This window comes from Mariniflexile sp. HNIBRBA6329 (assembly GCF_043558645.1).
Classification (GTDB): domain Bacteria; phylum Bacteroidota; class Bacteroidia; order Flavobacteriales; family Flavobacteriaceae; genus Mariniflexile.
On the sequence record NZ_JBIFXS010000005.1, the window covers coordinates 1 to 57,671 of the forward strand.

A 57,671-nucleotide genomic window follows, 5' to 3' on the forward strand; every position below is an offset into this window, starting at 1 on the left:
CCCAGATTGGGAAGTAGAAAGTTATATTTTTTACTCAAGGACCAGCTATCGATTTTAAAAGTTGGAAGAGATAAGCTCTTTAGAATACTTAGGGCCAACCACATGTTGGTACAGCCCCAAAAGCGATATCATATAACAACAGATTCACATCACCGATTCAGAAAACATAAAAATTTAATAAGAACAATAGAAATAGAAAACCCTGAATCTGTTTGGGTAAGTGACATAACATATGTTGGAACTAGAGCTAATCCATCTTATTTGGCATTGATAACCGATGCCTATTCAAAAAAAATAGTAGGATATAATGTGTCAAAATCTTTGAGTGTTGAAGGCTCGTTAAAAGCCTTAGAGATGGCCACGGGTAATCGAAAAGATAGAAGCTGTCCTTTAATACATCACTCAGATAGAGGTTTGCAATATTGTTCCAACGACTATCAAAAGCTATTGAAAGATAATGGCATCAGTCCAAGTATGACCGAGAAATATGACCCCTATGAAAATGCGATAGCAGAGCGGGTAAATGGAATTTTGAAACAGGAGTTTGATATAGCCAGAAGTATTGAAAACTTTGGCACTAAGGAAAAACTAATTAAAGACGCCATAAAAATATACAACAATGCTAGACCACATTTATCGAATTATATGTTAACACCAGTACAAATGCACGAACAAAATCAATTGAAAAGAAAACAATACAAATCAAAAAAGCTGAACAATGATAACATTGTTCAGCTTTAATTTATAAATTTAATCCTTTAATAATCTGTATCGGTTATTTAGGACTAGACAAAGTATAAATTTATTTAATCGTTTTCAATGTCTAACACCGCTGTTGAGTTTTGCATTTCCAGTTTAAAAATACTAGGAGGGTTTTTACCAGAAACACTAATATATTCTTCATTCAAATTATTGTCGCTAACCATAATAGTATTTAACTTTTTTAAGTTAATGAACTCTATTGGCAAACTGCCTGTAAGCTGGTTAGTAGATAAAATTAATTCTTGCAAATTTGTTAACTGTGCCAATTCAACTGGAATCTCACCCTCTAATTTGTTATCCATCAAACTTAGTTTTTCAAGTTTAGATAGAACATAAATATCATTTGGAATGGTTCCTGTTAAAAAATTGCTCCCTAATAAAAGTTCCTTTAAGTTTGTTAACCCCATTAAAGCTTGCGGAATATTGCCTTCAAACTTATTACTGTATAGTTTTAAAGATTCTAATTGAGTTAATTCACCTAGTTCTGACGGTATTTTACCTTCAAATTGATTCATAAACAATTCTAAAGACTTTAATTCTTTTAAATTTTTTATTGAAGACGGAATTGTTCCTTCTAATTTATTAAAACCTAAATTTAATTTCTTTAAATAAACTAAACTCCCTATTTCGTGTGGCAAATTACCTTGAAGGTTATTAAATTGAAGGTTGATTTCTACAACTTTATCGTTCTCAACTTTAATACCATACCAAGTATTAACGGATGTATTTACATTCCATGTAGTATTCCACTGACTGCCATTGGTAGCATTGTAAAGTGCTATTAAAGCATCTTTTTCAGAGGATGAAACATCAGCAAATGAATATGCTGTTATAAAAAAAGATAGAACAATAAGTTTTAAAGTCTTCATGATTGAATAAATTTGGGATTAATTCTAGTACGAATATAATTCCAAAACCGACTAAAAACTATTTTATTCGATGAAATGCATTTTTTTTTAACAAACACTAATCGACGAACTGCTCTATTTCTATTTGTATAAACTCCCATTTGTCCATGGCGTCTTGCAAATCGGATTTTAATTTTTGATATTTATCAAAGAAATTTGGTTTAGAAGTAACCGCTTCATAGTTGGTTTCAAGCTCTAAATCAATCTTTTTTATATCGCGTTCCAATTTATTGATTTCAGCTTCAATATTGCTTAATCTATTGTTTAACGATTTGAGTTTCTTTTGGTCATCGTAAGATTGTTGCTTCTTTTCCTTAGGCGTTTCTTTAACTACGGTTCGTTTTTCAACTTCGCGTAAACTTTCCACATTACGTTGCTCTAAGTAATAATCAATATCACCTAAATACTCTTTCAGTTTGTGGTCCTTAAATTCATAAACCTTATTGGTTAAACCTTGAAGAAAATCACGGTCATGCGATACTAAAATCAGCGTACCTTCAAACTTTTTTAATGCTTCTTTCAACACATTTTTAGATTTGATATCTAAATGGTTGGTAGGCTCATCCATTATTAAGACGTTAAATGGCTGCAGCATTAATTTTGCCAACGCCAAACGGTTGCGCTCACCTCCAGAAAGCACACGTACGTATTTCTCAGCTTCATCGCCTCTAAACAAAAACGAACCTAAAATATCACGCACTTTACTTCTGTTTGTCTCGTTAGCAGCGTCTATCATGGTATCTAAAACCGTTTTATTGCCATCTAAATACTCCGCTTGATTTTGCGCAAAATAGCCAATTTGTACGTTATGCCCCAGTTTTAAATGTCCTTCGTACTTTATATCGCCCACCATTATTTTGGCCAAGGTAGATTTGCCTTGTCCGTTTTGCCCAACAAAAGCCGTTTTACTATCGCGTTCAACCAATAAACTTACGTTTTTAAATACTTGATTGTTACCATAGCTTTTAGATATTTTCTCCATTTCCACCACCACTTTTCCGGGCGTTATGGAAACAGGAAAGTTAAGCGTCATCACGCTATTGTCATCCTCATCAACTTCAATTCTATCAATCTTATCCAGTTTCTTTATTAGCGATTGCGCCATGGTTGCTTTTGATGCTTTGGCACGAAACTTTTCTATAAGCTTTTCGGTTTGTTCTATTTGTTTTTGTTGGTTTTTCTGAGAAGCCAATTGCTGTGTTCTTAATTCTTCACGCAACACCAAATATTTGGAATACGGTTTTGGATAATCGTATATTCTACCTAATGAAATTTCAATGGTTCTGTTGGTTACATTGTCTAAAAACATTTTATCATGCGATACAATGGCAACAGCTCCCGTATAATTTTTCAAAAACCCTTCCAACCAAATAATTGACTCAATATCCAAATGGTTGGTAGGCTCATCCAGTAATAATATATCGTTATTTTGAAGTAGTAATTTTGCCAACTCAATACGCATACGCCATCCACCAGAAAAAGTATCGGTTAGTTTATTAAAATCTTCACGTTTAAAACCTAAGCCTTGAAGAATTTTTTCGGTATCACCTTGGTAATTGTAACCTCCTAAAATTTCGTATTGGTGTTGAAGCTCGTTAATATCAACCATCAACTGGTGGTAACCTTCACTCTCATAATCGGTCCGTTCAGCCATTTGGGTATTAACCGCGTCCATTTTAGCTTCCAACTGTTTTATTTCGGTAAACGCTTCGTAAGCTTCCTCAAGCACCGTTCTACCTAAAATAAAATCAATATCCTGCTTTAAAAAACCAATTTTAAGTTCTTTATCTGTCGCTATCTGCCCCGTATCCGGCTCCATTTCTTTCGACAAAATTTTAAGCATGGTCGATTTTCCTGCGCCATTTTTTCCAATAAGGCCAACTCTATCGCCATTTACCAATTTAAAAGTAATATCTTCAAACAAGTATTCGCCTTGAAATGAAATCGATAAATTATGAATGTTCATCATAGAAATGTAACTTTTGCTACAGAAACTTACTTATTAAACCTTATTTTTGTCCTGTAATTGCGAATGCAAAAGTACATTAAATAATATGTTTAAAAAAGGCTCTAAATTATATAGTATTTTTACAGGTTCTTGCCCGAAATGTCACGAAGAATCCATGTTTAAAAACAAAAACCCATACATCCTTTCCGAAGCGCTTAGCATGAACGAAACATGCAGTAACTGCGGCACAAAATACAAGATTGAACCCTCGTTTTTTTATGGTGCCATGTACGTAAGTTATGCGGTGGGTATTGCCTTTGCCGTAGCTGCTTTTGTAATTTCGTTTGTTATTTTAAAGGCAAGTATTGATATCGTTTTTATATCCATTGTTGGCACTTTAATCGTATTCATGCCCATTATTATGCGACTTTCACGAAATATTTGGATCAACTTTTTTATGCACTACGATAAAACCCTGGCTAAGAAGAAATTGAATTAAGAATTACGAATTATGAATTACGAAAGTTGAAAAAACGGAACAACAGTGGTCTTCTAAAATCGTAAATCAAAATTTCAGCCTTTGGGCGTTACCCTAAAGGGTAGGGTTTGTAGTTTATCCTGAGCGCAGACGAAGGGTGCAAGTCCTCGCTCCTGCGTCGCTGTGGTCTTTTCACTTCACCCCCTAACGCACTATCAGCCAACTAACCGGAAAAACGAGCAATATCAATCTCTTTTTCAAGAGGTTCGCTCTTTTCAATAAAATTATAAAGTTTTTGCGCCACATATGGTCCAATCATAACGCCACGCGTTCCCAAACCGTTTAAAACAAACAGGTTTTTATATATGGGATGCGCACCAACCAACGGACGTCTATCTTTTACCGTAGGACGAATTCCAGCCACTTGATTTACTACCTCAAATTCACAATTAACAAGCTTTCTAATCTTGGTTTCAAGCTCTTCTTTGGCAATGTTTGTAACTTCGGCACTCAAATCCTTCCATTCATAAGTGGCACCAACTATATATAAATCGTCTCCTAACGGAATTAAAAAAACACCTGCTTTTAAAACATAGTCTATTTTTAAATTTGGCGCATGTATGGTTAGGAGTTCTCCCTTTGCTGGCACCAATGGTAAATGATTAAAAAACGGATTTTGTTTTACCCCAAAACCTTCAGCAAACACAATATGTTTTGCTTGGATATTCCCATATTGAATACTATCGGTTTCAATCTTTAAATCATCATAGTTAAAAACAGATTCAAAAAGTAAATTATTATTTAATAGATAAGATTTATAAGCATCCAGTAGCGCCTTTACATCTATACGGCCCGTTTCTAAAACCTCACCAAAACCAAAAGACGCATCTATGGATGGATTTTCGTTTTTAACTATTTTGGGCGACAAATAGTCTGAAAGTATGGGTTTATCAGAAGCCGTGAACCAATCGTTTTGTTCTTCTAATGATGCAAATTTTCGGTAAACCGGAATTTTATAATCCAACTTCTCATTTAATTCAGTCTCCAATTTAGCGTACATAGGCAGTGCTAAATCGAGCTGTTCCTTACATTTCCAAACAGGTGTAAATCGCTTTAAAACCACCGGATTGTACAAACCTCCCGCTACAGTTGATGATTGTTGCGATGCATTATCAAAAACCACGAACGTTCTATTGTTGGCTCTTAACTGTTCACAAAAGCTAATGCCTGCTAACCCAATTCCTACTACTATATAATCCACTTGCATCATGCCGCAAATATAAGAACATTTTGAAGTTTATTTTAAGGTTTAGATGGCACCCAACCTGAGAAATTATAAATATTTTTCTGCTAATCCGTAATCAATCATAATTAAATACTCCATGTCTGGTCGAGCGCAGTCGAGACCTTATTTTGAAGTTATTAAAGTTCAGTAACCTCTCGACTGCGCTCGAGGAGACAGTAATTTATGATTGATTACGGATATTAAAAAGATTTTTCACAAAAAAAACACCCACAAAATTTGCAGGTGTTTTAGGTGTTATAAATGAGGTTTTTAAATTAATATGTCCACATATCCAATTCAAAATCTCTAATTTTCTCTTTAATTCTTTCAGACTCCAACAGTTGCATTAAAGCATTATCTGATATGTATTCAGTAACAGCTCTATCGCCTTGTACATTTTCTTCTTTATAAATATAAGCTTGAAAACGTCTTGCATTCAACACATGATCGAATGAAAATGGCATCGAACTATTTTTGTTATTGAACGATTTAGCTTCGTGCAGTACGCCTCTAGCATCTGGGAAAAACACCCAAAATAATTCTACTAAATCTTGGGTATCAGAATCTATAAAGTTAACGTCTGGTGCTACTGGAGCAATTCCTAACAATCTGTATTTCATTTCAGATTGACGTTTATCAAAATACCAAAGTCCTTTAATGTGATATTCTGTAATGTCAGCAGCTGTAATATCTCTTCTATCGATATACTCAGCCGATAATTCTTCACCTGCGTTTAATTGTTCAATACCCAATTCGGTAGTGTCAACTTTTACCAATGAAGCTTCAATATCTTTTAAAGTACGCTTTGTTTTAAAATAAGAATCATCATAAATGTTTTTGATTTTTCCGTTTTTGATGTTCTTCATAAGTACATCATACAAACAACGTCTGTCGCTACCAATATTATTAGTATCTATTGGATAGTACAACGGAAAATTAGCACGTTCATCTAAAATGATTTTCTCCCAAACCATTTTAGAAAAAAGGATATCTCTATCGTCTACATAGCCATATTCTAATGGTTTATCATTGTCGATAGCCTTTTGTGCATCTGTTCTAACGCCTATTTCTTGTGGACTTTTAGCGTTTAGAATATTAGCTTGAGCAAATACTCCTGATACTGCAAAAACAGTTGTAACGGTTAATAAAAAACTTTTTAATTTCATCTTATATCGCATTTTAATTACTAGGAAATTAACCAAATGGCACTCCTAATATTTTAGTTTGTTAACTCGATAATGATTGGAGATACTTTTTTAAGTATCACGCTAACACCGCTAGCTTTAGCTTCAATATCGAATATTTGAACGTCTGTTCCTCTTTTAGCTTTAAGTAATGCTGATTTAGCTCTACTATCAAGCTTGTTTCCATTTACATCTATGGTTGGTTGCCCTGGTACTTTAAATTTGAACCCTGTAACATTTAATGGTAATTCGAAATCGAAATCATCAAACTTCGCTCCAACTGTTGAAATTTCAAGAGCGTTGCGTTGCATTTTAATAGCGCCGTCTTCACCTCTTATGGTTCCAGTTGGTTTTGGTAAATCTTTAATTCTGAAAGTTGCTCTATCACCTACTGGTTTACCATCAGGCAATTTTCCTGTAACGTTAATAGTAACTTCTCTACCTTGAATTCTTGTAGCATCCATAACATATTTGCTGCCGCTTACTCTACTCAATCCTTGTGCTGAAGCGGATACATTGTTATCGGGAATACCCGCAAAAGAAATAGTCATAGGGTTTTGAACACCACGGTAAACTACGTTCATTTTATCTGCTGAGATAGTTGCTGAATTTGGTTTAGCTACAGTTGCGAATGATGATTTTACAGGAACTTTAGTTTCTTTACCATCTTCTAAGAAAATTAAGTTACCTTCAATTTTATGTTCACCAACACCACCTGTTCCAATTTTCAACTTCACTTTACCTTCTGAAATTTCATATTGATTAGATGCTAAAGGTCTTCCGTCTAAAGTTAATTCAACTCTGCTTGGTTTTGTTGAAGAATCTTTACGACCTAATACTATTTGACCATCAAACTCTTCTCCATTAAAATAAGCTGATTTTGAAGTTTCCATTAAGGTGGTATAATTGGTCATAGACAACTGAATTGCCTGAGTGCCTGCCAACATGGTTGATAATACTTCTGATTGTGTTGTTTTAATATCAGTTTGAATTTGCGTCATTTTTGTTAACGATGCTACTAAAGGAAATCCTTTATAGTGATAATCTAACCAACTTTGTTTATTACCGTCTCTATTGGTTACATCGTCAGTGCTAAATTTTTCTTTTACATCTTTAACAACATTTTGCATTCCTTTTTCGCCAGCTAATATCTTAATTACACCGTCTCTATAAGCTGCCATTTGAGCTAAAAACTCTTCACCTGCTGGCTTTAATTTTGCGCCTTTAAAGAAATTTTCGTCAAGGTAATCGCCTTTGTCCATTATTTCATAATCTGTAGGATCGTCTAGTTTTGCAACCATGTTACCCTTCAAGGTTTCTAAATAAGTGTCGAATTTTGATGCCAATTCACCTATTTGGTCTGCTTTAGATTTTAATGATACATATTTTTCCGGTTGATCTTCTGCTTTTTGTTCTAAGTTTGCCATGAAAGCTGTATTTCTTTCACCTGTAGCTTGATTAGACTCGGTAAGCTTTTCGTTCATTAATCCGAATGCTGAAAGCACTTCTTTAGACATATTTAATGCGAGCATCGCTATAAATATTAAATACATCAGATTAATCATTTTCTGTCTGGGTGATAAATTTCCTCCTGCCATGTCTAATTAGGTTTTTGGTTAATTATTAAATTTGGGATTAACCCCTAATTAGTTCTTATTCATAGCAGATAGCATACCACCGTATACACCATTTAATGAAGATAAGTTAGATGCTAAAGATTGCATTTGTTCTTTTAATTTAGCCGCATTTTCAACAGACTCCTCATTAATAGTTGCTTGTCTACTAGCACTTTCTAACTGTACTTTATATAAGCTGTTTAAAGATTCCATTTGTGCTGCTGCCAATGATAGCTCTTCACTGTATTTTTTAGAAGCCTCAATAGAATTTGCACTAGATGACATATTTTTTGCTGCACCTTCAAAGTTTTTAATACTTTCTCCTAAACTTGCCATTAATTCACCATCAATTTTAGCGTCTTTTAATAACTCGTCTAATTTTTTGGATAATAAACCTTGTGGGTTTTCGCTTTTTTCTTTTTTGTTAGATTCTCCTCCAGCTAATTCTGGGTACACTAAAGACCAATCTAAATCTTCATCAACTGGTTCGAATGCTGATAATGCAAAAATAATTGCTTCGGTAACAAGACCTAATGTTAACATGGCGTTACCTGTGATAGGTCCAAACTCCATATGAGTAATTTTAAATAGAGCTCCAATAATTACAATTGCCGCTCCTAATCCGTAAGCCATATTCATGAACTTTTTACTTGCTTTTGACTGTGCCATAATTTCGATTTTTTAATTTAAGTAAATACTTAAGTAGGTTAATTAATAGGTTAAATTTATTATTGATTCGATTTTTGATTAAAATGTATTCGTTTTATTACTATTTACCAGTTACTTGTGTCCCCATGTAATCTTGAACTGTTCTAAAACCAATATAGCTTCTTGCAGAATCTGCATATTCGTAATCTCTTGAACTTACTTGTAAAAAGTATGCTACATCTTTCCAAGAACCACCTCTAACAATTTTACGTTGATTGTTTTTATCATTAACACTTGGGTTAATGGTTGATGTATATTCATAAGACGACGGATCATACGAAGCGTTTACCCACTCTGCCACGTTACCTGCCATATTATACAAATTGTAATCATTAGGTTCATAAGACTTAGCTTCTACAGTATATAATGCTTGGTCTGCAGCGTAATCACCCCTTACAGGTTTAAAGTTTGCCATAAAACAACCTCTATCACTTTTTGCGTAAGGTCCTCCCCAAGGATATGTTGCAGCTTGCAGGCCTCCACGAGCGGCATATTCCCATTCAGCTTCAGATGGTAACCTGAATGTATTTACCATTGTAGCTCCTTTTCTTGATTTTTGATATGAGTTTTTCTTAATAGTTCTCCACTCACAAAATGCTTTTGCTTGTTTCCAAGTAACACCAACTACAGGATAATCGCTATAAGCATCATGCCAAAAATAGTCGTTATGCATTGGCTCGTTGTAAGAATAAGCGAAATCTCTAATCCAAACAGCAGTATCTGGATATACTTCTATTTCTTCTTTCACAATGGCATCTCTACGTTTAATCCCTCTGTTTCTAGCAGCTTCTTGGATATCCATATAGCTATATTGGAACTTAAACTTTTTTACATCCCAAGTACGTTGACCATTGTAAGAATCTTCTAAAGGCAAGTACATGGTGTCCATAACTTCAGTATAATATTCATCTGGATATTTAGAAGTATCGAAAATTAAATCAATATCACGGTTGATTTTTCTTCCTTCATACCCTGTTGGGCCTAAACCTGTGTAGTTTTCGAACATGTACTTTTCGTAAACCGACATATTGGCTGTATCTGCATCTTTAAAAGCAAATTCACCAATACCACCATCATCTGGCACCTTTCCAACTTCATCGGCCAAAACCGCCAACTTCATTCTGATAATAGAATCTCTTACCCAATTAACAAACTCGCGGTATTCGCTATTTGTTATTTCAGTAGCATCCATATAAAAGGCTCTTACTGTTGCGGTTTTTGCTGGAGCATCTTGCACACCGGCTAAATCGTCATCACCTTTACCCATTATAAACGCACCACCTGGAATTAGTTCCATTCCATAAGGTTTTTCTGGGTGCCATTTTTTTCCTTTAACACCAACTAACTCGCCCTTGTCGTTTGAGCCACAACTAGCAAGTATTGTCATTACTGCGGTTAATAATATAAACTTCTTCATATCCATAGAAAACTCGAGGTTAATTATTTAAGCTTTATTTTGAGAGCGTAAACATATTTATATATTTTTTAAAAAACAACTTTTTTATAGAAAAAAATACGTTTCATCGTAAAAAAATAACGTTTTACCGATGAAATGTACACTTAAGCTGTTTTAAATGTTAAATACAATTCTTTTGGAACGCTTTATACCAGCGGTCTGGCACCTTATTATCACAGGCATCTAGATAATCTTGGTGCATGCAAGGTAATAACGTATGTCTCTTTAATTTATTATTAATTTCTGATAAAAAAGGAATTTCAATCCACCATCTGCCTGTTTTATTGCTTTTATAAAACACCAATTCCTGAGATTCTACCAGGGTTATATATTTTTGATAACTGCTATCATCTGTAAAATCATCATCTTTTACTCTATAATTAACACCTTCTATAAAGTACCAAAGCATTTGGGATATTAACATGGAAGTAATATCATCATCCTTAGAAGGCTTATACTCATAAATACCAAAAGAACTCACTTTATTGCTGATACCTGCATAACGAGCTATGGCACAAATTTCTTTTCCGGTAAGCCCATTAGGTGAAAACTTTTGATTTAAACTGACTTCGGATGCCTTTACCGAACTTAAATCGACACTTACAATATTAGCGTCTCGCATTACAGGTTCGGCAATAGTAATGTCTTTTGATACATCTCCTAATCTATAGGATTCAAAATAAAGACTATCCATTAAATCCTTTTCTTCCTGCGAATTAAAATAGGTTTGATAACCTATGGTTGCATAATTAAACAGATTATAAGGTTGATCTAAAATTATTTTACCTACAAAACTGTCATTTTTTATGGGTTTGCTAGAATCACCTAAATCAAATTTACAATCCACATTCACTATATTCACCATTGGCATAATAGTATCGTATGCTCTGTAATTAGGGTAGGTAAGATCTTGGGTTCCTCCTAATATAATAGGTATGATGTTTTTTTTAATTAAAATAGCAATGGTTGTTTTTAAAGCAAAGTAGGTATCTTCTACACTTTCTCCTTTATTAATGTTACCTAAATCGGCAATAGTAGTATGCCAACTCCCTGGAAAAAGACCATAAAATGACTTGCGGATTTCGTTTAATTGAAACTCCTCTCCTATATAATTAACATCATTTCTATTTTCAAGAACGCCAAGAACAGCAATATTTACGCCTTCTAAATCTGGAATTCCTTTTTGTGCAGAATGAATTCTAATTTTTCTACCCAATGCTTGTAAAGAGAGTAACTCGTTATGAGCCAAAACCACATCTGAAACAGGTGAAAGAAAATTAAAATTCATTTAAAATATACTGTTTTGTATTAAAAGTTTTTTCTCCATTAGCTTACATACAAATATGACAAGAAATAGTGACTTATTGCGTGTGGTTAACATAAAAATAATCTGCAAAAAATTAAAATTTAACAATTTAAGGCACTGCTTTTTATCTTTTACTGAAAAGTACCGAAAATTTATTTCTTCTTTGCAGTAGGCTTCTTTTTTGCTGCTTTTTTCTTGGGTGCTTTAGCTTCAATTAAAGCTTTGGCTTCTTCTAAAGTCATTTTCGATACATCAACCGACTTATCCAACTCCACTTTAATTTTCCCTTTCAGTACATTGTGTCTTCCCCAACGGGCTTTTTCAACACGAATACCTTCTTCTTCCCAATTATGGATAACCTTATCAATGTCTTTTTGGATTTTGGTCTCGATAAGTTCCACAATATCTTTATCTGATAAGTTGTCCCAATCGTATTTACTGTTCACGTTAATGAACATATTGTTCCATTTGATAAAGGGTCCAAAACGTCCTTTTCCTTTTTGAACAGGTAATTTTTTATAGGTATAAATTGGGGCATCGGCCTCCTCTTTTTCTTTAATTAAAACAATGGCATCATCCAACTCCACACTTAAAGGATCTACGCCTTTTGGAAGCGAAACAAAAGCATCACCAAACTTAACATAAGGTCCAAAACGTCCGTTATTTACCTCAACCTCTTCACCTTTATAGGTGCCTAAATTTTTAGGAAGTTGAAATAAATCCATCGCTTCTTCGTAAGTAATGGTATTTAATTGTTGATCTGGACTTAAGCTTGCGAACTGAGGTTTTTCATCATCATCAGGCGTTCCAATTTGCACCATGGGTCCAAATTTACCCAAACGCACACTTACTTGTTTACCTGTTTTGGGGTCGGTTCCTAAAACTCGTTCGCCCGATTCTCTATCAGCGTTTTCTTGAACATCTTCAACCTGTGGATGAAAGTCTTTATAAAAGGCTTTCATCATTTTAGTCCAATCTTCTTTTCCTTCAGCAATGTTATCGAAATCTTCTTCAACTTTAGCCGTGAAATTGTAATCTAAAATATGTTCAAAATGATTCACCAAAAAATCGGTAACAATCATTCCAATATCCGTTGGCACCAATTTCCCTTTATCAGATCCTACTTTTTCGGTAAGTGTTTTGTCTTTTACCACACCTTTTTTAAGTATAAGCTGTGTGTAAGCGCGCTCAACACCTTCAACCGTACCTTTTTCAACATAATTTCTTTGTTGAATGGTTGAAATAGTTGGCGCGTAAGTTGACGGACGCCCGATACCCAATTCCTCCAATTGTTTTACCAAAGAAGCTTCGGTGTATCTGTATGGCGGACGTGTATAACGCTCGGTAGCTGTTATATAATTATTAAGCAAGGTTTCGTTGGTTCTCATTGCCGGAAGCATACCTTCTTGCTCTACATCTTCATCATCGGTACTTTCTAAATAAACTTTTAAAAACCCATCAAACGTGATAACTTCTCCATTTGCTGTAAAAGTTTCATTGTGGGTTGATGCTGCAATTTTTACATTGGTACGTTCCAATTCCGCCTCACTCATTTGTGATGCGATGGCGCGTTTCCAAATTAAATCGTACAAACGAGCCTGATCTCTATCAATATCAACCGAATGCACTGCAAAATCGGTAGGACGGATGGCCTCATGCGCTTCTTGAGCGCCTTTGGCTTTTCCTGTGTAATTTCTTGGTTTACTATATTTTGAACCAAAAGCACTTTCTATTTCTGCTTTAGCGCCATTTCGAGCTTCATCCGATAAATTCACACTATCAGTTCTCATATATGTAATTAAACCCGCTTCGTATAGGCGTTGCGCCATCGTCATGGTTTTACTTACCGAAAAATAAAGTTTACGAGATGCTTCTTGCTGTAATGTTGAAGTTGTAAAAGGAGCTGCTGGCGATTTTTTAGCTGGCTTTTTCTCTAGATCTGAAACCTTAAAAGTAGCTGTAGCATTTTTTTCTAAAAACTTTTGGGCTTCTTCTTTGGTTGAAAAGGTTTTAGGCAACTTCGCCTTAAAAGTTTGTCCTTCTTCATTTGAAAACTCAGCATCAATTCTATAGGATGCTTCTGCCATAAAATTTTGAATATCGCGTTCACGCTCTACAATCAATCTAACTGAAACCGATTGAACACGACCTGCCGATAAACCCCCTTTTACTTTACGCCAAAGAACGGGTGACAGCTCATACCCTACAATTCTATCCAATACACGACGTGCTTGTTGCGCATCTACCAAATCGTAATCAATGCCTCTAGGGTTTTCAATGGCTTTTTGAATGGCCGTTTTAGTAATTTCATGAAAAACGATACGTTTTGTTTTGTTTTTATCCAATTTTAAAGTTTCTGCCAAATGCCATGCAATAGCTTCTCCCTCGCGGTCCTCATCACTTGCCAACCAAACCATATCGGCATTTTTAGCTAAGTCTTTCAGTTTTTTTACAACTGCTTTTTTATCTTTTGAAACTTCATATTTTGGTTTAAAATCACCCTCAACATTCACACCCAATTCCTTTGAAGGAAGGTCTGCTATATGCCCAAAACTAGACTCTACTTTAAAATCTTTTCCTAAAAATTTCTCGATAGTTTTTGCCTTTGCAGGTGACTCTACAATTACTAAATTCTTCGCCATACTTGATTTTTTCTAGCTACAAATGTATATGAAAAAAAGTTTATCTGCCTAATTTTAGGGATTATCTGTTTTACTTTCAAATAAAAAAAGCTGCATTTTCAAATGAAACACAGCTTTTTTTATGAAGATTTTTATGATTTACTCATAAGACATTCCATAACTTTCTTTATCTCCGTGGCTTTCCTTTTTATCAAAACCAACAGATTCTTTATAGATGAAGTAAATGGGTAGGTATGAAAATGATGCCGTTACATAAATACCTACACAACACATCAACATACCAACTATTCCCGCTAAAAACCCAGAAACAATCATCAAACCAAAAGTTAATAACCATTTCTTATTTCCTAACTTAAATCCTGCTTTTACAATTTCAGATGTCGATAATTCAGGATTGAAAGCAAAAATAGCATTCATCAAAGCTAAAGGAACCATCACATATATTATAGGTAAAAAACATAACAACATAGCTGCAACCGAAATACCGAAAGTAGCTAGAGACAACTTAATAACTTTGCCCAAATACGGTTTCTTTAGATAGTAGAAATAATCATCAGCGCCCATTTCTTCTAAATCCTTCAACTTACAGATTCTATAAAAAGAGGCTTTCATACCAAAACCAATAACCATGGCAAAAATTGAGAAAAGAATTGCAAATATGACAAATGGAATCATTAATAACGGTCTAAAATCCTGCATGTTCTCCATATTTTGAAATGATTGCGGGTCAATCAACCCCATTCCAAGCATTGGCAAATACATTATGATATAAAAAGGCACCATTAAAAGCATGATTAGTAATAACATAACCAAACCTTGAACCCAAACTTTTTTAAATAGTTCGATGGATTGATTAAAAATGGTTCCAAAATCTAAAGCTTTTGCCTTCTCAATTTTATCTAATAAAGTGTCAATTGTATTCATTTATAGGAAGTATTGGTTAGTTTTCTACCAAAGTAAATACATTCCTATATATTTTCAAAATTTAATAAATTTTTAAATATGACACTTTGTCACAAAACATAAATATATTGTATCTTTGCATGCTTATTGAAAATACGTGTTTACAGCAAACTATGGAAAAGATAATAGACGAAAATAAACAAGGGGAAACTTTAGTTATTGAACAGAAAGAAGGCAACAAACGCAAACTTTTTATTGAAAGTTATGGTTGCGCTATGAATTTTAGCGATAGCGAAATTGTTGCTTCCATTTTAGCAGACCAAGGTTTTAACACCACCCAAAATTTAGAAGATGCCGATTTAGTTTTGGTAAACACCTGTTCTATTCGCGATAAAGCAGAACAAACCGTTCGTAAACGTTTAGAAAAATACAATGCAGTAAAACGCTCGCACAACCCTAAAATGAAAGTTGGTGTTTTGGGCTGTATGGCTGAACGACTGAAAACTAAATTTTTAGAAGAGGAAAAAATTGTTGATTTGGTGGTTGGACCCGATGCTTATAAAGATTTACCAAACCTTTTAGCTGAAGTTGACGAAGGACACGACGCCATTAACGTAATTCTTTCTAAAGAAGAAACGTATGGTGATATTTCTCCCGTACGTTTAAACAGCAATGGCGTTACCGCTTTTGTTTCTATTACACGTGGTTGCGATAATATGTGTACGTTTTGCGTGGTGCCTTTTACCCGCGGACGCGAACGCAGTAGAGACCCACAAAGTATTATTGAAGAGATTAACGATTTATGGAGCAGAGGTTATAAAGAAGTAACCCTTTTGGGCCAAAACGTTGATAGTTACCTTTGGTACGGTGGCGGCTTGAAAAAGGATTTTGAAAAAGCATCCGATTTACAAAAAGCTACAGCCGTTAATTTTTCCAACCTATTAGATATCTGTGCAAAAGCACAACCTAAAATGCGTATTCGTTTTTCAACCTCCAATCCTCAAGATTTAACGATGGATGTGGTTGAAACCATGGCAAAACACCCTAATATTTGTAATCATATCCATTTACCGGTACAAAGTGGAAGCAACCGTATTTTAAAAGAAATGAACCGTTTGCACACGCGCGAAGAATACATGCAATTGATTGATAATATTAAGCGTGTTATTCCAGATTGTGCCATCAGTCAAGATATGATTGTTGGATTTCCTACCGAAACGGAGGCAGATTTTCAAGATACGGTTTCGTTAATGGACTATGTAAAATACGATTTTGGTTATATGTTCACCTATTCTGAACGCCCAGGAACGTTGGCAGAACGTAAAATGGAAGATGATGTTCCTGAAGAAACAAAAAAACGAAGACTTGCTGAAATGGTTGAGCTTCAACAAAAGCACAGCGGCTTCAGAACCAGACAAAACTTAAACACGGTTGTAGAAGTGCTTATTGAAAAAGAGTCTAAAAAATCTAGTGAACATTGGTCTGGAAGAACCCAACATAGTTTGGTTACGGTTTTCCCAAAAGGCAACTATAAAATTGGCGATTTTGTAAATGTACAAGTTACCGATTGCACCAGTGCGACACTTATTGGGGAAGCGATTGGGTATTCAATTAATATTTGAAAATTAACAATGATTAAGTTCAAAACTTTTCAACTTTTAACTTTCAACTTTTAACTTAATAATGGAATCAATTCAAGCTATAAAACAACGTTTTGGTATTATTGGCAATACTCGTGCACTAAATCGTGCCATAGAAAAAGCGATTCAAGTGGCTCCTACCGATATTTCCGTGTTGGTTACTGGCGAAAGTGGCGTGGGTAAAGAAAGTATTCCAAAAATAATACATCAGCTTTCACACAGAAAACACAACAAGTACATTGCGGTAAACTGTGGCGCAATCCCCGAAGGCACTATAGACAGTGAACTTTTCGGTCATGAAAAAGGGTCGTTTACAGGAGCAACCCAAACCCGTGAAGGTTATTTTGAAGTAGCCGATGGCGGTACTATTTTTTTAGATGAAGTTGGCGAGCTTCCGCTTACCACCCAAGTACGCTTATTACGTGTTTTGGAAAATGGCGAGTTTTTAAAAGTAGGTTCCAGCAAAGTGCAAAAAACCAATGTGCGTATTGTGGCGGCTACCAACGTGAATATGTTTGAAGCCATTGAAAAAGAAAAGTTTCGTGAAGATTTATTTTACCGTTTAAGCACCGTAGATATTCATTTACCTCCACTTCGCGATAGGCAAGAAGACATACATTTATTGTTTAGAAAATTCGCTAGCGATTTTGCTCTTAAATACAAAATGCCCACCATCAAACTTACAGATGCAGCGGTACAAATGCTTTTAAAACACCGTTGGGCAGGAAACATTCGTCAGTTACGAAACATTGCCGAACAATTGTCGGTTTTAGAACAAAACAGAACCATTTCTGCCGAAACCCTAAAAAGTTATTTGCCCGCAACATCTAGCAATTTACCCGCAGTCATCAAAACTTCAAAAGCTGAAAGCGATTTTAGTAGCGAACGCGAAATTCTATACAAAGTGTTGTTTGATATGAAAAGCGACTTGAACGATTTAAAGAAGCTTACTTTAGAACTGATGAAAAACGGCAACACCAAAGATGTTGAAAAAAACAATGAAAGCTTAATTCAGAAAATTTATGGCAATGATGAAGACGACGCTGAATATGAAGAAGATACTGTAGACAATAACGAAGTGCTTTCTATTCCAGAACATGCGGTAAAACGCGATGCTTTAGATACAATTCCAGACAAATATCATTTTGCTGAAGAAATTGAAGAAGAAGAAACCTTATCGTTACAAGACAAAGAATTGGAATTAATAAAAAAATCGCTTGAACGTCATCAAGGAAAGCGTAAATTAGCAGCTGCTGAATTAGGTATTAGCGAGCGTACGCTTTACAGAAAAATAAAACAATACGATCTGTAAATCATCGTTACTTTAAAAATGTTTTTCAGGGAATTATCAAAACAATGAAACAATTAAAACATCTCTTTTTATTATTAATCACGCTAACTTTAATGGGTTGTGGATTTTACTCTTTTACAGGCGCTTCTGTCCCTGCTAATGTAAAAACCTACCAAGTAAATCGTTTTGAAAACAATGCCCTTTTAGTTGAACCTGGTTTGGAACGCGATTTTAAAATTGCTTTGGAAGATTTAATTCAAAATCAAACCAACTTAAATCTTGTGCCATCTAATGGCGATTTAGTTTATGAAGGCGAAATAACCGATTATCGTATATCACCCACCACAGCAACATCACAAAATACAGCAGCACAAAATAGATTAACCATAAGTGTTAAAATCAGGTTTTTCAATAGAAAAAAAGAAGAAGATGATTTAGAACAAAGTTTTTCGTTTTTCTATGATTACGCAGGGAGTTCCCAATTAATTGGCGCAACAAAAACGACGGCTCACGAAGAAATTTTCGAACGTTTAACCCAAGATATTTTCAATGCTACTTTAGCGAAATGGTAATACAGTCACAGTTTTCAGTCACAATAAACATCAATTACTAGAAATATAATTAAATTTGGCTAAGCCAATGAACAATACCGATTTTACATACTTACTTCAGCATCCGCAAAGCATTACCCACCAGCAAACCGAAGCTGTAAAATCTATTATTGATGAATTTCCTTATTTTCAATCGGCACGCGCATTGTACCTTAAAGGTTTAAAAAGCCAAAGCAGTTTTAAATATAACCAAGAACTTAAAACCACTGCTGCTTATACAACCGACAGAAGTATTTTATTCGATTTTATAACTTCAGAGATATTCATTCAAAATGAAATCTCAGAATTAATAAAACAAAATACCGATCAATTAAAGGATATTGATGTTAATGTTGAAGATATTTCAGTAAACAAAAAGGTAACTATCGACGATAATTTAAACAAACAAATTACCGAAACCACAGGTGTTTTAGACCCTTCTTTATTTGAACCTAAAGAAACACAGCCTAGTAAAATAGCCCATTTTGATTTAGATGAAACGGAATCCAACGATGAAAAAACTCCCGTAACACCATCTGCCAGCAGTATTTTAAAATTAGGAAAACCGTTTGAGTTTGATAGAAACGAAACCCATTCTTTTAACGAATGGTTGAACCTAACACGTTTCCAACCCATTGAAAGGACTGAAAAACCTGCAAGAAAAACAGAAGAAACCAATACTAATTCAAACTCAGATAAACTTAAAAAATTTGAATTAATTGAAGAATTTATCAACAAAAACCCAAAAATAAATCCGAGCACATTTTCACCTTCCAAAGTAAATTTGGCCGAAGCACAAATGATACAACCCGAAGCTTTAATGACCGAGACGTTGGCACGAATTTATGTTGAACAAAAGAACTATAAAAAAGCAATTCAATCTTATAAAATTTTAAGTTTGAAATATCCAGAAAAAAGTGGTTTCTTTGCAGACCAAATTAAGGCAGTAGAACAAATACAAGAACAAAATAACAAGAAATAATGAGTACGTTTACAATATTTTTAGCATTAATAGTTGTGGTAGCATTTTTACTAATTGTAGTAATCATGGTTCAAAACCCTAAAGGTGGTGGGCTATCTTCATCTTTTGGTGGTGGCGGCACACAACAATTAGGAGGTGTAAAAAAGACAACAGACTTTTTAGATAAAAGCACCTGGACATTAGCAACTTTATTATTGATATTAATTTTATTATCTAATGTTGCCATCAACAGAGGTGGTGAAAGTGCAGATTCTAAAGCTTTGGATTTAGATACAACCACATCGCAACCTTTGCCAAAACCAGCACAACCAACAAACGATACTGCTCCGGCAGAATAAGTTATGCCACTATAAAAAATAGCAAAATGCCAACTTAAAATAAGTTGGCATTTTTTGTTACTGTAAGTTTGTCAGTTTACCAGCATTGGCACACTTTTAGACTAATACAATCCCGTAAACATTAATTTTTAACTTAAAAATATTTCATATGTCATTAAACATTAAACCATTAGCAGACCGCGTTCTTATTGAACCTGCTCCCGCTGAAACTAAAACAGCATCCGGAATCATCATTCCAGATAACGCTAAAGAAAAACCGCAAAAAGGAACTGTTGTTGCCGCTGGTAAAGGCACCAAAGACGAGCCTATTACCGTTAAAGTTGGCGATACTGTTTTATATGGTAAATATGCTGGCACCGAACTTAAATTAGAAGGTAAAGATTATTTAATAATGCGCGAAAGCGACATATTAGCAATTATCTAAAAGCTATACGCAATAAGCTTTAGGCTAAAAGCATGAGAGACTTTAAAAAGTATCATATTTGGAATTTGAGTCATGAATTAACCTTAGAAATTTACTCTATTACTAACTCATTTCCAAAAGACGAAATTTACGGTTTAACCTCTCAAATAAGAAGATCTTCAGCCTCAATACCTACAAATATTTCGGAAGGCTGTGGCAGAGATTCAGATTTAGAATTCAATAGATTTCTAACTATAGCATTAGGGTCGGCTAGCGAAACCGAATACTTAATCATTTTAGCAAAAGATTTAGGTTATATAGAAGATAACCAAGCTAATGCTCTTATTGAAAAAGTAAACGTAATTAAAAGTAAAACACATCAATTAAAACAAAAATTAAAATAGCTTATGGCATAAAGCCTAAAGCATAAAATCAAAAAAATTATGGCAAAAGATATAAAATTTGATATTGAAGCACGCGACGGTTTAAAACGTGGTGTTGACGCTCTAGCAAATGCAGTAAAAGTAACATTAGGTCCCAAAGGTCGTAACGTTATTATTGGTAAATCTTTCGGAGCACCTCAAGTAACTAAAGATGGGGTTTCTGTAGCGAAAGAAATTGAATTAAAAGACGCCCTAGAAAATATGGGCGCACAAATGGTAAAAGAAGTAGCTTCTAAAACCAACGATTTAGCTGGTGATGGAACAACTACCGCTACCGTTTTAGCACAAGCTATTGTAAAAGAAGGTTTAAAAAACGTGGCTGCGGGTGCAAATCCTATGGATTTAAAACGTGGTATAGACAAAGCGGTTGAAGCTATTGTTAAAGACCTTGAAAAGCAATCTAAAAAAGTTGGCAACTCTTCTGAAATGATTAAGCAAGTGGCTTCTATTTCAGCTAATAACGACGAAACTATAGGTGATTTAATCGCTAAAGCTTTCAGTAAAGTTGGAAAAGAAGGTGTTATCACTGTAGAAGAAGCTAAAGGTATGGACACCTATGTAGATGTTGTTGAAGGTATGCAATTTGATAGAGGTTATTTATCTCCTTACTTCGTAACGGATACTGATAAAATGATTGTTGATTTAGACAATCCTTACATCTTATTATTTGACAAAAAGATTTCAAACTTACAAGAAATACTTCCCATATTAGAACCAGTAGCGCAATCTGGTCGTCCATTATTAATTGTTGCTGAAGATGTTGACGGTCAAGCCTTAGCGACTTTAGTAGTAAACAAATTACGTGGTGGATTAAAAATTGCAGCCGTAAAAGCTCCAGGATTTGGCGACAGACGTAAAGCTATGCTTGAAGACATCGCTATTTTAACTGGTGGAACCGTTATTTCTGAAGAACGTGGTTTCACTTTAGAGAATGCTGATTTAAGCATGTTAGGTACTGCTGAAACTGTAACAGTTGACAAAGACAATACAACAATTGTGAATGGTTCTGGTGATGCTAAAGATATTAAAGGGCGTGTAAACCAAATTAAAGCACAAATTGAAACAACAACGAGCGATTACGATAAAGAAAAACTACAAGAGCGTTTAGCTAAATTAGCTGGTGGTGTTGCTGTTCTTTATGTTGGTGCTGCTTCTGAAGTTGAAATGAAAGAGAAAAAAGACCGTGTGGATGATGCGTTACACGCTACAAGAGCTGCCGTTGAAGAAGGTATTGTTGCTGGTGGTGGTGTTGCTTTGGTTAGAGCAAAATCGGTTTTAGAAAAAATAACTACTGAAAACCTTGATGAAACAACAGGTATTCAAATTGTAGCACGTGCAATTGAATCGCCATTACGTACCATTGTTGAAAATGCAGGTGGCGAAGGTAGCGTTGTAGTATCTAAAGTAATGGAAGGCAAAGGATCGTTTGGTTACGATGCGAAGTCTGAAACTTATGTAGATATGCTAAAAGCAGGTATTATCGATCCTAAAAAAGTAACGCGCATTGCTTTAGAAAATGCAGCTTCAGTAGCAGGAATGATTCTAACTACCGAGTGCGCTTTAATTGATATTAAAGAGGACGCTCCAGCTATGCCAGGTGGTATGGGTGGCGGTATGCCAGGAATGATGTAATCGAGAGCCTCGATACGCAAATATTTTAAAAACGCTTCAATTGATTTTGAGGCGTTTTTTTTGCTTTTAAGGTTCAACCATTTGCCCAATTGGCAAATCAAACCAAAATACAGAACCCTCACCAACCTTACTCGACACATCTATATTGGTTTGATGCAATTCTAAAATCTTCTTCACAATAGCCAAACCTATTCCCATACCCTTTTTAGCGACTCTGTCTTTACCCAATTGTTTATGGCGTTCAAAAATATGTGTTATCTCTTCTGCTGCTATGCCTATACCGGTATCTACAATTTCAACTTTTACATGAGATTTAGATTCTTTGAGCTTAATGACAATACTTCCTCCTTCAGGCGTAAACTTCATAGCATTATCTAATAAATTTTGAAATACACGCTCTGTTAGCGCTATATCCGCAAAAACGGTTGGTAATTTTTGAGACGCTTCAAGTTGTAATGTAATAGACTTTTCCTCTGCCTTAAATTTGTACGCCATCAATATATCAGACACTAACTCGTTCAACAGAAAAGGTTCTTTCTCCGGTTTTACTAGATTCGCCTCCAATTTAGCGTATTGAAATAACTGATCGACTAAAACTGAGAGTTTCTTTGTCTTATCATGCATAATATCCAAATACTTCTCCCTGTCAGCTTCCGAAAGATTATCCATTTTAATCATTAGAGTTTCAATATAGCCTTGAATGATGGAAAGCGGTGTTCTTAAATCGTGAGAGATATTAGCAATTAATTCCTGTCGGTATTTATCGGTTGCAGTAATCTTATCAAAATTATCAACAATAACATCGGCCATTTCGTTAAACGTTGTACTAAGCATACCCAAATCACCTCTGTCATGTTCCTCTATTCTAGCCGAGTAATCCCCCTCTTTAAATCGTTTTACGGTAGCCGTAACTTTACTTATGCTATTGGTCATTAAATAGAATATAGCCACACCAACAATGAATGCCACTACTAAAGCCATAAAGAAACTATAACTCCCCAATTTTAAATAAAATTGACTATTTAACGACTTTAAAATTTCCCTTTGCTTAGCGCTCGCAAGTACCGCATAAACATAACCACTTAATGTTCCACTTTCATAAACAGGTGCCACCGAAAATATACTAAGTTCGTCGGGCTGCTTTGGATTATCTCCCAGAGGACGTTTCCCTTCGCCATTCAACCAAGCATGAACCTTATCCATATCTACTTTATTCATATGAACCGTTGTATCCGGTACAACGTAATCTACAATCACTCCTTCGGGATTTAACAAATACACCTCAACACTAGGGTTGGCCACCATGGTCGAATGAATAATATCATGAGTAACAGCCGTATCTGGCTTTCCATTTTTAAACGGCTGTGTAACCGATGCCAAATGCCCCGCAATATCACCATATAACTTCTGATTAGCATCAGTATAATAGGTTTTGGAGAATTGTGAAGCAATAATCACGAAGACAATTCCTAACACAATAAGCAATACAGTAAAGACTCCTGTAATTTTCCAAAAAAGCAAATTACCTTTTATTTTATATAATTGCATAATTTATAATTCTTCATTAAACCTATAGCCCACACCCCAAGTGGTTAAAATATATTGAGGATTAGATACATCTTTTTCAATCTTTCCCCGAAGCCTATTGATATGGCTATTAACTGTATGTTCATAACCTTCAAAATCATAACCCCAAACCAATTTCAACAAGCGTTTTCGGTTAAAACTTTTACCGGGATTTGAAATGAGCAACACCAACAAATCAAATTCCATGGGAGACAGTTCTATTCTCGACTCTCCTATCATGACTTTACGCTTGTCGATATCGACTTGTAAATCTGCGAAACAGATAACGGATGAAGCAGCAAACGTATCATTTAAATACGAATTGTTCTCCTTACGGCGGAAAATAACTTTAACCCGTGCTATTAATTCCCGAATGCTAAAGGGCTTGGTAAGATAATCATCTGCTCCGGTTTCTAGACCTATCACCTTATCAATCTCTTCCGATTTCGCAGTAAGCATTAAGATCGGTGTATAAATATTGTTTTTCCTTATTCTTCGACAAATTTCAATACCGCTTAAACCGGGTAACATTAAATCCAGAATAATTAAATCGTATTGCCCATTAAAAGCTAAGTCCAACCCCTTTTTCCCTTCGGTTGCCACTTCTATACTGCACCCCAAATCCTTAAGGTGGATGGTTATCAATTCAACAATATGAATATCATCTTCTATTATAAGTACCGCATTGTGTCCCATAGTTTCACAAATTTGGCAAATTAATTTGGTTTATTTACCATTGTGATACTTTTGTTATAATTCTAGGACTTCTCTGTGACATCTTATGGTTTCATTTGTATTGAACAAAAAACAAATAAACTATGAGACACTCTATTTTAAAAAACATTACTATGCTGGCACTGGTTATTACCATTTTTAGTGCCTGTGACAAAGAACCTATGGAAAATGCCGATGCGTTTAATCTGGGCATCTCTAAAATTGATAAGTCTAAAGCCATTCACAACCAAACCATAACGGTTGAAAACGTATTACAAGCACAACCCTTGGTACAATCTGGAGCATTTATGGGCGATGGTACGCCTCCTGTTATTTTTCCCGGTCAAGAAATATCATTTAGTTTTTATGCGGGAAAGGGACAATATTTAAGCTTTGCGACTATGTATGGGTGGAGTAATGACCTTTTTTTCGCTCCTGAAAACCCTGGTATTGCACTATATGATAATGATGGCACTCCTATTACCGGTGATGTATCATCACAAATAAAACTATGGGACAATGGCACAAGAGTAAATCAGGCTCCAGGTATGGATGTGGTACATCCTGGTGTTTTAGAAGATCCTATAAAAAACATTAGTGAAATTAACGGCATGGACGAATACTCGAACACCTACCCTATGGCTTCAGAAATGATGAAATTATCACTTAACTATGATGGGAACTCTATGTTTACCATAACCATTATGAATACCTCAGACCAAACCAGTAACACCACGCCATTTAGCCCTGGGGTTTGGGCAATTTCGTATGCTCCGGGTGGTAACCTATTAATGCCCGAACCTATCTTTCAAGATGTTACTACTGAAGGTTTAACCCACATTGCTGAAACAGGAGATATTGCTATAATGCACGAGTACTTAACTAGCAAAACTGGAATTTTCACACCACTATCACCTGTTCTTGTTGTTACCTATGAGGGCAATATGAACCCTATATACGAAGTAGGCTCCTATGATATGGGCGAAGGTTTAAAAGACATAGCGCAATTTGGTAACGCTGAGATGCTGGCCGAAAACCTAAAGCAAAAGCCAAACGTAAAAGACGTTTACATTTTGGCCGACCCTGTAAGCACAGTGTTATTACCTAGCATCAACGGTAATTCAGGCAGCAAAGTATCGCAAGAATTACAAATTGCAGGTGGCAGTAAAATTGCCATTGTAACCATGTATGGTTTATCGAACGACTGGTTTTTTGCCACCAAAGGCAACTTTATTAATGCCTTACGTGTAGGTGATATTTCTTCTACCATAGGGTTATTTGATAATGGCACTGCTGTTAATGAATATCCTGGCGCTGGAGAAACACAAGCTGCTCAAGGTGGTACTCCTATTGAAAACATGGAACCCATCAGTGAAGTTACCAACCCAAATGAATTTAACACCCTACCTCCTACAAAAGATATATTAAAAGTAACTTTAGAATAGCTTTTGAGGATGACTAATACTTCTCTATACGTATCGTATTAATTAGAAAATATGTCAGATATGATCACCATTAGCATAACTTAAATCAATCCATTACTTTCTGGCATATTGCAAAACCGCTAACAAAGCAAAGTGCTGATAATACAACAATAAAAACGTTTTTTTCCATGGTTTATAAAGTTGTTCATTGCTAATTTTATTCATAAAAAAGTCCAAACTAGACAGCTTGGACTTTTAACATTATCACGTTTAATGTGCATCAAAAATAAATTTCACAAAAAAAACTCAAATGCAATTAACCTTGGAGTTTATAATACTTTTATAAAAATCTTCTACCTACCTCCCGGCGGACAATATGCTTTCAAATAATTAGTAAACAAGGTTCTTAAATGCTCTGTTGTACCTTCGCCTTCGCGAATACCATGTGTACGATTTGGATATGGCATAAACTGAAATTGCTTGTTATGTTTCACCAATTCATTTACTAAAATTTCGGCGTTTTGGTAATGTACATTATCGTCGCCTGTACCATGAATGTATAGCAAGTTTCCTTTTAAGTTTTTAGCGTAGGTTACTGGCGACCCATCAACATAATCTTGTAAGCTTTCTTGTGGCAAGCCCATGTAACGCTCTTGGTACACATTATCATACGTCAATAAATTTGTAATGGCCGCAATAGAAATTCCTGTTTTATAAATCTCAGGGTATTGAAACAGTAAATTCAAGGTGGTAGAACCACCGCCACTATGCCCCCAAACAGCAACACGCTCGGGGTCTACAAAATCCCATTTCAGTATTTCTTTGGCAGCTATGGCCTGGTCTTTTATATTTAACCTTCCAATACTTCTATAAATAGTTTTGCGCCATTCTCTACCTTTTGGTGCTGGTGTGCCTCGGTTGTCTAACGACATATAAATATATCCATCGTCGGCCATACTCCCCATATAGTTTCTGTTATTTCCAGTACCATAGGTGTCTTTTACCGTAGCTGTTCCGGGTTCTGAATACACATAAAACACTACGGGATATTTTTTTGAAGCATCAAAATTGGTTGGTTTTACCATCCAACCGTCCATTTCTACACCTTCAGTAGTGGTTACTTTAAAAAATTCTACTGTTTTGGAACCTTCTAATTTAGATAAATTGGCTTCTATACTATAATCCACATGAATAGGTTGTTGATTTTCGAAATTTATAAGCTCAGAAGCAGATTTGGTATAATGGTTTGAAAACGAATGAATGGCAAACGCACCCGTTGGCGATACATCATAACCATGTGTGCCTTGTAAGTTTTTCGGGCTCACTAATTCCAATTTCCCTTTGCCATTTAACTTGGTTTTATACAAATAACTTTGCGTAGCATTGTTGGGTGATGCCATAAAATACACATAACCGTTTTTAGCATCAATGTAGGATAGATCTATAAAATCGTAGTTTCCGTTGGTTATAAGCTGTTCTTTTTTCCCTTCTAAAGATACGTTATACAAATGCCTCCAGCCATCTTTTTCGGTGGTCCACAAAATATTTTTGCCTTCATTATACCAAATAAAATTATTGGTAAAATCGATCGCATATTTATTTCCCGGATGGTAAATATCTACCCAAGCCTTATCGGTTTCCTCGTAAATTAGTTTGGATGCGCCCGTTTTAGGTTCAGAAACAAACAATTTACTTTGGTTTTGTTTTCTATCTAACTGCTGAACCAATAATTTTTCGGTAGAAGGAATAAACTCCATACGTACCAAATAATGTTGGCGTGCATCACCCGGCACATCCATCCAAGTGGTTTTGGCATCATCAATAGTTACTACGCCCACTTTACATGCCGAAGGTGTTTCGCCCACTTTTGGATATTCCAAAGGTACCAATTGTGAATATATAGAATCGGTATTATTTATCATGTAAAAGGTTTTGGTTTCGCTCGCATCAATTTGCCAATAAGCAATCGATTTACTATCAGGGCTCCATCGAAACCCATCTCTACACGCGAATTCTTCTTCATAAACCCAATCAAACGTACCATTAATTAAAGTTTCAGTACCATTGGTGGTTAAGGCTTTTATTTTTGAAGTGCTTAAATCTTCAACATAAATATTATTTCCACTTACATAAGCGGCATGGGTTCCATCGGGAGAAATTTTAGCAAACATAAGCGACGATTCCGGCATGGTTTTACCAAGTTGTTGCAATGTACCTGTTGCCATATTCAACACCCAATAATCGCCTTTAGTATTAATTCGCCAAACGCGTTTGGTGTTGGTAAACAGCAATACTTTTTTCTCGTCTTTTGAAAACGCAAAATAACTTACACTTAGCGGTTCATTGCTGTCTGTTGGAGTTAATTGTTCTTTAGATATCAATACTTTTGAATCGTTTGAAGGTAAGGTATATTGAACAATGCCTTCCTTTAGGATTCTGTAATACGATTTACCATCTTTAGACCATTTGAGTCCGCCACCTTGAGAGTAACTTAGAAACGACAATACCATAAAAACGAGCAAAATTGCCGTTGACTTCAGTCGCCATTTAAAATTGAAAAATTGCATAAACATCTATTTTATTGAATATTCTTCAATATTACTTAATTTGATTCAGATTTATTGCGATTCTTTTAGCGTTTAACAGAACATTAAGAAAAACAAAAGTTCAGCAACAAAAAAGCCCAAAACAAATGCTTTGGGCTTTCTTATTAATTGGTTTTCAATTAATCGTTATGGTCGTCTTTCACGTCTTCATCTCTGTATTTACAGCATGCATGAACGGAATTATAAGCTTCATCGGTAGCTTTTAATCCTTTGCTATCATGCCCTACAGCCGCCACACTTTTCTGTATGGTTTTTAAATCGGTTTTACGGGCATCATAAATAAGTTTCAACTCGTGGGTTTTTACATCCCAAACGGCACTTTTTACGCCTTTTGTACCAAAACATGCTTTTTCAATTCTAGATTTACACATCAAACAAACGCCATCCACCTCTAAAGAAGCTTTTTCGTTTTTGTTTTGTGCGAATGTGATGGTTGATACTAATACCGTCAATACAATTATTATTTTTTTCATGGTTTTTATTTTGTCAGGTCGAGCATTTCGCCTTCGCTCCATATGAACTGCGTCGAGACCTTATTATTATTTTGTTATTATTTTATTTTATATCGCAACCCTGCATAATACATACTTCCAAAAATTGGACCATACACAAAAGTGGTATCAAAATTCGAACCAAAAGGATCATCGGCAGCAATTATAGGATTGCTTTGTCTAACATTCGTAATGTTTTCACCGCCTAAATATAATTCAAATTTTGGAGAAAACACTTTGGTTACTTGTGCATTTAGCGTCGCCAATTTTGGCGTATTTGCAGCTACTTGATATTGCACAGGATTTGTTGTAGTTGAAGAAAAGCGCTGTTCGCCCAACCAATTAAACGTGGTGTCAAATTTCCAATTACCTGTTTTTCCTTCAGGCTGATGTGTTTCATAAGAAGCATTTGCAAAAAACCGATGTTTTGGTGTTAGTGGCTTTTCCAATTCACCTGAATTATATTGGGTTTTCACTTCGTAAAATTTATAAGCCAACCGTAAATCGAAATGCTCAAACGCATTATAATTTACTTCCGTTTGAAAACTATTGGCAAAACTTTTCCCATCAAGATTATAAAAATTCACCTCTTGCGGGTTTTCATAATCTACCACTACTTGATTGGTAAAATCGGTTTTATAAAAATCGACCGTTATATCTGCCTTTCTTCCAAAAAGATTAAAACCTTGCAGGTATGAAACACCATAATTCCAAGCAATTTCGGGGTCTAAACCATAAATTTTGCCCGTTGTATCTAAAATATTTATAGCTCTAGAGGTTGAAAACATACTTTGATTTTCGGCAAAAATATTGGCACTGCGCTTACCACGACCAAAAGAGGCTCTTAAAGCCGATTTTGCCCAAGGTGTGTAACGCGCATGGATGCGTGGCGTTACAAATGTTCCCAATAAATTATGACTATCAATCCGGATACCAGCTGTTAAATTCAACTTATCTAAATTATCATAATTATATTCAAAAAAAGCTCCTACAGAACGCTCTGTTCGTTCGTAATCTGAAGCTAGATTAGGTGTATCTAAAAACTCATCATAATGGTCGTAAGTATAATCAATTCCCGTTTTTATTTTATGTCTAGAATCACTAATTATAGTATTATAAATAACGTTTGTATACAAACTATTATGCAAAATATCATACTGCTTTAAACCAAAATAAGAGTCTTGTTTATGGCTACTAAAAGCCGTTTGAACACCAACACTTTGCCAAGGAATTTCTGGATTTACATAACCCAACTTTGCTGAAACTTCGTAGCGCCTGGTATCTATTTCGCTTCCCCATGCGTTGGTGGTTAATTTATCGGTTTTTGGGTCAAAATCAAGCTCACCTGTTTGCTTTTCATCATTTAAAAACTTCAAATTAATAAAACTTATAAAACCCTTTTCGGCATTGGTATATTGCCAACGGTTCATAATATTAATTTGGTCGTATTGTGGCATATCCAAAAAGCCATCATTATTAACATCATGTTCGCCGTGGTGTGTATTTCCATGGATATACAAACCTGTATCCCATTTATCGCTCACTTTTGTATTAATGTGTGTATTCAACTCCATACGCTCACTACTGGCGCCATATAAATTCACAAATAACCTATCATCGGTAGATGGTTTTACAAGTTCAGCATTTATTTGTCCCGCAATACTTTCGTACCCGTTAACAACACTTCCTGCCCCTTTGGTAATTTGAATACTTTCAACCCAAGTACCAGGAATAAAACTTAATCCAAAAGCTTGCGATGCACCTCTTACTGTTGGAATATTTTCAGTAGCTATTAAAATATACGGACTCGTTAGTCCTAACATTTTTATTTGGCGTGTGCCAGTTACCGCATCGGCAAAATTCACGTCTATGGATGGATTGGTTTCAAAACTTTCAGACAAATTACAACATGCCGCTTTTAGCAATTCATCACTACTTACAGTAAATGTATTAGCAGCCTGCAAATACGATTTTGCAGTGGCCTGTTTTCTAGAAGTTACGGTAACAGCATTCAAATTATCGGTAGGTTGCAACCAATGGTGTACCATTCTTGGTTTGGCAATGGTTAACGTATCGGTTTTAAAACCTACGTAACTAATCACCAATTTTGAATTTTCTTTCGAATACGGAATTGAAAACTTACCATCTATATCGGTCACCGTTCCAATAGTCGTATGCAACCAATACACATTAGCTCCAGCTAAACCTATGTGTTCATTTTTATCATTAGCTTCCATAATCATCCCTGAAATTTTTTCTTGAGACGACATAAAAAAAGGAAGCATGAATACTATATATATTATATTTTTCATTTTGTTTTTAAATTTTAATTGGGCGTTACCACAAGGGTCGGGCTTTACGCGCTACACGGTAGCTTGCTTCAATCCCTAACGCAAGAGGCAACGCTGCACCATATTAAGCCATACCAATTAACATGATAATTGCCATAACAATCATAACACTATTTTCTATAAAGGTTGCTTTCGTCATTGGTAATTTTAACGCGGTTCCTAAACACGCACATTGTATCGATTTTTTATCGAGTAACGTTTTGGTTACGCCTATGGTTGTAATGCCTAAAATAATTAAGGTAACCACCAAGGCTATAGGAATTTCAATGCGCATTAAAAACATAATTCCCAATGCAACTTCTATAAACGGATACACCCATCCATAAAGAGGTATAACTTTAGCCAGTGGGTCATACATTTTAAAACTTTCTGGAAATCCTTTTAAATCCAATAATTTAAAAAAGCTAAAAACAATGTAAAACAAACCCATAAAATCGAGCATAAAACCACTTCCGTTCCAAGGGTTATAGTTTAACAAAATGGCGGCTACTGTTATGTAACCAAATATTAAAAACAATGGAAAAAGTTGTTGTAAATCGCTTTTTTCTGCTTCAGCCACCATCGGTGATGTTTTAAAAACATTCTTTTCTGATATGGTGTATTTCTCGGGAAGTGCTTTTTGAATGGTATCGGTATCAATATGTTTTGCCATTTCAATAACAGCTTCACCTTTTTCTAAATTTACGGTTGCATTGATGACACCATCAAGTGCGTTGAGTTTTTCCTCAACGGATGTTCTGCAACCATTACAGGTCATGCCTGTAACTGTATATATATGTTTCATGTGTTTATTTTATTGTATTTCAAAGGACACATGCTGTTCGCTAACTATAATTTTATTAAATGATAAAATTTTGAACAAGCTCGTTTCATTTTGAAAATTAATTTGATTTATATTAAAATTGCCACACAAATAGTGGATTCCTGCCTAAGTAGGAGTGACAAAAAATCAAATTATGAAAACTTGGTCTAACACCTGAATATCGGCGACCAAATTTGGAGGAGAATAATCTTTATGAGGAATTATATGCTTTTCTAAACTTTCAAAAAGATTAACAAAAGCATAGCTAAATGTAGTGATGAAAAGTTGTTGTTGAAAATCTAAATCATCAAAAGAAGTAAGTCTTAAATCATCTTGCCCCTGAACAACATCAACTTCATCTTTACAACATATTTTTTTTGTGATAGCTTCCTGTTCTTTTTCAAAAGCTTCCATGGCACATTTCTCTGCTTCAGTAAACACCGCAACATCTATTAAAACATCACCACAAAAATGCTTTTCAATAGTAAAAGATACTGTTGAAAACAATACTAGCAATGCCAATAGCACTGAAAAGCTTTTATGTAAAAACTGTTTTATCACCGTGCAAAAATACAAAAAACAAAACCGTTCAACTTAACTTTATTAAATGATTAACACTTTAGCTTTTAAGCTTGTTGTAATAAAATGCGGGTAGCAAAAGGATTAAAATAATAGGTTGAATTAAAAACCGGCGCATGTTAAAAAACAAATAATAGTCTTCTTGACGTGGGTTAATTACAAAATATAAATAAATGGAAATTAGCACCACAAAAGCCAACATATAAATAAGTGCAGAAAACTTAACAATGCTTTTATCCTTAAAAACCAAATACAAAATAGCTAAAGAAATGATGCTATTTAAAAAGTAACGCAACGAGGTAAACAGGGTTAATTTTAACACTTCGCGTCTAGGGCTATCAATATACAAATAATCGTTTTGAAAAAAAGTGAGATACGGATCGTAAAACAACTCGTTTTCGAAAAGTCGGATTAAAATGAGCAATCCAAACAGCGCCAACAACAATATGTATTTTACTGAATTACCCATTGCTTTTCTTAAATTTAGAAAATCGATTCACCCAAAAAATCCATAACAAAAACACCAAATTATAAATAATAGCTGGAAACACCACCGTATGAAAAACATCTTTTTGGTGCGGATAAATATACAACGCAATGGTTAACAATACGATACGTAATAAGTTTACGACATAAATTAAAACACTACCCGAAAGTATATAAAAAAGCGTTGTTTTAAAGTTGGATGCAAACGCCACAATAAACGACGCAAACAATATAATAACACTAATGGAATTACAACCTTCAATAACCCGAGCCAAATAAACATTGTTAACTATTACTTTCATAGATGGCTCGTCGGGGTGCGGCAATACTTGCGTATTGTACCCTAAAGCGTTCAATAAAGCTTCACTTTGTTTTGCCACCAAATGCGTCATATAATCGGGGTAATATTCACTTCCATCAGAAAACTGCAAATAAAATTTATAGGCTACCGATAAGGCAATATACACCAACAAAAACGTAAGTATGAACCTTACAACCAACTTATATTTTAGAAGAAGTGACTTCAAAAAAACTTTCAATTTTATAAGGTTAAAATTATGCAAACCAAATATATAATTCATGGCTTTTTAAATACTTTTACCAAAACTTTCTGATTTTATGATTTTTGAACAGCTGAAACCCCAGGTAGAAACCATTGTTTTAAATACTAAAAAAACAGTTGATGAACGCCTATTAAGTATTTGTGAACTACTTGAAAAGCACATTCCACATTACAATTGGGTGGGTTTTTATTTTAGAAATGGCAATAAAGAAGAATTGAAATTAGGTCCTTATGTAGGTGCACCAACGGACCATACCATCATCCCATTTGGAAAAGGCATTTGCGGACAAGTAGCCGTTAGCAACAAAAACTTTGTGGTACCCGATGTAAGTGCTCAAGATAATTATATAGCTTGCAGCATCACCGTAAAAGCTGAAATTGTGATTCCGATTTTTGTGAATGGTGAAAATATTGGACAAATAGATATTGACTCCAACACGCCCGACCCTTTTACTGAAGCCGACGAACGCTTTTTAGAATTTGTTTGTGTACAAGTTGCCACAATACTTTCATAATAAATTCCAATAAAAGTTTCATTTTCCATTGGAATTTGGATTTTATTTTTTTTTGAAATTTCATTTCCTTTTAACAAATTGAAGATTTAGTTAAAAAATCACCTTGTTTTTTGCTTTATAAATAGTTGTTTTTTAGTTGAAATAACTACTTTTGCACCTTAATTCAAGGTTAACAAAATGAGCAACGAAAAAACAGTAAAATCCGCATTAATTTCCGTATTTAGTAAAGAAGGTTTAGAACCTATAGTTAGAAAACTAAACGAACAAGGCGTAACTATTTATTCAACTGGTGGCACCCAAACTTTTATTAACGATTTAGGCATTAATGTGGTTCCTGTAGAAGAAGTTACTTCTTACCCATCAATACTTGGTGGTCGTGTAAAAACATTACACCCAAAAGTATTTGGGGGTATTTTAAACAGACAAAACCACGAAGGCGATATCAAAGAATTGTCAGAATACGAAATTCCTCAAATTGATGTGGTTATTGTTGATTTATACCCATTTGAAAAAACAGTAGCTTCGGGTGCGAGTGCACAAGATATTATTGAAAAAATTGATATAGGTGGTATTTCGTTAATTCGTGCTGCTGCTAAAAACTTTGCCGATGTAATTTGTGTGGCCTCGGTTGATGATTATGCGGAATTTTTAGAATTAATTTCTGCAAACAACGGAAGCATTTCTGAAGAAGACAGAAAACGTTTTGCTGGAAAAGCTTTTAACGTATCATCGCATTACGACACGGCTATTTTTAATTACTTCAACAAAAACAATGAAGAAACTGTTTTAAAAATTAGCGAAACTAATGGTAAAGTATTGCGTTATGGTGAAAACCCGCACCAAAAAGGATTCTTTTTTGGAGATTTTGATGCCATGTTTACCAAACTTAACGGTAAAGAATTAAGCTATAACAATTTATTAGATGTTGATGCTGCCGTAAATTTGATGTTAGAATTTAAAAACGATGCGCCAACATTTGCTATTTTAAAACACAACAATGCATGTGGTTTAGCACAAAGTAGCACATTGCACCAAGCTTACAAAGATGCTTTAGCAGGCGACCCTGTTTCGGCTTTTGGTGGTGTTTTAATTAGCAACAAAGAAATTGACAAAGCAACCGCTGAAGAAATAAGCAGTTTATTTTGCGAAGTAATCATTGCACCTTCTTACAACGCCGAAGCTTTAGAAATTTTAAAAGGCAAAAAGAACAGAATTATATTAGTTATTCATGATATTGAATTGCCACTAACCAACGTAAGAAGTTGTTTAAATGGCGTTTTGGTTCAAGATAGAAACAACGTTACCGATACTATTGAAGGTTTAACATATGTTACAAACAATAAACCTTCCAAAAACGAGTTAGATGATTTAATATTTGCTTCAAAAATTTGTAAGCATACCAAATCGAACACCATCGTTTTAGTCAAAAACAAACAATTATTAGCTGCAGGAACTGGACAAACAAGTCGTGTAGATGCGTTAGAACAGGCTATTCATAAAGCAAAAACATTTAATTTTGATTTGAATAGTGCTGCCATGGCAAGTGATGCATTTTTTCCGTTTCCGGATTGTGTAGAAATTGCTAAAAACGCAGGCATTACAGCAGTTATTCAACCTGGTGGCTCTATAAAAGACCAATTGAGTATTGATTATTGCAACGATAATAATGTGGCGATGGTAATGACTGGAACACGTCATTTTAAACATTAATAAATTTCTGCGATGGATTAAGTGTCTCCTCGTGCACAGGCAAGAGGTTATGTTTGAGATCTCGACTGCGCTCGACCTGACAAAAAATTAGTTTTGCTGAATTTCGACTGATAGATTACGTTAGGGATTGCAGTGAAAAGCCCACAGCGAGGTACGAGCGAGGACTTGTAACGTAAAGCCCGACCCGATAGGGTAACGCCCAAATATTAATCGCTAAAATGCATTAAATAATAAAGTAGTGACTTTAAAAAAAATAAGAGTCCTATTAAACATTAAAATATTTATTAACTTTTATTACATTTACGGAAACCGTTTATTAAACCTCTAATATCACTTACAGCTTATGGGCTTTTTTGACTTCCTAACCGAAGAAATTGCAATAGATTTAGGTACTGCAAATACTCTTATTATTCATAACGACAAGGTTGTGGTTGACGCACCTTCCATTGTAGCACGCGATAGAATTTCTGGTAAAATTATTGCAGTGGGTCAAGAAGCCAGTTTAATGCAAGGAAAAACGCATGAAAACATTAAAACCATTCGCCCGTTAAAGGACGGTGTTATTGCCGATTTTGATGCTTCAGAGCAAATGATTAGTATGTTTATAAAAAACATACCGGCATTAAAAAAGAAGTTTTTTACACCTGCACTCCGTATGGTAGTTTGTATCCCATCGGGTATTACAGAAGTAGAGATGCGTGCGGTAAAAGAAAGTGCGGAACGCGTTAATGGTAAAGAGGTTTACTTAATACACGAGCCTATGGCTGCAGCTATTGGTATTGGTGTTGATATCATGCAACCTAAAGGTAACATGGTGGTGGATATAGGTGGTGGTACTACCGAAATCGCCGTTATTGCCCTTGGTGGTATTGTGTGTGATAAATCGGTTAAAATTGCAGGTGATGTTTTTACAAACGATATTGTTTATTACATGCGTACACAACATAACCTTTATGTTGGTGAGCGTACTGCTGAAAAAATAAAAATTCAAATTGGTGCTGCTACCGAAGATTTAGATTTACCTCCAGAAGATATGAGCGTTCAAGGGCGTGATTTGTTGACTGGTAAACCTAAACAAGTGTCTATTTCTTATAGAGAGATTGCAAAAGCATTGGATAAATCCATTTTACGTATTGAAGATGCGGTTATGGAAACCTTATCGCAAACCCCTCCGGAATTAGCAGCCGACATTTACAATACAGGTATTTATTTAGCTGGTGGTGGTTCTATGTTACGCGGATTGGATAAACGTTTATCCCAAAAAACAGATCTTCCTGTTTACATTGCTGAAGATCCTTTAAGAGCTGTTGTAAGAGGCACTGGGATAACCCTTAAAAATTTAGCCAAATACAAAAGCGTCTTGATTAAATAGGCTTATAAAACATGCAGCAGATTATTAATTTTATAATAAGAAACAAAAACTTTTTGTTGTCCTTGTTGCTGTTTTCTATTTCGATGGTTTTTACCATTCAAACACATTCTTACCATAAAAGTAAGTTTTTCAACTCTGCTAATTTTTTAACGGGAGGCATTTACAATTCCATTAATAATTTTACGGGGTATTTAAGTTTGAAATCTCAAAACCAGGTGTTAGCTGAAGAAAATAGCCGACTTAAAATGTTGCTATTTAATTCTGAAAACAAGAAAGACTCAACTTATCTAGATACAGTAACGTATAGTGGTACATACAAATTCACCTTAGCAAACGTTATTAGAAACACCTATTCTGGCGCTAACAACGTACTTCTTTTAAACAAAGGAAAAAATGATGGCTTAAAACAAGATTTAGGTGTTATCAGTTCTAAGGGCATTGTTGGTATTGTAGATGGTACAAGCAAGCGTTACGCCACCGTAATTTCGGTATTGAATACCGTTAATAAAATTAGTGCACAACTTAAAAAAACAAACCATTTTGGCACTTTGTATTGGGATGCGAAATCACCTTATTACATCCAGCTTATAGATATTCCAAAAATAGCTCCTATAGTAAAAGGTGATACTATTATTACATCGGGACGTTCATCTATTTTCCCAAAAGGCATCCCTATTGGAATTATAAATGATTTTAAACTAGACGCCGCCGAAAATTATTATGAAATCAATATTAAACTGTTTAACGATATGACCAATCTAGAACATGTTTATACTATTGAAAATATAGATGCTGATGAAATTGATAACTTACTAAACAAGAGCATCAATGAGTAACACCGTATTTTTACATATTTCGCGTTTTATATCGTTGGTTTTTTTACAAGTTATACTATTCAACAACATTAACTTTTTAGGCTATATAAACCCATACATCTACATTATGTTTATTGCGTTGTTTCCTGTAAAAAACAACCGTTTCATCATTATTTTCTTGAGTTTCTTTTTAGGTTTATCAATTGATTTGTTTTCAGACACAGGAGGTATTCATGCCGCTGCCTGTGTTTTTATTGCCTACATAAGACCCGTAATACTCAAGTTTTCTTTTGGTATGATTTACGAACACCAAACCATAAAATTCAATACAGTAGAATTTGGCGAAAAACTAACATACCTTACCATACTTACTTTTTTACATCACTTTATGTTATTTCTATTAGAAATGTTTAGTGTTTCCCAAATAATATTAGTGCTTCAAAAAACGTTATTCTCAAGTATTTTTACTATTTTATTAATTCTAATTATAACCATTATTTTTAGTAAAAAAACAAAATGAGACGATTCTTACTTGTTGGTGCCATAGCAGTTGTTGGACTCATATTTATCTTCAGGCTTTTCTACTTACAAATATATAGTGGCGGCATTTTAGATTTATATGAAGACAATGCTATTAGAAAAGTTTACGATTACCCCAAACGTGGTTTTGTTTTCGATAGAAATGGCGAATTGTTGGTTTCCAACCAACCCTCTTACGATGTTATGTTTATTCCGCGTGAAGTAAAACCTTTAGACACTTTAGAGTTTTGTAATTTATTAAAAATCGATAAAGCTAGGTTTAAAGAAATTTTTGAAAAAGCTTACCACTATTCGCCGTGGCTACCTTCGGTTTTCATCCCTCATTTATCAAAAGAAGATTATGCCAGTTTACAGGAAAAAATGCGAAAGTTTGAAGGTTTTTATATCCAAAAACGTTCATTAAGACATTACGAAACTTCTATTGGCGCTAATGTTTTAGGTGATATAGGTGAAGTAAATGATGCTATTATTGCCAGAGACCCCTATTACAAAATGGGAGACCTTATAGGCAAACAAGGTATTGAAGTATCATACGAAAAAACATTGCGAGGCATAAAAGGCATTAAGTTTATCCAAAAAGATAGATTCAATAGAGATTTAGGTCCTTATAAAGATGGTATTTACGACACTTTACCAAAACCCGGAAGCGACATTACCATAACCATCGATGCAAAACTACAAGCTTACGGCGAATTGCTCATGCAAAATAAACACGGCGGTATTATTGCCATAGAACCTAGCAGTGGTGAAATTTTAGCCATGGTTTCTACACCAACTTACAATCCTAATTTATTGGTAGGGCGTCAACGTTCTGCTAATTTTTCAAAATTATACAACGACAGCATCAACAAACCATTATACGACCGTGGCTTACAAGCCATGTACCCACCTGGGTCACCATTTAAAATTTTAAATGCACTCATTGGTTTACAAGAAGAAGTAGTTACCACCGAAGACCGATTTTATTGCAACCACGGGTACAGCTATGGTGGCAGAAAAATGGGATGCCATGGACATCCAAGTCCTGTGGCGATGAATGCCGGTATATACAATTCGTGTAATGCCTATTTTGCAAATGTTTACAGACGAATTATAGACAAAACCAAAAGTCCTGCAACGGGCTTGGATATTTGGAGCAACCATGTAAAGAGTTTCGGATTAGGCAATTATTTGAATAACGATTTATCGGTAGGGCAACCAGGAAAAATACCAACCAGCAAAACATACGACCAACTTTATGGCAAAGGGAGATGGGGAAGCACCTTCAACTTATCAAACTCTATTGGGCAAGGTGAAGTATTAACAACACCTATTCAATTGGCTAATATGACGGCCGCTATTGCCAATCGTGGTTACTATTATACACCTCATATTATCAAACATATTGAGGGGCATACTATTGATAAAAAATACACCACACCAAACCACACCACTATAGACAAGGAACATTTTGAACCTATCATTCAAGGTATGTTCGATGTATATAACCATGGTACTGCTGCTGGTGTACAAGTAAAGGGCATTGAAATTTGTGGAAAAACAGGAACTGCTGAAAACTTCGTAAAAGTAAACGGACAGCGCATGCAGTTAACCGATCATTCTATATTCATAGCATTTGCCCCAAAAGACAACCCTAAAATTGCATTGGCAGTATTTGTTGAAAATGGTTATTGGGGCGCAAGGTTTGCTGGTAAAATTGCCAGCTTAATGATTGAAAAATACATTAATGACACCATTACCAGAACCGATATGGAAGATTACCTTTTAAAGCATACTCTAGAACACGAATACCAAAAACCATATTCAGGAAAACCTTTTGGCATCAATAAGAATACAACTTTAGAATTTGTGGATGAGCAAGAATACAAACACCTTAAAGAGCTATTAAATGAATTAAACAGTAAATCCAGAGACCCTGAGGAAATAAAGAAAAATCAAGGCGCTAATTTATAAATAACGTTAAAGAACAATAAAAATAGACCTAAATAAAAAATGGTAGAAGCTAGCAGATATTACAAATTTGATTGGATTACCATTATTCTATTCCTATTGCTAGTTGGCTTTGGATGGTTAAACATTGTATCGGCTTCACATACTGGAGACACTATAGATTACTTTGATTTTTCGCAACCTTACGGAAAACAACTCATGTTTATATTCTTAACCGTAGGACTCATCGTTCTCATTTTAGCTATAGAATCTAAATTTTACGAACGGTTTTCCAGTGTTATATACATCATTTCCATGCTGTCGTTGGTAGGTCTTTTTGTGTTTGGAAAAAGCGTTAACGGTGCCACTTCATGGTACGGTATTGGCGGTATGACTTTACAACCCAGTGAATTTGCAAAAGCAGCCACAGCCTTAGCCGTAGCTAAATATGTAAGCGATTTAAATACCGATATTAAAAGAATTAAAGACCAAATTAGTGTATTTGCCATCATTGCAATTCCAGCTATATTGGTTTTGCTTCAAAAAGATGCGGGTAGTACTTTGGTTTACGGTTCTTTTATTTTTGTATTATACAGAGAAGGCTTGTCTCCCATTTATTTAATCATTCTTTTAATGATTATCGGCCTAAGCCTATGTTCCTTAAAGTTTGGAGGTATTATAACATCTATAATTATTACCATAATTATTCTAGGATATCATATCACTAGAAAGCGAAAACCTTTACTCATTCAGCCTATTTCAATTATTTTAGTTAGTATTTTATTATCCTTTGGCGTTCGTTATTTCTACGACAACATTTTACCTTTTCACCAAAAAGACAGAATTACCATTTGGTTAAGCCTTGAAAAAGACCCTGTAAAACTACAGCGGATGAAAAAAACCATCGCTTATAATTTAAATGAATCTGAAAAAGCAATTAGTTCTGGTGGTTTAAAAGGCAAAGGTTTTTTAGAAGGCACCAGAACCACTGGCAAATTTGTACCCGAACAACATACCGATTATATTTTTAGTACAGTGGGCGAAGAATGGGGGTTTATTGGAAGCGCCGGGGTAGTTATTGTTTTTATTTTGCTATTTCTTCGCATTCTGCATTTAGCCGAATTACAACGATCACAGTTTAGCAGAATGTATGGTTACGGTGTTGCGTCCATATTCTTTATGCACTTTTTTATAAATATAGGTATGGTTATGGGTGTTATCCCTACTATTGGTATCCCACTGCCCATGTTTAGTTATGGAGGCTCTGGGCTTTGGGGCTTTACCATTTTATTGTTTATCTTTATTAAGTTAGATTCCGATAGAATCAACCAATGGTAAATCTATAACCAACATCTTTTTTTAATATTTGCTCATGAAAAAAAAGCTTTTCATTTTAATTGGTATTGCTATTATAGCTTCGTCCTGCTCTGGCTCTAAAAGGATTTTTAAAAGCTCATTTTCGGTTGAACAATCTAAAATAATAATGAATTCAGATTCCCTAACACCCATGCGGGTTTATAAAATCAACAATACAAAAGATTCTTTATTACTTAGAACCAAAAGTGATTATATAAAGGCAGACCCAAATGACATGGTTCTAAAAACATTTATAAATAGACTATATGCTACTGTAAGAGACAGTATATCCTTAGGTGTTGGTATTGCAGCACCCCAAGTAGGCATTCTAAAAAATATAATTTGGGTACAACGTTTTGACAAAGAAAATTTCCCTTTTGAAGTGTATTTAAATCCTGTAATTAAAAGCTATTCTGAAAAGAAACAAACTTTTAGAGAAGGCTGTTTATCCATACCCAATAGAACGGATACTATAAACACCCGAGCTTTTTCAATTTTAATTGAATATGATACTATGGAAGCTGAACATAAAACCGAAACCATTGAAGGTTTTACATCGGTTATTTTTCAACATGAAATAGACCATTTAAATGGCATTTTGTATTTAGATCACTTGAAAAAGGAAGTTGTTGATGCTGGGAAATAACTGAAAGATCTCAACTGCGCTCGACCAGACAATTATTTAATCTCTTTTAATCTCCAACTTTTCAGCAAAATAATCGCAAAAATCTTTCATGGTAGCGGTCATTTTTTCATCTTGGGTCGCTCTATGAAATGTATCGCTCATAGCAACTAGGGTTTGATGAAAAAACACTTTCATTTCATCAACAGGCATATCTTTGGTCCATAAATCTATCCGTAAAGTTTCTTGGGCGTTAGAGTCCCAAACTGCCAACATCAACGCCTTGGCTTCTTCATTGGTAATACCGCCATCTTCAGCTGTCCAATACAGTTTTTCTGGCACACGGTTAGCATCAAGCTCTACGTTTAATTCTATTTTGGATGTAATTGATTTCGACATTATTTTCGTGGTTTAAACTTTGAATTATTAAAAATTTCTTCAGGACTTTTTATCAACATATCTTTTAAAGGTACCTCGTTTTGATCCATATAAGCCTTCACAATTTGCCAACCTATATATTGCCCCAAACGTCCTGGTGAATCGGTATCGATGTCTTCTAAGTAAAATTTAGAAAATGGAGCTGGTGTTATAAATCTGCCAGCAAGTTTGGAGTCTGTGCTAAACAGCAATTCGCGCTCAACAAAATAGCGCCAAATATAACTTTCGTTTGAAACAGCCCAATCGAGTTGCTCTTTAGTGTAACCAATTCGTTGTACTTCGGTTTTAAACGGAATAACAGCATCTTTAAAATACAGTTGCTTTCCAAAAAAAATCATCTCGTCTAAAAATGTTTTACTTGGTTGTTGGTAAATGTATTTTTTAGCATATTCAGTAGCTAAATCGACTACTATTTGTTCCTTTTTTAAATCTTCTCTTAAATAAACTGGAATATTTTGATAAAATTCATGGGTGCTACCTAAATAAGCATCTAAAGCAATAACCGCAATGGTATCGGTAACAATAATGCGGTTTCTATAATCTACATCACTAGTTGTTGTAATAACTCTAGGGGTACGAAACTCTGGGAAATAATATTTTAGATGGTTGAACAACGATTCAATCTCCAATTCTGTGACTTTAAAATTTGAAAACGTTTTTTCAACTTCTTTAAACAACTCTTGTTGTAAGGTATCTTGTGACTTTTCAATCCAAAAAGAATCTTGGTATTTTTCTGAAAACATAAAAGGATATGCCTGCTTCAAATTAGGTAAACTTTCAGCATCAATTTTAGAAAACAACAAATCAAATCGTTCAATTTTAGCATCTAAATTAATTTTTGCAATGTCATTTTCTAACTGACTCTCGTTCTTACAAGAAAAAGTTACCATTATAATCATCAAAAAAAATAATATGTGCTTCATAGAAAACTTAAACGCCATAAATTTTTATTAATTGGGTGTTTCGTTTATTTTTGTTAGCAAAGGTACAATTCTTGGATTTAAATTCATTTAAAATGCATATAGAAAAAGTTGTAAATTATATAGTTGATTGGTTAAAAGATTACGCTACAAAAGCGGGTGTAAATGGTTTTGTTATTGGAATTTCTGGAGGCATAGACTCCGCAGTAACCTCTACGCTTTGCGCCAAAACAGGTTTAAATGTATTATGTATTGAAATGCCCATTCATCAAGCTGAGAGCCATGTGACCAGAGCACACGAACATATTAAGCAACTAAAAGAACGTTTTGACAATGTAAGCGAAACCAGAACCGATTTAACACCTGTTTTTGAAGCTTTTAAAAACGAAGTAGTTTTAGATGGCGACCAAGCTACCATTGATATGGCTCTTGCCAATACCAGAGCGCGTTTACGCATGACAACCTTATATTATTACGCAGGACTGTATAAATTATTGGTGGCAGGAACAGGAAATAAAGTAGAAGATTTTGGTGTTGGTTTTTACACGAAATATGGAGATGGTGGTGTAGATTTAAGCCCTATTGCCGATTTAGTTAAAACTGAAGTTTATAAATTAGGTGAGTTTTTAGAAGTTCCTGAGTCTATAATGAAAGCGGCTCCTAGTGATGGATTGTTTGGTGATGCCCGAAGCGATGAAGACCAAATAGGTGCAACATATCCAGAATTGGAATGGGCCATGAAAATGGATGAAGCTGGAAAAAGCGCTAATGACTTTACAGGTAGAGAAAAAGAGGCTTTCATTATATACAAACGCTTTAATACTTCTAACAAACATAAAATGATTCCCATTCCGGTATGCGAAATCCCTAACAATATGAAGTAATCTTTGCAGATTATTTAAAAATTTACTACTTTTACGGCAAGTCTATTCTCTCAACCATATTTTCTCTCTAACTCAATTAAAAAAGTAGACTTAAAACATTATGATAAAATTATTAATAGCAGACAACCACCCTATTACAAGGAAAGGGCTTGAGGTTCTTTTTTCAGCATCTTCTAACATTAAAATTGTTGCAAGTGTTGATAATGGCGACGCCATTTTAGAGTACATCAAAAAAAATCCTGTAGACATTATTTTAACCGAAGCTGACCTCCCTAAGCTTAACGGTTTAACTGTTTTACGTTATTTAAAAAATGATTATCCAGACGTTAAAACCATTATTTTAAGTGCTCAACCTGAAGAAGTGTATGCCGTAAACGCCATTAAAGCTGGTGCTCATGGTTATATACACAAATCTGAAAATGTAATTACCATTAACGAAGCTATACTAAAAGTTAGCAATGGCGGTATTTATTTAAGTAATGATTTAACGCAACAATTAGCATTTGGAAACCGCGTTAATAAAGGCGGTAATTTCTACAAAAAACTATCAACTAGAGAAGCTGAAGTTTTAAAACTTTTAACTATTGGTAGAAAAAACAAAGAAATTTCTAAAGAATTAGATATTAACGAAAAAACCGTTAGTACTTACAAAGCGCGTTTAATGCGTAAACTGAAAGTTACTAACTTGGTTGATTTAGTTAATCAAGCTAAACTAAACGAATCGTTGTTATAATACACGATTCAGTTTTCTAGACAACAACATTTTTAGACCCGAATAGTCTTTTACTTCTTCAAGTATATTTCTATTCGTGTCTATTTTGTTTTGTAGGGTTTCCCGTTGAAACTCCTTCACTTTTTGGTCTATTAAAAAACAACGAAGACTCAATATTGTTTCGCTTACCAATTGTGCTACGGTATGTGTTTTTTCCTTTGGAAAAATATTCATACGGTGCCAATTATCTAATGCATAACGCTCATCTTCCATTAAAATATGGGTGATTTCGTTACCCATTTCAGCATCAACCGTATTTATAAAATTCTTAAGCTCAAACTCTGGATTTTGGTTTAGAGTATCCACAATTGTATAATACAACGTTTTAAACTGCGGGTTTGTAAATTCCATTTCATCATCCTGAAGGTCTAAAAATACTTTTTCAAACACCTTCGCTTTATGGATAACGGGCTCTAACACCAACTCGCCTTTATCGTTTTCTTTTAAAACCAAATCTTCAAAATCTTCGGTTCTATTGCCGTAAAGCAACAATAATTCTATTATTTTTCTTTCTAGAACATATTGAACATTCACTTTCTCTACAGGTTGCTCATGCTTGATAACCTGAAACGCTTTTTGTTCACTTTTTAACTGCTTATTCTCTTCTTGAAATTCCTTCTTATTAATTTGTGCCAGCGTACTAAACAATACTTCCTCGCTAATATCCATAATTCGGGCACACTCCTGAACATAGATTTCCTTTTTAATACGGTCTGGAATTTTTGAAATACTATTTACAATATCTCTTACGGTATCCGCTTTTTTAATGGGATCGTTTTTAGATTCTTCAAATAAAATGGAGGCTTTAAATTGAATAAAATCCTTAGCGTTTTCGGCTAAATAAGCCGCTAATTCTTCCAAAGTATTTTGTTTGGCAAAACTATCGGGATCTTCGCCTTGCGGAAACGTACAAACTTTTACATTCATACCTTGTTCCAAAATCAAATCGATACCACGAAGCGACGCACGCATACCAGCAGCATCGCCATCAAAAAGCACGGTAATATTTTTAGTAAGCCTATTTATTAATCGAATTTGCTCTGAAGTTAAAGCCGTTCCTGAAGAAGACACCACATTTTTTATACCTGTTTGATGAAACTGAATCACATCGGTATAGCCTTCAACCAAAAAACAATTATCTTCTTTAGCTATGCTTTGTTTTGCATGAAAAATACCGTATAGCACATTGCTTTTATGGTAAATGTCACTTTCGGGCGAGTTTACATATTTGGCAGCTTTTTTATCATTGGTTAAAATACGTCCACCAAAACCCAATACCCTACCGCTCATGCTTTTTATAGGAAACATAACGCGCCCTTTAAACCTATCAAATCGCTTGTCATCTTTTACAATGGTAAGTCCGGTTTTTTCTAAAAAATCCAGCTTATAACCCTGTTTTAAAGCTTCGTCTGTAAAGGCTTGCCATTCATCTAAGGAATATCCTAAATCAAATTGTTTAATCGTCTCTTCCGTAAAACCGCGCTCTTTAAAATAGCTTAAACCAATGGATCTTCCTTGGTCGGTTTTATGCAGTATTTTTTGAAAATAGCTGTTCGCAAATTCACTTACCAAATACAAACTTTCCCGTTCACTAGACTTTTCTTTTTGTTCGTTGCTTTGCTCGGTTTCCTCAATTTCTATATTGTACTTTTTAGCCAGATATTTAATGGCCTCCGGATAGGTAAAATGCTCGTGTTCCATTAAAAACGATACCGCAGTACCGCCTTTGCCCGTTGAAAAATCTTTCCATATTTGTTTAACGGGCGATACCATAAAACTTGGAGAACGCTCATCACTAAAAGGGCTTAAGCCTTTGAAGTTACTGCCCGATTTTTTTAGCTGCACAAAATCGCCAATAACCTCCTCTACCCTAGCGGTTTCAAAAACTAAATCTATGGATGCTGGTGAAATCAATTAAAGAATATTTACTCTAAATATATTAATAGTGTAAATGTAATACAATCAAATGAGATTAGAAATTTAAACATTAAAAGCAATAACTTATAGCTTAATAAAATTAATGTCATAATGTGATATTAATCATATTTTATAAAATATGGCTAGCTTAACTTTGTAATTATATTTTTTTCAACTACTAAATTTAAAAGACAATGAAATCTAATACTATTTTTTCTTTTTTAAGAACTATACTTGGGCTATTTTTAATTATTTACGCACTTAATCAATTCTTGCATTTCTTACCAACTTCTTATGGCGCCATGCCAGAAAACACTAGAACTTTTATTGATGCCGTAGCGGCTTATCTGCCATTTTTATATATTTTTGAAATATTAATTGGATTACTTTTAATTGTAAATAAATGGACACCGTTTATAATTATTGTTTTATTTCCATTAACTATTTCTTTCTTAATTTTTAATTTATCGGATAATGATTTTAGTAAAATTTGGGCGTCTTTAATAGTCACAATTTTAAATATTGCATTGTTTTTTTACTATCAAGAAAAGTACAAACCATTATTTTCTTAAATTAAATTTATTAAAAAAGGCTTCGTATTTTCGAAGCCTTTTTTAATTTGAAAATATTTTTTTACTAATCCATATCAAATCGCAAACCCAGAGATATATTATTCTGTTTGATGGTTTGGTCTTTAAAAATGGGAGATAAATCGTATTTAACATACAGCGCCACATCATCAAAAGCTATATAGCCACTTAAACCATACACTAATTTGCTGGTATTAAAGCTTTGTTTTTGCTTTTCCTTTTCTCGGTCGCCATCCAACTCGTATTTTAATTTTTGACGACTGCCAATGTTAAATCCGCCATAACCTCCAATACCAATTTTAAATTGATTGTCGGTTAAATATCTAAAATAAGTGTCTTTATCTATTTTTTTGGAAGGCCCAAATTCAAAATGTACCGGAAACACTAAATTAGATACAGATAGTTTTGCCTTTTTTAAGTCTAAAGGAAATTCCTTTAAAGTAGTTTCGCTTCCGTTTTGAACAAAGTATTGGTTATCCATTGGTTTTAAACCATTAATTTGAAAGGAGTAACCATATTTTAAACGCATAAAGTTCGATTCTTTAAATACGCGGGTTTTCCACGCCCACCCTATTTCAAAAAAGCGCGAACCTCCAAATTTATATGGCGAATCGTCTAGTTTTTCACCTTCAATAATGGCGTTATTTAATCCAAATGCTAACACAAAATCGCTAGTAGTACGTAAGTCGTATTTTTTAGGTTTGTTGTCTTTTTTAATTTTAAAACCCGCAAAACTGCCCGCATCTCCTCCAATACTAACACCAATTTCGGATGAGTTTTCATCGCTGCTTGTTTGGTAGCCATCGTCGTTTCGTTCTAGAAGTGCTATTTTGTTATCAATAATAGCTACTCGGTTTTCAATGTTTAAGGCGCGTTTTTTTGCCGCTTCTTTTTTTAGTATTTCGGCTTCTTCGTTAGTAATTTGCCCGTTTTCTAAACGCTTATTAATGGCTTCAACTTCTACTTTTAAAAACTCGCGCTCTTCGTTTTGAATTTGCTCTTTTACTTTTAACAAAGTTTCAATTTTGTTTTTGTTATTTGGCTTTTGGATACTGTCTTGTGCATTGATGATTTGCACACTTAAACCTAGCACCGCCAGTACTAAATACTTAGTAATTGTTCGCATAACTGTTCGCTTTTTTTTGCCCTAAATGGGCGTTAATTATTGATTTTGATTGATGATTTTTTTTATTTCTTTTAATGAGGCTCCTTCCTTTGTAGGAATGAGACACTAATTATTACGTTGTGCCACTGCCGTTTTTACTGAATTGTAACTCGCTTTTATAGCATCGAACACTTTGCTTCTAAACGATTGATCCAAATCAGCTTCCACCTCCTGAAGCAGCATAGTGGCATCTACAATTCCTGCATTACTATTATACATTTTTTTTAACCTAATTTCCTTTTGGGCTTCAAGCAACAAAGCATCAATAACGGCATCTGTAACTTCCTTATTTTGGTTTTTAAGCTCATTTACTTTAGCAACAACATCTTGTATTTTCTGCTCTTCAAAAGTTAATTTTTCATGTACTACTACAGTTAGTGTTGCTATTTGATTCTTTTCTTCTGGGACAACCTGTTCTTTTGTTACAGCTACAAAATTTTTACTTATTGCATGTTTTTCTATTTTGTCAATTGAGTTTTCTTCTTTTAAAACTTCATTCGTTTTTTTAACTTCTTCAACTGCAACCTGTGTGGTTTCTTTTTGCTGAATAACAGTAGGCGCATCTACAACTACAGGTTTTACTTCTTCAATATTAAAAAACTGAAACGCCACAAACAATACACCTACCGCACTAGCGGCAATACCCAACCACCAAAAAGCTTTATTGTTTTTATTATCATCTGTTTGCTCTAAGCGCTCTTGAAGTTTAGCCCAGGCTTCCTTAGAAGGCTGTAACCTTCTAGCCTCCAACTTTTCTTTTATACTGTTTTCAAATTTATTTGGTTCCATAACTTGTTGTTTTATTTAATTCTCGCCATTGTTCTTGAAGCATTTTACGGGCTTTAAACAATTGCGATTTTGAAGTCCCTTCGGTAATTTTCAACATATCTGCAATTTCATGGTGCTTGTACCCTTCAATAGCGTACATAACAAAAACCATTTTATAGCCATCTGGCAATGTATCAATAAGTTGCTGTATTTGTTCAACTTCTATATCTACATTAATACTGTCGTTGTAATTATCATTAAACTCTAATGCTTCAACAGGAAATTCAATATTTTTATTCTGCCTTAAAAACGAAATGGATTCCCGTACCATAATGCGCCGTATCCAACCTTCAAAACTGCCTTCACCTCTATAACTACTTAAATTGGAAAATACCTTTAAAAATCCGTTAAGCATAGCTTCTTCTGCATGCTGTAAATCTTTAACATAAAATCTGCAAACACTTAACATTTTGGGTGCATGCAACTCGTACAACACATGTTGTGCTTCACGATTGTTTTTTATGGCGCTTTTAATAAGCGCCGACTCGTTGTTATTTAGTTGTATGACTTTCAAAAATAAGTTCATTTAGCCTTCTATATTAAAGACGCAAATTTTATACTAAGGGTTGCCTGACGTGATTTTTTTTTAAATATAACTTTAAGTTGTTTTAATAGTAAATATTATTTAGTAATTTAAACACGAGCATTCCAATTAAAATTACACAGAATATAATTATAGCAGCAAAAATTAAGCTACTTATTAAAATTTAGAATTATTTTTAACAAATTGAAATAAACACTGGTTTTTATTTACATAAACCGTTAAATCATTAAATATTTTTTAATAAATTATTATATTTGGTTTTATAGCTAATGATATATGAACAACAATCAACTTTTCTCGTCTTACGAAAAACTTCCAAGTACATGGGATGAAATGTACTGTGAAAACAAGGAATTTAGAGCCCAATACGAAGGGTTTGTAGAATACCTTAAAAAAACATCTCCCGAAAAACTTACAAAAAAAGAAGACTTGTCGAAGCAGCTGTTCATGAGCCAAGGGGTTACTTTTACGGTTTACAATGACAATGAGGGTATTGAAAAAATATTCCCGTTCGATATTGTTCCAAGAATTATTACTGCTGAAGAATGGGAAAAAATTGAAACAGGCATCAAACAACGACTGAAAGCATTAAACCTATTTATTAAAGATATCTACAACGAACAATTCATCATAAAAGATGGTTTAATTCCTGCCGATTTAATTTATTCTTGCCCTAATTTCTTACGTGAAATGAAAGGTGTAAAAGTGCCATACGATGTATATGTACATATTTCTGGGGTAGATTTAATACGCAACAACGATGGCGAATTTTATGTACTTGAAGACAATTTAAGAACACCATCGGGGGTAAGTTATATGCTGGAAAACAGAGAAATATCGAAGCGTTTGTTTCCTGGTATTTTACCAAAAAGTAATGTGCGGTCGGTTTCTAACTATCCTAACATGCTTTACAAAAAGCTAAAAGAACTTTCGGATAAAGCGAATCCAAACATTGTACTATTAACTCCAGGAATCTATAATTCGGCCTATTACGAACATACAACTTTAGCCCGATTGATGGGGATTGAGTTGGTAGAAGGCACCGATTTGGTGGTAAAAAACCATTTCGTCTATATGAAAACCACCAATGGACTAAAACAAGTAGATGTGATTTACAGACGTGTTGATGATGATTATTTAGATCCGTTAGAGTTTAATGCCCAAAGTGTTTTAGGTGTTGCCGGTATAATGGCAGCTTACAGAAAAGGCAATGTAAATATTGTTAATGCACCCGGTACAGGTATTGCTGATGATAAGGCTATTTACATTTATGTACCCGATATGATAAAGTATTACCTAAACGAGGACCCCATACTAAAAAACATAGAGACTTACCAATTAGGACGCCCAGACGAATTCGATTATGTTGCAAAAAACATAAAAGACATGGTTATTAAAAAGACTGATGGTAGTGGTGGCTATGGTATGCTAATGGGGCACGAAGCAACAGATGAAGAAATAAAAGACTATCTAGACAACGTAAAGAAGAAGCCCGAAAACTTTATTGCACAACCCATATTAAGACTATCAACCGCACCTTGTTATATTAACGGACAGCTATCACCACGTTGCATCGATTTACGTCCGTTTGCCCTAGCTGGTAAAGATGGTATTGACATTTGCCCTGGCGGTCTTACACGGGTAGCACTAAAAAAAGGTTCGTTGGTAGTAAACAGTTCTCAAGGAGGTGGTAGTAAAGACACTTGGGTATTAAAATAATTCTGAAAAACACAAAATATGTTAAGTAGAGTAGCAAACAACCTAATTTGGTTAGATAGATATATGGAACGAGGCAATGGTATTTTAAGTTTGCTGAAAGTGAACTTTTATGCCAATCAAGACTCTCCCGAATTATTTTCATGGACACCAATTATTAAAAACTTCACAACGTCTGAAAACGAGTTTTATACTGAAGATGCTATAGAATGTATTGATTTTATGGTATTCAATTTAAATAATTCAAACTCCATTTTAAATATTGTTACTAAGGCAAGGGAAAATGCCCGGAGCGTACAAGAACACATTTCTAGAGAACTTTGGCTGTGCATCAACAACTACTACTTATATCTTACAGATAAAGACTTACCTAGAAGACTTAGAGAAGAAGATCCAGTTCAATTTTTAGAAGATTTAAGAAAACACCATTTAATATATTACGGAACTTCCGATGTGACACAAGAACGTGGTCCTTCCTATTATTTTATGAATGTTGGTAAGTTTTTAGAACGTGTTATTCAAATATCCGATTTTACAGCGTTAAAGCTTATGGAAATTGGCAACACTTCCGATAGTTTAGAAAAAAGTTTTTATTGGAAAAATCTATTGCTTTCGGTTGGGGGTTATCAATTATACTTAAAAACCCATAAATCTACCTTTAACGAAGAACACATTATCAGAATGGTTTTTCAAGATAAATTGTTCCCAAGGTCGGTATATTACTGTGTTAACAAACTTAACCGACACATCAATCAGCTTATTGAAGCAAACGAACTTGAAAAAAATAATTTAGAGTTCTTATTAGGAAAACTGGAAAGCACCATTAAATACACAAGTATTGAAAGCATTACTGCGCAAGGACTTGACAATTATATTAATGGTATCAAAGAGGATATAAGAAACATCTCAATGAATATTAATTCAGTGTATTTATCGAATGTTAATTGATTTAAAAACAATATTATGGGTACATTTTTTATAAAGCATATTACAAAATACAGTTACAGCAGTCCGGTAATAGACGGTGCTAATTTAATTAGATTACACCCAATAAACGATGATTATCAAACAGTTATCTCTCATTTTATATCGGTTACAAACAATCCGCTTGTAGAATCTTATAACGATTTTTACAACAACAGAATAGGCACGTTTTTAATTACCGAACCGCATGATGAATTATCTATAACTTCAGAACTTGAAATCATTACAACTAGTCGGTTATTTCCTGAAGACACCGCCGATGTTGCTACACAATGGGAAGAATTAAAATTAAGAAAATACGATGCCGATGTTATCGATTTTTTAAAACCAGCTCTCTTTAGTGGCTCTAACGATGTTTTAAACTTAATAGAATCAAAAAAACTAAAAGAAACAACGCCTTACAAAGTTGTTTTAGAACTTTGCGATTATGTTTACTCTAACTTTAAATATCTAAAAGGGGTAACCAATGTAGATTCTACCTTAGATGATGTTTGGAATTTAAAAGCAGGCGTTTGTCAAGATTTTACCAATGTATTGCTGCAAATGGTTAGAATGTGTGGAATTCCTGCGCGCTACGTAAGCGGTTATATTTGTCCTACCGACGATATTTCAAGAGGTGAAGGCGCTACCCATGCGTGGATTGAGGCCTACATACCTTTTTACGGTTGGCTTGGTATAGACCCTACAAACAACGCCATTGCCAACGATAACCATGTACGTTTAGCAGTAGGCAGAAACTACGCCGATTGTTCCCCCGTAAAAGGTGTTTTTAAGCGTAAAGTAGAATCTGATTTATTCGTAAAAGTAGAAATTAGCACGACCAAAAAACAAGAACCTACGGTAGTGCCTCCAAATACGTTTACAGGCTCTACAACCAACAACAGTTACCAACGCAATTTAGAACGTATTCAGCAACAGCAGCAGCAACAGCAATAACTAGGTTTTGTTTTTTATAATTTGGAAAATACTGTTTTTAGACTTAGTTTTGTAAGAAATTTTAACTTACTTCGTTTAACAACCGATAAAGTTCATTGAAACGGAACTTTATATTTGCATTGGCAAACATTATAAACAATTTTTAACGAAAGATAAACTAAAAAACTATTTTAGCATCCAAGATCTTAAACTTAACCTTGTAATGATACCATCAATTAAAAGCACTTTCATTTTCCTTGTTTTTATTTTTGCAGGAACATTTTATAGTAATAGCCAAAATATGATATTTGATTGGGCTACGGCGTACAATAGCTCTCCAACTCCTTTGTACCCTCAAAGACTGGCTGTACAAAACAATGGTACAACTTTAATGGGTGCCAGATTAATTTCTTCAATGGATGCTGACTCTGGACCAGGAGTTACCATGGTAAATAAAAACCACACTTCGGGACACATTTATATAAGTTACGATGCAGATGGTCAATTTTTATGGGCCAACAAATTAGAATCTGATAATCTGGTTACTACGACGTCCATGGTTGCAAGTCCTAATGGAGACTTTTATGTAGTTGGTAATTTCAGGAATAATTTAATTGCTACCGTCAGCACGGTAGAACAAACCATTGCAGACACTGGATCTGGTAGTGGGTTTTTAGCGAAATTTAACGCCATTGGTCAAATTGAATATATTAAAAACTTTTCTGGCATTTATGCTGAAAACTACGCCGTTGATATCGATGGAGCAGGTAACGTGTATATTGGTGGTTATTTCTATGACGCCTTATTCAATCCTTCAGGAAGTAATGAAACGTCAAATTATTTGGATGTCTTCGTTGTAAAACTTAATTCTGATGGTGATTTTCAATGGATATATCGAACAGAAGGCGATGTAGGTCAAATGCCAGATTATTTTGTCAACGATATTAAAGTAGACTCAAACGGAAATATTAATCTTTTTGGGTCTTACACGGAGTCTAATAGTTACAATTTAGATTTTGAACAGGGAGCAGGTGTTACCGAGGTCTCCTCTACAGACGAACTATCTTCTTTCATATTACAATTAAACAGTTCAGGTAATTTTAATTGGGTAAAGACCTTTATTGCCGACACGGGAACAACATCTAGGGAAGTGGTTTCCGTAAGTATGGAGCTGGACTCAAATAATAATATCTATATGTATGGAAGTGCACTTGGGTTAGTTGCTTTTGATGATGCCAACCCAACGGATAAAACTGATTTTACAACTCCTTCAACACGTGGAATTTTTCTTGTGAAATTAAACCAAGATGGAGATTTTGTTTGGCTTAACACATTTCAATTAACGGGAGGCTACCTAGAACTCTCACAAATAACCGTTGATACCAATGACGACATCTTGATAACAGGAAACTTTTATGGCTCTATAGATTTTGATGCTACTGCGGGTGAAAATATTTTAAGTTATACCAGTAGTGGTGGCGGATTCAATGCTTTTTTTGCAAAATATCAATCAAATGGTGCTCTTATAGAAGCCATTAATATTGGACGTAATGATGCTTCGGACACAGCGCACGATATAGCAGCTGATGGTTTTGGTAATATGTATGGCGTCGCTTCTAGCGCCACTACATCGCCTTCGAATCTTTTTTTAGGAAATATGGAGCTCACAGGGGATGAAATTCGATATATCTATAAAATAAGACCATGTGGTGCCGAATCTGTAACTCAAATAGATGGAGCTACTTTAAGATCTAATTTTAGCAATGCATCGTACCAATGGTTAGATTGTAATAATGATAATACGCCTATATCAGGAGAAATAAACCCTACGTTTACCCCAACGGTATTGGGAAGTTATGCGCTTAAAACTACCAGTTACAACTGCGGCCCAGAAATTTCATCTTGCTTCAATGTGGCGGTTTTAAGCACAAATGATTTCACCAAAGCTCTAAATGTCTTTCCTAACCCAACCGATGGAATAGTCTCAATTGATTTGGGCACGATACATTCAAATCTAAATGTTACTTTGGTAAATTCCTTGGGCCAGAAAATTTCAAGTAAATTTTATAATTCAATTAAACAATTTGAAGTCTTACTTCCTAATGAACCTAGCATCTATTTTATTCAATTAAACGACAACAAAAAGATTACTACCTTAAAAGTTATAAAAAAGTAATATTCGAGCATCTCCAGCTATAATTATTATGTCAAATCACTTTATTCTTGCCATTGCTCGCAAATGCAAAGTGCTTGGGCGGATTAAAAAACGTTTGCAAACAACATGTATGCGCAATAACGGCTGAATTTCCTCTCGTAAATTCAACTCGTTTTGCTAAATCAGGTGCGTCAGCGGAAAGTACTCGCGCAATTTCTCGATACTGACGCTTACACAAACCCAAAACCTACTTCTTCCTTTCAATTACATAATTCACCATCAGCTCCAGTGATTTTTTGTACTTTGAATCAGGATAAGTATTAAGTATTTGCAACGCTTCGTCTTGAAATTGTTTCATTTTGGTAATGGCATAATCTAAACCGCCATGTTCTTTCACAAAAGCAACAACTTCTTTAACACGCTTGGTATCTTTATTGTGGTTTTTAATAGAATTGATAAGCCAATTTTTATCTTTCATTTCGGCGTTATTCAGTACATATATTAATGGTAACGTCATTTTTTGTTCCTTAATATCAATACCGGTGGGTTTACCAATTTGATCATCGCTATAATCAAACAAATCGTCTTTAATTTGAAAAGCCATACCAATCAACTCACCAAATTTACGCATAGCCTCAACATGCACCGATTCTGGTTTTACAGAAGCAGCACCCAAACTACAGCACGCAGCTATTAACGTTGCTGTTTTTTGACGGATGATTTCATAATAAACCATTTCGGTAATATCCAATTTTCGGGCCTTTTCAATTTGAAGCAATTCACCTTCACTCATCTCCCGAACGGCTATTGAAATGATTTTAAGCAAATCGAAATCGTTGTTATCTATACTTAAAAGCAAACCTTTTGATAGTAAATAATCGCCTATTA

52 protein-coding genes (1 of these 52 running past the window's edge) are annotated in these 57,671 nt (G+C 34.6%); 26 read left to right on the plus strand and 26 right to left on the minus strand.

What is annotated here, in order from left to right:
• Positions 1-741, plus strand: a 741-nt coding sequence (locus ACGK9U_RS08065; RefSeq protein WP_394465861.1) for an IS3 family transposase, incomplete at its 5' end; no start/stop codon positions are given.
• Between the two features lie 65 nt (positions 742-806).
• On the opposite strand, the gene ACGK9U_RS08070 is transcribed toward ACGK9U_RS08065, so the two are convergent.
• Both ACGK9U_RS08070 and ACGK9U_RS08075 read right to left on the minus strand, forming a co-directional pair.
• Positions 807-1,631: a Two component regulator three Y domain protein gene (locus ACGK9U_RS08070; RefSeq protein ID WP_394465862.1), complete on the minus strand. Its 825-nt coding sequence runs from the start codon at positions 1,629-1,631 to the stop codon at positions 807-809.
• A 97-nt stretch (positions 1,632-1,728) separates the two neighbouring features.
• Positions 1,729-3,639 (minus strand): ATP-binding cassette domain-containing protein, encoded by a 1,911-nt coding sequence (locus ACGK9U_RS08075; RefSeq protein ID WP_394465863.1) that lies wholly within the window; start codon positions 3,637-3,639, stop codon positions 1,729-1,731.
• Positions 3,640-3,724: 85 nt separating this feature from the next.
• Here ACGK9U_RS08075 and ACGK9U_RS08080 point away from each other — a divergent pair, with 85 nt between their 5' ends.
• On the plus strand, positions 3,725-4,117 hold the full coding sequence (locus ACGK9U_RS08080; protein ID WP_394465864.1) for a DUF983 domain-containing protein: 393 nt from the start codon (positions 3,725-3,727) through the stop codon (positions 4,115-4,117).
• A gap of 202 nt (positions 4,118-4,319) precedes the next feature.
• Here the strand turns inward: ACGK9U_RS08080 and ACGK9U_RS08085 are convergent, their stop codons facing one another.
• The 8 genes from ACGK9U_RS08085 to ACGK9U_RS08120 form a co-directional block, all read right to left on the minus strand.
• Positions 4,320-5,363, minus strand: coding sequence for an NAD(P)/FAD-dependent oxidoreductase (locus tag ACGK9U_RS08085; protein WP_394466037.1), 1,044 nt, complete (start codon positions 5,361-5,363; stop codon positions 4,320-4,322).
• 293 nt (positions 5,364-5,656) lie between these two features.
• Positions 5,657-6,547: a gliding motility protein GldN gene (gldN, locus tag ACGK9U_RS08090; RefSeq protein WP_394465865.1), complete on the minus strand. Its 891-nt coding sequence runs from the start codon at positions 6,545-6,547 to the stop codon at positions 5,657-5,659.
• A 53-nt stretch (positions 6,548-6,600) separates the two neighbouring features.
• Positions 6,601-8,163, minus strand: coding sequence for a gliding motility protein GldM (gene gldM, locus ACGK9U_RS08095; RefSeq protein WP_394465866.1), 1,563 nt, complete (start codon positions 8,161-8,163; stop codon positions 6,601-6,603).
• Positions 8,164-8,211: 48 nt separating this feature from the next.
• Positions 8,212-8,850, minus strand: a complete 639-nt coding sequence (gene gldL / locus ACGK9U_RS08100) for a gliding motility protein GldL (RefSeq protein ID WP_394465867.1) — start codon at positions 8,848-8,850, stop codon at positions 8,212-8,214.
• A 100-nt stretch (positions 8,851-8,950) separates the two neighbouring features.
• A complete protein-coding gene (gldK, locus tag ACGK9U_RS08105) occupies positions 8,951-10,312 on the minus strand; it encodes a gliding motility lipoprotein GldK (protein WP_394465868.1) in 1,362 nt (453 codons plus the stop codon).
• 154 nt (positions 10,313-10,466) lie between these two features.
• Positions 10,467-11,633, minus strand: a complete 1,167-nt coding sequence (locus ACGK9U_RS08110; protein WP_394465869.1) for a formimidoylglutamase — start codon at positions 11,631-11,633, stop codon at positions 10,467-10,469.
• Between the two features lie 170 nt (positions 11,634-11,803).
• Positions 11,804-14,293, minus strand: a complete 2,490-nt coding sequence (gene topA / locus ACGK9U_RS08115) for a type I DNA topoisomerase (protein WP_394465870.1) — start codon at positions 14,291-14,293, stop codon at positions 11,804-11,806.
• Between the two features lie 138 nt (positions 14,294-14,431).
• Entirely contained in the window at positions 14,432-15,217 is a 786-nt protein-coding gene (locus tag ACGK9U_RS08120; RefSeq protein WP_394465871.1) for a hypothetical protein, read from the minus strand.
• Between the two features lie 152 nt (positions 15,218-15,369).
• Here ACGK9U_RS08120 and miaB point away from each other — a divergent pair, with 152 nt between their 5' ends.
• The 8 genes from miaB to groL all read left to right on the plus strand — a co-directional run bounded on the left by miaB (position 15,370) and on the right by groL (position 22,515).
• A complete protein-coding gene (miaB, locus tag ACGK9U_RS08125; protein WP_394465872.1) occupies positions 15,370-16,818 on the plus strand; it encodes a tRNA (N6-isopentenyl adenosine(37)-C2)-methylthiotransferase MiaB in 1,449 nt (482 codons plus the stop codon).
• A 61-nt stretch (positions 16,819-16,879) separates the two neighbouring features.
• Complete coding sequence (locus ACGK9U_RS08130; protein WP_394465873.1) at positions 16,880-18,148, plus strand: sigma-54 interaction domain-containing protein; 1,269 nt, start codon at positions 16,880-16,882, stop codon at positions 18,146-18,148.
• Positions 18,149-18,192: 44 nt separating this feature from the next.
• On the plus strand, positions 18,193-18,699 hold the full coding sequence (locus tag ACGK9U_RS08135; protein ID WP_394465874.1) for an LptE family protein: 507 nt from the start codon (positions 18,193-18,195) through the stop codon (positions 18,697-18,699).
• Between the two features lie 67 nt (positions 18,700-18,766).
• Positions 18,767-19,699 (plus strand): hypothetical protein, encoded by a 933-nt coding sequence (locus ACGK9U_RS08140; RefSeq protein WP_394465875.1) that lies wholly within the window; start codon positions 18,767-18,769, stop codon positions 19,697-19,699.
• Positions 19,699-20,037, plus strand: a complete 339-nt coding sequence (gene secG, locus ACGK9U_RS08145; protein ID WP_394465876.1) for a preprotein translocase subunit SecG — start codon at positions 19,699-19,701, stop codon at positions 20,035-20,037. Before ACGK9U_RS08140 ends, secG begins: the two co-directional genes overlap by 1 nt.
• Positions 20,038-20,185: 148 nt before the next feature.
• A complete protein-coding gene (groES, locus tag ACGK9U_RS08150; RefSeq protein WP_209653179.1) occupies positions 20,186-20,461 on the plus strand; it encodes a co-chaperone GroES in 276 nt (91 codons plus the stop codon).
• Positions 20,462-20,493: 32 nt separating this feature from the next.
• The gene (locus ACGK9U_RS08155; protein WP_394465877.1) at positions 20,494-20,844 is read left to right on the plus strand and encodes a four helix bundle protein; all 351 of its coding nucleotides are present in this window, start codon (positions 20,494-20,496) and stop codon (positions 20,842-20,844) included.
• Between the two features lie 39 nt (positions 20,845-20,883).
• Entirely contained in the window at positions 20,884-22,515 is a 1,632-nt protein-coding gene (gene groL, locus ACGK9U_RS08160) for a chaperonin GroEL (protein ID WP_394465878.1), read from the plus strand.
• A gap of 66 nt (positions 22,516-22,581) precedes the next feature.
• Here the strand turns inward: groL and ACGK9U_RS08165 are convergent, their stop codons facing one another.
• Together ACGK9U_RS08165 and ACGK9U_RS08170 are read right to left on the minus strand one after the other, a co-directional pair.
• Entirely contained in the window at positions 22,582-24,063 is a 1,482-nt protein-coding gene (locus tag ACGK9U_RS08165) for a sensor histidine kinase (RefSeq protein ID WP_394465879.1), read from the minus strand.
• 3 nt (positions 24,064-24,066) lie between these two features.
• Positions 24,067-24,777: a response regulator transcription factor gene (locus ACGK9U_RS08170; protein WP_394465880.1), complete on the minus strand. Its 711-nt coding sequence runs from the start codon at positions 24,775-24,777 to the stop codon at positions 24,067-24,069.
• A 122-nt stretch (positions 24,778-24,899) separates the two neighbouring features.
• On the opposite strand from ACGK9U_RS08170, the gene ACGK9U_RS08175 reads away from it, so the two are divergent.
• The gene (locus ACGK9U_RS08175; protein WP_394465881.1) at positions 24,900-26,240 is read left to right on the plus strand and encodes a spondin domain-containing protein; all 1,341 of its coding nucleotides are present in this window, start codon (positions 24,900-24,902) and stop codon (positions 26,238-26,240) included.
• A 332-nt stretch (positions 26,241-26,572) separates the two neighbouring features.
• Here ACGK9U_RS08175 and ACGK9U_RS08180 read toward each other — a convergent pair whose 3' ends face one another.
• The 7 genes from ACGK9U_RS08180 to xrtF form a co-directional block, all read right to left on the minus strand.
• Positions 26,573-28,786: a DPP IV N-terminal domain-containing protein gene (locus ACGK9U_RS08180; RefSeq protein ID WP_394465882.1), complete on the minus strand. Its 2,214-nt coding sequence runs from the start codon at positions 28,784-28,786 to the stop codon at positions 26,573-26,575.
• 158 nt (positions 28,787-28,944) lie between these two features.
• Positions 28,945-29,298: a heavy-metal-associated domain-containing protein gene (locus tag ACGK9U_RS08185; protein ID WP_394465883.1), complete on the minus strand. Its 354-nt coding sequence runs from the start codon at positions 29,296-29,298 to the stop codon at positions 28,945-28,947.
• A 77-nt stretch (positions 29,299-29,375) separates the two neighbouring features.
• Positions 29,376-31,628: a TonB-dependent receptor domain-containing protein gene (locus ACGK9U_RS08190; protein ID WP_394465884.1), complete on the minus strand. Its 2,253-nt coding sequence runs from the start codon at positions 31,626-31,628 to the stop codon at positions 29,376-29,378.
• A gap of 103 nt (positions 31,629-31,731) precedes the next feature.
• The gene (locus ACGK9U_RS08195) at positions 31,732-32,451 is read right to left on the minus strand and encodes a heavy-metal-associated domain-containing protein (RefSeq protein ID WP_394465885.1); all 720 of its coding nucleotides are present in this window, start codon (positions 32,449-32,451) and stop codon (positions 31,732-31,734) included.
• Positions 32,452-32,616: 165 nt separating this feature from the next.
• Positions 32,617-32,997: a hypothetical protein gene (locus ACGK9U_RS08200; RefSeq protein ID WP_394466038.1), complete on the minus strand. Its 381-nt coding sequence runs from the start codon at positions 32,995-32,997 to the stop codon at positions 32,617-32,619.
• 91 nt (positions 32,998-33,088) lie between these two features.
• Positions 33,089-33,517, minus strand: a complete 429-nt coding sequence (locus tag ACGK9U_RS08205) for an exosortase F system-associated protein (RefSeq protein ID WP_394465886.1) — start codon at positions 33,515-33,517, stop codon at positions 33,089-33,091.
• Entirely contained in the window at positions 33,510-34,061 is a 552-nt protein-coding gene (xrtF, locus tag ACGK9U_RS08210) for an exosortase family protein XrtF (RefSeq protein ID WP_394465887.1), read from the minus strand. The genes ACGK9U_RS08205 and xrtF overlap by 8 nt, the downstream gene beginning before the upstream one ends.
• 91 nt (positions 34,062-34,152) lie before the next feature.
• Between xrtF and ACGK9U_RS08215 the strand changes: the two genes are divergently transcribed.
• The 8 genes from ACGK9U_RS08215 to def all read left to right on the plus strand — a co-directional run bounded on the left by ACGK9U_RS08215 (position 34,153) and on the right by def (position 42,979).
• Positions 34,153-34,611 (plus strand): GAF domain-containing protein, encoded by a 459-nt coding sequence (locus tag ACGK9U_RS08215; RefSeq protein ID WP_394465888.1) that lies wholly within the window; start codon positions 34,153-34,155, stop codon positions 34,609-34,611.
• A 177-nt stretch (positions 34,612-34,788) separates the two neighbouring features.
• Positions 34,789-36,321 carry a bifunctional phosphoribosylaminoimidazolecarboxamide formyltransferase/IMP cyclohydrolase gene (gene purH, locus ACGK9U_RS08220; protein ID WP_394465889.1) on the plus strand — a complete coding sequence of 511 codons (1,533 nt, stop codon included), beginning with the start codon at positions 34,789-34,791 and terminating at the stop codon, positions 36,319-36,321.
• A 343-nt stretch (positions 36,322-36,664) separates the two neighbouring features.
• Positions 36,665-37,693 (plus strand): rod shape-determining protein, encoded by a 1,029-nt coding sequence (locus ACGK9U_RS08225; RefSeq protein ID WP_394465890.1) that lies wholly within the window; start codon positions 36,665-36,667, stop codon positions 37,691-37,693.
• A gap of 11 nt (positions 37,694-37,704) precedes the next feature.
• The gene (gene mreC / locus ACGK9U_RS08230; RefSeq protein ID WP_394465891.1) at positions 37,705-38,529 is read left to right on the plus strand and encodes a rod shape-determining protein MreC; all 825 of its coding nucleotides are present in this window, start codon (positions 37,705-37,707) and stop codon (positions 38,527-38,529) included.
• The gene (locus tag ACGK9U_RS08235; RefSeq protein WP_394465892.1) at positions 38,522-39,028 is read left to right on the plus strand and encodes a rod shape-determining protein MreD; all 507 of its coding nucleotides are present in this window, start codon (positions 38,522-38,524) and stop codon (positions 39,026-39,028) included. The genes mreC and ACGK9U_RS08235 overlap by 8 nt, the downstream gene beginning before the upstream one ends.
• Complete coding sequence (mrdA, locus tag ACGK9U_RS08240) at positions 39,025-41,001, plus strand: penicillin-binding protein 2 (RefSeq protein WP_394465893.1); 1,977 nt, start codon at positions 39,025-39,027, stop codon at positions 40,999-41,001. The genes ACGK9U_RS08235 and mrdA overlap by 4 nt, the downstream gene beginning before the upstream one ends.
• A 39-nt stretch (positions 41,002-41,040) precedes the next feature.
• The gene (gene rodA, locus ACGK9U_RS08245) at positions 41,041-42,315 is read left to right on the plus strand and encodes a rod shape-determining protein RodA (RefSeq protein WP_394465894.1); all 1,275 of its coding nucleotides are present in this window, start codon (positions 41,041-41,043) and stop codon (positions 42,313-42,315) included.
• A gap of 34 nt (positions 42,316-42,349) precedes the next feature.
• Complete coding sequence (gene def / locus ACGK9U_RS08250; RefSeq protein WP_394465895.1) at positions 42,350-42,979, plus strand: peptide deformylase; 630 nt, start codon at positions 42,350-42,352, stop codon at positions 42,977-42,979.
• A 36-nt stretch (positions 42,980-43,015) separates the two neighbouring features.
• Here the strand turns inward: def and gldC are convergent, their stop codons facing one another.
• Together gldC and gldB are read right to left on the minus strand one after the other, a co-directional pair.
• A complete protein-coding gene (gene gldC / locus ACGK9U_RS08255; RefSeq protein WP_394465896.1) occupies positions 43,016-43,354 on the minus strand; it encodes a gliding motility protein GldC in 339 nt (112 codons plus the stop codon).
• Positions 43,354-44,316, minus strand: coding sequence for a gliding motility lipoprotein GldB (gldB, locus tag ACGK9U_RS08260; RefSeq protein WP_394465897.1), 963 nt, complete (start codon positions 44,314-44,316; stop codon positions 43,354-43,356). Before gldB ends, gldC begins: the two co-directional genes overlap by 1 nt.
• 92 nt (positions 44,317-44,408) lie before the next feature.
• On the opposite strand from gldB, the gene nadE reads away from it, so the two are divergent.
• Both nadE and ACGK9U_RS08270 read left to right on the plus strand, forming a co-directional pair.
• On the plus strand, positions 44,409-45,197 hold the full coding sequence (gene nadE / locus ACGK9U_RS08265; protein ID WP_394465898.1) for an NAD(+) synthase: 789 nt from the start codon (positions 44,409-44,411) through the stop codon (positions 45,195-45,197).
• A 100-nt stretch (positions 45,198-45,297) separates the two neighbouring features.
• Entirely contained in the window at positions 45,298-45,930 is a 633-nt protein-coding gene (locus tag ACGK9U_RS08270; protein ID WP_394465899.1) for a response regulator, read from the plus strand.
• Here the strand turns inward: ACGK9U_RS08270 and dnaG are convergent.
• A complete protein-coding gene (dnaG, locus tag ACGK9U_RS08275; RefSeq protein ID WP_394465900.1) occupies positions 45,925-47,883 on the minus strand; it encodes a DNA primase in 1,959 nt (652 codons plus the stop codon). The two genes, ACGK9U_RS08270 and dnaG, sit on opposite strands and share 6 nt — an antisense overlap.
• 197 nt (positions 47,884-48,080) lie before the next feature.
• Between dnaG and ACGK9U_RS08280 the strand changes: the two genes are divergently transcribed.
• On the plus strand, positions 48,081-48,458 hold the full coding sequence (locus ACGK9U_RS08280; RefSeq protein WP_394465901.1) for a hypothetical protein: 378 nt from the start codon (positions 48,081-48,083) through the stop codon (positions 48,456-48,458).
• Between the two features lie 64 nt (positions 48,459-48,522).
• On the opposite strand, the gene ACGK9U_RS08285 is transcribed toward ACGK9U_RS08280, so the two are convergent.
• From ACGK9U_RS08285 to ACGK9U_RS08295, 3 genes are all read right to left on the minus strand, one after another.
• A complete protein-coding gene (locus ACGK9U_RS08285; RefSeq protein WP_394465902.1) occupies positions 48,523-49,602 on the minus strand; it encodes a hypothetical protein in 1,080 nt (359 codons plus the stop codon).
• Between the two features lie 105 nt (positions 49,603-49,707).
• Complete coding sequence (locus tag ACGK9U_RS08290; RefSeq protein WP_394465903.1) at positions 49,708-50,430, minus strand: hypothetical protein; 723 nt, start codon at positions 50,428-50,430, stop codon at positions 49,708-49,710.
• Positions 50,417-50,995 carry an RNA polymerase sigma factor gene (locus tag ACGK9U_RS08295; RefSeq protein WP_394465904.1) on the minus strand — a complete coding sequence of 193 codons (579 nt, stop codon included), beginning with the start codon at positions 50,993-50,995 and terminating at the stop codon, positions 50,417-50,419. The genes ACGK9U_RS08290 and ACGK9U_RS08295 overlap by 14 nt, the downstream gene beginning before the upstream one ends.
• Positions 50,996-51,289: 294 nt before the next feature.
• Between ACGK9U_RS08295 and ACGK9U_RS08300 the strand changes: the two genes are divergently transcribed.
• The 4 genes from ACGK9U_RS08300 to ACGK9U_RS08315 all read left to right on the plus strand — a co-directional run bounded on the left by ACGK9U_RS08300 (position 51,290) and on the right by ACGK9U_RS08315 (position 56,804).
• Positions 51,290-52,732 (plus strand): circularly permuted type 2 ATP-grasp protein, encoded by a 1,443-nt coding sequence (locus ACGK9U_RS08300; protein WP_394465905.1) that lies wholly within the window; start codon positions 51,290-51,292, stop codon positions 52,730-52,732.
• Between the two features lie 18 nt (positions 52,733-52,750).
• Entirely contained in the window at positions 52,751-53,677 is a 927-nt protein-coding gene (locus ACGK9U_RS08305) for an alpha-E domain-containing protein (protein ID WP_394465906.1), read from the plus strand.
• A 15-nt stretch (positions 53,678-53,692) separates the two neighbouring features.
• A complete protein-coding gene (locus ACGK9U_RS08310) occupies positions 53,693-54,649 on the plus strand; it encodes a transglutaminase domain-containing protein (RefSeq protein WP_394465907.1) in 957 nt (318 codons plus the stop codon).
• A 202-nt stretch (positions 54,650-54,851) separates the two neighbouring features.
• Entirely contained in the window at positions 54,852-56,804 is a 1,953-nt protein-coding gene (locus tag ACGK9U_RS08315) for a T9SS type A sorting domain-containing protein (protein WP_394465908.1), read from the plus strand.
• 226 nt (positions 56,805-57,030) lie between these two features.
• Here the strand turns inward: ACGK9U_RS08315 and ACGK9U_RS08320 are convergent, their stop codons facing one another.
• Positions 57,031-57,671 carry the 3' portion of a polyprenyl synthetase family protein gene (locus ACGK9U_RS08320; RefSeq protein WP_394465909.1) on the minus strand. 337 nt of this gene lie beyond the right edge of the window, so only the last 641 of its 978 coding nucleotides appear in the window; the start codon falls outside the window, past its right edge; its stop codon occupies positions 57,031-57,033.

Excerpts from the sequence above, each read along its gene's own strand:
- topA (WP_394465870.1), bottom strand. The coding sequence starts at position 14,293 with ATGGCGAAGAATTTAGTAATTGTAGAGTCACCTGCAAAGGCAAAAACT.
- ACGK9U_RS08175 (WP_394465881.1), top strand. The coding sequence starts at position 24,900 with ATGAGACACTCTATTTTAAAAAACATTACTATGCTGGCACTGGTTATT.
- ACGK9U_RS08190 (WP_394465884.1), bottom strand. The coding sequence starts at position 31,628 with ATGAAAAATATAATATATATAGTATTCATGCTTCCTTTTTTTATGTCG.
- ACGK9U_RS08080 (WP_394465864.1), top strand. The coding sequence starts at position 3,725 with ATGTTTAAAAAAGGCTCTAAATTATATAGTATTTTTACAGGTTCTTGC.
- ACGK9U_RS08120 (WP_394465871.1), bottom strand. The coding sequence starts at position 15,217 with ATGAATACAATTGACACTTTATTAGATAAAATTGAGAAGGCAAAAGCT.
- groES (WP_209653179.1), top strand. The coding sequence starts at position 20,186 with ATGTCATTAAACATTAAACCATTAGCAGACCGCGTTCTTATTGAACCT.
- ACGK9U_RS08310 (WP_394465907.1), top strand. The coding sequence starts at position 53,693 with ATGGGTACATTTTTTATAAAGCATATTACAAAATACAGTTACAGCAGT.
- rodA (WP_394465894.1), top strand. The coding sequence starts at position 41,041 with ATGGTAGAAGCTAGCAGATATTACAAATTTGATTGGATTACCATTATT.
- ACGK9U_RS08130 (WP_394465873.1), top strand. The coding sequence starts at position 16,880 with ATGGAATCAATTCAAGCTATAAAACAACGTTTTGGTATTATTGGCAAT.
- ACGK9U_RS08170 (WP_394465880.1), bottom strand. The coding sequence starts at position 24,777 with ATGGGACACAATGCGGTACTTATAATAGAAGATGATATTCATATTGTT.
- gldK (WP_394465868.1), bottom strand. The coding sequence starts at position 10,312 with ATGGATATGAAGAAGTTTATATTATTAACCGCAGTAATGACAATACTT.
- ACGK9U_RS08295 (WP_394465904.1), bottom strand. The coding sequence starts at position 50,995 with ATGAACTTATTTTTGAAAGTCATACAACTAAATAACAACGAGTCGGCG.
- ACGK9U_RS08215 (WP_394465888.1), top strand. The coding sequence starts at position 34,153 with ATGATTTTTGAACAGCTGAAACCCCAGGTAGAAACCATTGTTTTAAAT.
- ACGK9U_RS08235 (WP_394465892.1), top strand. The coding sequence starts at position 38,522 with ATGAGTAACACCGTATTTTTACATATTTCGCGTTTTATATCGTTGGTT.
- def (WP_394465895.1), top strand. The coding sequence starts at position 42,350 with ATGAAAAAAAAGCTTTTCATTTTAATTGGTATTGCTATTATAGCTTCG.
- ACGK9U_RS08270 (WP_394465899.1), top strand. The coding sequence starts at position 45,298 with ATGATAAAATTATTAATAGCAGACAACCACCCTATTACAAGGAAAGGG.
- purH (WP_394465889.1), top strand. The coding sequence starts at position 34,789 with ATGAGCAACGAAAAAACAGTAAAATCCGCATTAATTTCCGTATTTAGT.
- ACGK9U_RS08070 (WP_394465862.1), bottom strand. The coding sequence starts at position 1,631 with ATGAAGACTTTAAAACTTATTGTTCTATCTTTTTTTATAACAGCATAT.
- ACGK9U_RS08290 (WP_394465903.1), bottom strand. The coding sequence starts at position 50,430 with ATGGAACCAAATAAATTTGAAAACAGTATAAAAGAAAAGTTGGAGGCT.
- gldM (WP_394465866.1), bottom strand. The coding sequence starts at position 8,163 with ATGGCAGGAGGAAATTTATCACCCAGACAGAAAATGATTAATCTGATG.
- gldC (WP_394465896.1), bottom strand. The coding sequence starts at position 43,354 with ATGTCGAAATCAATTACATCCAAAATAGAATTAAACGTAGAGCTTGAT.
- miaB (WP_394465872.1), top strand. The coding sequence starts at position 15,370 with ATGGAAAAGATAATAGACGAAAATAAACAAGGGGAAACTTTAGTTATT.
- ACGK9U_RS08315 (WP_394465908.1), top strand. The coding sequence starts at position 54,852 with ATGATACCATCAATTAAAAGCACTTTCATTTTCCTTGTTTTTATTTTT.
- ACGK9U_RS08185 (WP_394465883.1), bottom strand. The coding sequence starts at position 29,298 with ATGAAAAAAATAATAATTGTATTGACGGTATTAGTATCAACCATCACA.
- secG (WP_394465876.1), top strand. The coding sequence starts at position 19,699 with ATGAGTACGTTTACAATATTTTTAGCATTAATAGTTGTGGTAGCATTT.
- ACGK9U_RS08155 (WP_394465877.1), top strand. The coding sequence starts at position 20,494 with ATGAGAGACTTTAAAAAGTATCATATTTGGAATTTGAGTCATGAATTA.
- ACGK9U_RS08205 (WP_394465886.1), bottom strand. The coding sequence starts at position 33,517 with ATGGGTAATTCAGTAAAATACATATTGTTGTTGGCGCTGTTTGGATTG.
- ACGK9U_RS08110 (WP_394465869.1), bottom strand. The coding sequence starts at position 11,633 with ATGAATTTTAATTTTCTTTCACCTGTTTCAGATGTGGTTTTGGCTCAT.
- gldB (WP_394465897.1), bottom strand. The coding sequence starts at position 44,316 with ATGAAGCACATATTATTTTTTTTGATGATTATAATGGTAACTTTTTCT.
- gldL (WP_394465867.1), bottom strand. The coding sequence starts at position 8,850 with ATGGCACAGTCAAAAGCAAGTAAAAAGTTCATGAATATGGCTTACGGA.
- ACGK9U_RS08075 (WP_394465863.1), bottom strand. The coding sequence starts at position 3,639 with ATGATGAACATTCATAATTTATCGATTTCATTTCAAGGCGAATACTTG.
- ACGK9U_RS08300 (WP_394465905.1), top strand. The coding sequence starts at position 51,290 with ATGAACAACAATCAACTTTTCTCGTCTTACGAAAAACTTCCAAGTACA.
- ACGK9U_RS08225 (WP_394465890.1), top strand. The coding sequence starts at position 36,665 with ATGGGCTTTTTTGACTTCCTAACCGAAGAAATTGCAATAGATTTAGGT.
- ACGK9U_RS08305 (WP_394465906.1), top strand. The coding sequence starts at position 52,751 with ATGTTAAGTAGAGTAGCAAACAACCTAATTTGGTTAGATAGATATATG.
- ACGK9U_RS08085 (WP_394466037.1), bottom strand. The coding sequence starts at position 5,363 with ATGCAAGTGGATTATATAGTAGTAGGAATTGGGTTAGCAGGCATTAGC.
- ACGK9U_RS08135 (WP_394465874.1), top strand. The coding sequence starts at position 18,193 with ATGAAACAATTAAAACATCTCTTTTTATTATTAATCACGCTAACTTTA.
- groL (WP_394465878.1), top strand. The coding sequence starts at position 20,884 with ATGGCAAAAGATATAAAATTTGATATTGAAGCACGCGACGGTTTAAAA.
- mreC (WP_394465891.1), top strand. The coding sequence starts at position 37,705 with ATGCAGCAGATTATTAATTTTATAATAAGAAACAAAAACTTTTTGTTG.
- ACGK9U_RS08285 (WP_394465902.1), bottom strand. The coding sequence starts at position 49,602 with ATGCGAACAATTACTAAGTATTTAGTACTGGCGGTGCTAGGTTTAAGT.
- ACGK9U_RS08195 (WP_394465885.1), bottom strand. The coding sequence starts at position 32,451 with ATGAAACATATATATACAGTTACAGGCATGACCTGTAATGGTTGCAGA.
- ACGK9U_RS08165 (WP_394465879.1), bottom strand. The coding sequence starts at position 24,063 with ATGCAATTATATAAAATAAAAGGTAATTTGCTTTTTTGGAAAATTACA.
- gldN (WP_394465865.1), bottom strand. The coding sequence starts at position 6,547 with ATGAAATTAAAAAGTTTTTTATTAACCGTTACAACTGTTTTTGCAGTA.
- ACGK9U_RS08280 (WP_394465901.1), top strand. The coding sequence starts at position 48,081 with ATGAAATCTAATACTATTTTTTCTTTTTTAAGAACTATACTTGGGCTA.
- ACGK9U_RS08180 (WP_394465882.1), bottom strand. The coding sequence starts at position 28,786 with ATGCAATTTTTCAATTTTAAATGGCGACTGAAGTCAACGGCAATTTTG.
- ACGK9U_RS08140 (WP_394465875.1), top strand. The coding sequence starts at position 18,767 with ATGAACAATACCGATTTTACATACTTACTTCAGCATCCGCAAAGCATT.
- nadE (WP_394465898.1), top strand. The coding sequence starts at position 44,409 with ATGCATATAGAAAAAGTTGTAAATTATATAGTTGATTGGTTAAAAGAT.
- mrdA (WP_394465893.1), top strand. The coding sequence starts at position 39,025 with ATGAGACGATTCTTACTTGTTGGTGCCATAGCAGTTGTTGGACTCATA.